44 protein-coding genes and 4 pseudogenes (1 of these 48 running past the window's edge) are annotated in these 57671 nt (G+C 66.2%); 33 read left to right on the top strand and 15 right to left on the bottom strand.

The annotated features are described in order from the left end of the window. The 7 genes from ABMY26_RS07730 to ABMY26_RS07700 all read left to right on the top strand — a co-directional run. Positions 1-500, top strand: partial view of an NAD(P)/FAD-dependent oxidoreductase gene (locus tag ABMY26_RS07730; RefSeq protein WP_372395700.1) — the end only. It extends 670 nt beyond the left edge of the window; only the last 500 of its 1170 coding nucleotides appear in the window; the start codon falls outside the window, past its left edge; its stop codon occupies positions 498-500. A 19-nt stretch (positions 501-519) separates the two neighbouring features. Next, positions 520-867: a RidA family protein gene (locus tag ABMY26_RS07725; RefSeq protein ID WP_372395699.1), complete on the top strand. Its 348-nt coding sequence runs from the start codon at positions 520-522 to the stop codon at positions 865-867. Positions 868-898: 31 nt separating this feature from the next. Continuing rightward, entirely contained in the window at positions 899-1663 is a 765-nt protein-coding gene (locus tag ABMY26_RS07720; RefSeq protein WP_372395698.1) for a transporter substrate-binding domain-containing protein, read from the top strand. Positions 1664-1692: 29 nt separating this feature from the next. Beyond that, complete coding sequence (locus tag ABMY26_RS07715) at positions 1693-2040, top strand: RidA family protein (RefSeq protein WP_045585588.1); 348 nt, start codon at positions 1693-1695, stop codon at positions 2038-2040. Positions 2041-2839: 799 nt separating this feature from the next. Continuing rightward, complete coding sequence (locus ABMY26_RS07710; protein WP_372395697.1) at positions 2840-3613, top strand: amino acid ABC transporter substrate-binding protein; 774 nt, start codon at positions 2840-2842, stop codon at positions 3611-3613. A gap of 124 nt (positions 3614-3737) precedes the next feature. Further along, a complete protein-coding gene (locus ABMY26_RS07705) occupies positions 3738-4397 on the top strand; it encodes an amino acid ABC transporter permease (RefSeq protein ID WP_372395947.1) in 660 nt (219 codons plus the stop codon). Further along, positions 4394-5161 carry an amino acid ABC transporter ATP-binding protein gene (locus ABMY26_RS07700; RefSeq protein WP_372395696.1) on the top strand — a complete coding sequence of 256 codons (768 nt, stop codon included), beginning with the start codon at positions 4394-4396 and terminating at the stop codon, positions 5159-5161. The genes ABMY26_RS07705 and ABMY26_RS07700 overlap by 4 nt, the downstream gene beginning before the upstream one ends. Positions 5162-5196: 35 nt before the next feature. Here ABMY26_RS07700 and ABMY26_RS07695 read toward each other — a convergent pair whose 3' ends face one another. From ABMY26_RS07695 to ABMY26_RS07680, 4 genes are all read right to left on the bottom strand, one after another. After that, positions 5197-5922, bottom strand: a complete 726-nt coding sequence (locus tag ABMY26_RS07695) for a helix-turn-helix domain-containing protein (protein ID WP_372395695.1) — start codon at positions 5920-5922, stop codon at positions 5197-5199. A 159-nt stretch (positions 5923-6081) separates the two neighbouring features. After that, positions 6082-6495: a response regulator transcription factor gene (locus tag ABMY26_RS07690; protein WP_372395694.1), complete on the bottom strand. Its 414-nt coding sequence runs from the start codon at positions 6493-6495 to the stop codon at positions 6082-6084. A gap of 123 nt (positions 6496-6618) precedes the next feature. After that, positions 6619-7338: a response regulator transcription factor gene (locus ABMY26_RS07685; RefSeq protein WP_372395693.1), complete on the bottom strand. Its 720-nt coding sequence runs from the start codon at positions 7336-7338 to the stop codon at positions 6619-6621. Next, a complete protein-coding gene (locus tag ABMY26_RS07680) occupies positions 7331-8854 on the bottom strand; it encodes a PAS domain S-box protein (RefSeq protein WP_372395692.1) in 1524 nt (507 codons plus the stop codon). Before ABMY26_RS07680 ends, ABMY26_RS07685 begins: the two co-directional genes overlap by 8 nt. A 351-nt stretch (positions 8855-9205) precedes the next feature. On the opposite strand from ABMY26_RS07680, the gene ABMY26_RS07675 reads away from it, so the two are divergent. Next, positions 9206-10903 (top strand): methyl-accepting chemotaxis protein, encoded by a 1698-nt coding sequence (locus tag ABMY26_RS07675; RefSeq protein ID WP_372395691.1) that lies wholly within the window; start codon positions 9206-9208, stop codon positions 10901-10903. Between the two features lie 41 nt (positions 10904-10944). Here the strand turns inward: ABMY26_RS07675 and gph are convergent, their stop codons facing one another. Together gph and ABMY26_RS07665 are read right to left on the bottom strand one after the other, a co-directional pair. Then, entirely contained in the window at positions 10945-11628 is a 684-nt protein-coding gene (gene gph, locus ABMY26_RS07670) for a phosphoglycolate phosphatase (protein WP_372395690.1), read from the bottom strand. A 96-nt stretch (positions 11629-11724) separates the two neighbouring features. After that, positions 11725-13155, bottom strand: a complete 1431-nt coding sequence (locus ABMY26_RS07665; RefSeq protein WP_372395689.1) for an aldehyde dehydrogenase family protein — start codon at positions 13153-13155, stop codon at positions 11725-11727. 410 nt (positions 13156-13565) lie between these two features. Here ABMY26_RS07665 and ABMY26_RS07660 point away from each other — a divergent pair, with 410 nt between their 5' ends. From ABMY26_RS07660 to ABMY26_RS07640, 5 genes are all read left to right on the top strand, one after another. Further along, positions 13566-14813, top strand: coding sequence for an L-lactate dehydrogenase (locus ABMY26_RS07660; RefSeq protein ID WP_372395688.1), 1248 nt, complete (start codon positions 13566-13568; stop codon positions 14811-14813). Between the two features lie 66 nt (positions 14814-14879). Then, positions 14880-15644, top strand: coding sequence for an acetoacetate decarboxylase family protein (locus ABMY26_RS07655; protein WP_372395946.1), 765 nt, complete (start codon positions 14880-14882; stop codon positions 15642-15644). Positions 15645-15756: 112 nt separating this feature from the next. After that, entirely contained in the window at positions 15757-16992 is a 1236-nt protein-coding gene (locus ABMY26_RS07650) for an ABC transporter substrate-binding protein (RefSeq protein WP_372395687.1), read from the top strand. Beyond that, positions 16989-17726 carry an SDR family NAD(P)-dependent oxidoreductase gene (locus ABMY26_RS07645; RefSeq protein ID WP_372395686.1) on the top strand — a complete coding sequence of 246 codons (738 nt, stop codon included), beginning with the start codon at positions 16989-16991 and terminating at the stop codon, positions 17724-17726. Before ABMY26_RS07650 ends, ABMY26_RS07645 begins: the two co-directional genes overlap by 4 nt. An 84-nt stretch (positions 17727-17810) precedes the next feature. Further along, positions 17811-18659 (top strand): fumarylacetoacetate hydrolase family protein, encoded by an 849-nt coding sequence (locus tag ABMY26_RS07640; protein WP_372395685.1) that lies wholly within the window; start codon positions 17811-17813, stop codon positions 18657-18659. Between the two features lie 10 nt (positions 18660-18669). On the opposite strand, the gene ABMY26_RS07635 is transcribed toward ABMY26_RS07640, so the two are convergent. Further along, a complete protein-coding gene (locus ABMY26_RS07635) occupies positions 18670-19689 on the bottom strand; it encodes a GntR family transcriptional regulator (protein ID WP_372395684.1) in 1020 nt (339 codons plus the stop codon). A gap of 233 nt (positions 19690-19922) precedes the next feature. Here ABMY26_RS07635 and ABMY26_RS07630 point away from each other — a divergent pair, with 233 nt between their 5' ends. The 4 genes from ABMY26_RS07630 to ABMY26_RS07615 are packed head-to-tail and all read left to right on the top strand — an operon-like array spanning position 19923 to position 23332. Then, the gene (locus tag ABMY26_RS07630) at positions 19923-20693 is read left to right on the top strand and encodes an ABC transporter ATP-binding protein (protein ID WP_372395945.1); all 771 of its coding nucleotides are present in this window, start codon (positions 19923-19925) and stop codon (positions 20691-20693) included. Then, positions 20686-21408 carry an ABC transporter ATP-binding protein gene (locus ABMY26_RS07625; protein ID WP_372395683.1) on the top strand — a complete coding sequence of 241 codons (723 nt, stop codon included), beginning with the start codon at positions 20686-20688 and terminating at the stop codon, positions 21406-21408. The genes ABMY26_RS07630 and ABMY26_RS07625 overlap by 8 nt, the downstream gene beginning before the upstream one ends. Before the next feature lie 22 nt (positions 21409-21430). Then, positions 21431-22318: a branched-chain amino acid ABC transporter permease gene (locus ABMY26_RS07620; RefSeq protein ID WP_372394078.1), complete on the top strand. Its 888-nt coding sequence runs from the start codon at positions 21431-21433 to the stop codon at positions 22316-22318. A 39-nt stretch (positions 22319-22357) separates the two neighbouring features. Further along, positions 22358-23332: a branched-chain amino acid ABC transporter permease gene (locus tag ABMY26_RS07615; RefSeq protein WP_372395944.1), complete on the top strand. Its 975-nt coding sequence runs from the start codon at positions 22358-22360 to the stop codon at positions 23330-23332. A gap of 47 nt (positions 23333-23379) precedes the next feature. Here ABMY26_RS07615 and ABMY26_RS07610 read toward each other — a convergent pair whose 3' ends face one another. Beyond that, positions 23380-33012, bottom strand: coding sequence for an FG-GAP-like repeat-containing protein (locus tag ABMY26_RS07610; protein WP_372395682.1), 9633 nt, complete (start codon positions 33010-33012; stop codon positions 23380-23382). A 1060-nt stretch (positions 33013-34072) separates the two neighbouring features. Here ABMY26_RS07610 and ABMY26_RS07605 point away from each other — a divergent pair. Continuing rightward, positions 34073-35629: a glycosyltransferase gene (locus tag ABMY26_RS07605; RefSeq protein ID WP_372395681.1), complete on the top strand. Its 1557-nt coding sequence runs from the start codon at positions 34073-34075 to the stop codon at positions 35627-35629. A gap of 3 nt (positions 35630-35632) precedes the next feature. Further along, positions 35633-36859 (top strand): hypothetical protein, encoded by a 1227-nt coding sequence (locus ABMY26_RS07600; protein ID WP_372395680.1) that lies wholly within the window; start codon positions 35633-35635, stop codon positions 36857-36859. Here ABMY26_RS07600 and ABMY26_RS07595 read toward each other — a convergent pair. After that, positions 36784-38214, bottom strand: a complete 1431-nt coding sequence (locus tag ABMY26_RS07595) for an MFS transporter (protein WP_372395679.1) — start codon at positions 38212-38214, stop codon at positions 36784-36786. The two genes, ABMY26_RS07600 and ABMY26_RS07595, sit on opposite strands and share 76 nt — an antisense overlap. Positions 38215-38742: 528 nt before the next feature. On the opposite strand from ABMY26_RS07595, the gene ABMY26_RS07590 reads away from it, so the two are divergent. Together ABMY26_RS07590 and ABMY26_RS07585 are read left to right on the top strand one after the other, a co-directional pair. Further along, a complete protein-coding gene (locus ABMY26_RS07590; protein WP_372395943.1) occupies positions 38743-39594 on the top strand; it encodes an alpha/beta fold hydrolase in 852 nt (283 codons plus the stop codon). Positions 39595-39755: 161 nt separating this feature from the next. Then, positions 39756-39911: pseudogene (locus tag ABMY26_RS07585) on the top strand (response regulator); the annotation flags it as partial. Between the two features lie 147 nt (positions 39912-40058). Here ABMY26_RS07585 and ABMY26_RS07580 read toward each other — a convergent pair. Beyond that, a pseudogene (locus tag ABMY26_RS07580) lies at positions 40059-40721 on the bottom strand (PAS domain-containing protein); the annotation flags it as partial. Between the two features lie 241 nt (positions 40722-40962). On the opposite strand from ABMY26_RS07580, the gene ABMY26_RS07575 reads away from it, so the two are divergent. The 6 genes and pseudogenes from ABMY26_RS07575 to ABMY26_RS07550 all read left to right on the top strand — a co-directional run bounded on the left by ABMY26_RS07575 (position 40963) and on the right by ABMY26_RS07550 (position 46461). Continuing rightward, entirely contained in the window at positions 40963-41409 is a 447-nt protein-coding gene (locus ABMY26_RS07575; protein ID WP_372395678.1) for a (2Fe-2S)-binding protein, read from the top strand. A 14-nt stretch (positions 41410-41423) separates the two neighbouring features. After that, complete coding sequence (locus ABMY26_RS07570) at positions 41424-43724, top strand: molybdopterin cofactor-binding domain-containing protein (protein ID WP_372395677.1); 2301 nt, start codon at positions 41424-41426, stop codon at positions 43722-43724. A gap of 190 nt (positions 43725-43914) precedes the next feature. Continuing rightward, positions 43915-44148, top strand: coding sequence for a hypothetical protein (locus tag ABMY26_RS07565; protein WP_372395676.1), 234 nt, complete (start codon positions 43915-43917; stop codon positions 44146-44148). An 8-nt stretch (positions 44149-44156) separates the two neighbouring features. Next, positions 44157-44912, top strand: a pseudogene (locus ABMY26_RS07560) (MFS transporter); the annotation flags it as partial. Positions 44913-45105: 193 nt separating this feature from the next. Beyond that, entirely contained in the window at positions 45106-45543 is a 438-nt protein-coding gene (locus tag ABMY26_RS07555) for a transposase (RefSeq protein WP_372395667.1), read from the top strand. A 33-nt stretch (positions 45544-45576) separates the two neighbouring features. After that, positions 45577-46461: a hypothetical protein gene (locus tag ABMY26_RS07550; RefSeq protein ID WP_372395668.1), complete on the top strand. Its 885-nt coding sequence runs from the start codon at positions 45577-45579 to the stop codon at positions 46459-46461. Positions 46462-46585: 124 nt separating this feature from the next. On the opposite strand, the gene ABMY26_RS07545 is transcribed toward ABMY26_RS07550, so the two are convergent. Further along, the gene (locus ABMY26_RS07545) at positions 46586-46936 is read right to left on the bottom strand and encodes a hypothetical protein (RefSeq protein WP_372395675.1); all 351 of its coding nucleotides are present in this window, start codon (positions 46934-46936) and stop codon (positions 46586-46588) included. Positions 46937-46949: 13 nt separating this feature from the next. Next, the gene (locus ABMY26_RS07540; RefSeq protein WP_372395674.1) at positions 46950-47192 is read right to left on the bottom strand and encodes a DUF4167 domain-containing protein; all 243 of its coding nucleotides are present in this window, start codon (positions 47190-47192) and stop codon (positions 46950-46952) included. 541 nt (positions 47193-47733) lie between these two features. On the opposite strand from ABMY26_RS07540, the gene ABMY26_RS07535 reads away from it, so the two are divergent. The 6 genes and pseudogenes from ABMY26_RS07535 to ABMY26_RS07510 all read left to right on the top strand — a co-directional run bounded on the left by ABMY26_RS07535 (position 47734) and on the right by ABMY26_RS07510 (position 54664). Next, a complete protein-coding gene (locus ABMY26_RS07535; RefSeq protein WP_372395673.1) occupies positions 47734-48198 on the top strand; it encodes a DUF1348 family protein in 465 nt (154 codons plus the stop codon). A 2-nt stretch (positions 48199-48200) separates the two neighbouring features. Then, positions 48201-48773, top strand: coding sequence for a TetR/AcrR family transcriptional regulator (locus ABMY26_RS07530; protein ID WP_372395672.1), 573 nt, complete (start codon positions 48201-48203; stop codon positions 48771-48773). A 96-nt stretch (positions 48774-48869) separates the two neighbouring features. After that, positions 48870-49034, top strand: a pseudogene (locus tag ABMY26_RS07525) (transposase); the annotation flags it as partial. Between the two features lie 50 nt (positions 49035-49084). Next, on the top strand, positions 49085-49414 hold the full coding sequence (locus tag ABMY26_RS07520; protein WP_372395671.1) for a hypothetical protein: 330 nt from the start codon (positions 49085-49087) through the stop codon (positions 49412-49414). Positions 49415-49816: 402 nt separating this feature from the next. Next, positions 49817-50155 (top strand): hypothetical protein, encoded by a 339-nt coding sequence (locus tag ABMY26_RS07515; RefSeq protein WP_045583849.1) that lies wholly within the window; start codon positions 49817-49819, stop codon positions 50153-50155. A 192-nt stretch (positions 50156-50347) separates the two neighbouring features. Further along, on the top strand, positions 50348-54664 hold the full coding sequence (locus ABMY26_RS07510) for a hypothetical protein (RefSeq protein WP_372395670.1): 4317 nt from the start codon (positions 50348-50350) through the stop codon (positions 54662-54664). Positions 54665-54996: 332 nt separating this feature from the next. Here the strand turns inward: ABMY26_RS07510 and ABMY26_RS07505 are convergent, their stop codons facing one another. From ABMY26_RS07505 to ABMY26_RS07495, 3 genes are all read right to left on the bottom strand, one after another. Continuing rightward, complete coding sequence (locus ABMY26_RS07505) at positions 54997-56088, bottom strand: IS1595 family transposase (RefSeq protein WP_372395669.1); 1092 nt, start codon at positions 56086-56088, stop codon at positions 54997-54999. A 118-nt stretch (positions 56089-56206) separates the two neighbouring features. After that, positions 56207-57091, bottom strand: coding sequence for a hypothetical protein (locus ABMY26_RS07500; RefSeq protein ID WP_372395668.1), 885 nt, complete (start codon positions 57089-57091; stop codon positions 56207-56209). A 33-nt stretch (positions 57092-57124) separates the two neighbouring features. Then, positions 57125-57562 carry a transposase gene (locus ABMY26_RS07495; protein ID WP_372395667.1) on the bottom strand — a complete coding sequence of 146 codons (438 nt, stop codon included), beginning with the start codon at positions 57560-57562 and terminating at the stop codon, positions 57125-57127. Positions 57563-57671: the final 109 nt, after the last annotated feature.

Below are 57671 nucleotides of genomic sequence, written 5' to 3'. Positions count from 1 at the left end.
CCGACCGTGTCGCCGCCCAGGTGGGGGAACCGGTGCCGCTGGAGGTCATCGCCCCGATGCTGATGATCACCGCCCGCGTGCCGCCCTTCATCAAGCCGGTGGTTGGCGCGACCGGCCGTACCCTGTCCTTCAAGCAGTTCCCCAACGGCACCGTGCTGATCGGCGGCGGGCTGCTCGGCCGGGCGGAGCGGGACGAGAACCGGACCGAGCTGGACTTCTCGCAGGTGACGGTGAATGCCCGCACGGTGTGGGACCTGTTCCCGGCCATGCGCGGCGCCACCATCGTCCGCGCCTGGGCGGGGATCGAGGCGCGGATGCCCGACCAGATCCCGGTCATCGGTCCCAGCGGGACGGAACCGGACCTCTACCACGCCTTCGGCTTCTCGGCACATGGCTTCCAGCTCGGCCCGATCGTCGGCAGGATCACCGCCGACCTGATCACCGGGGGCGCCACCGACCTGCCCATCGCCCCCTTCCGCATCGGCCGCTTCGCCGACTGACCCTTTGGAGCATCCCACAGTGACGATCCAGCGCTTCCACCTGACTCCCCGTCTCTGCGACATGGTCATCCACAAGGACACCGTCTATCTCGCCGGCCAGATCGTCGACGACGGCTCCACCAATGTGGAGGCGCAGACCCGCGACGTGCTGCGCCAGATCGACGCCCTGCTGGCCGAAGCCGGGACGAGCAAGAGCAACATCCTGACCGCCACCGTCTATCTGGCCGACATCGCCACCTTCGCCGAGATGAACGCCGCCTGGGACGCCTGGGTCGACAAGGCCAACCCGCCGGCCCGCGCGACGGTGGAGGCCCGGCTGGCCGACCCGTCGATCCTGGTCGAGATCGTCGTCGTCGCCGGCCGCTGACCTCTTCCACCTGCCATTCCCGGAGCCTGCCATGAAGCGCCTCCTCACGGGCGTTGCCGCCCTTCTGTTGCTTGCGTCCGGCGGTGCCGCCTCGGCGCAGGAGATCCGCATCGCCACCGAGGGCGCCTACCCGCCCTTCAACTTCACCCAGCCCGACGGCAAGGTGGCCGGGCTCGAGGTCGATCTTGCGCATGCGCTGTGCGAGCGGATGAAACGCCCCTGCACCATCGTGGCGCAGGAGTGGGACGGCATCATCCCCGGGCTGCTGGCGAAGAAGTACGACGCCATCATGGCGACGATGAACATCACGCCGGAACGGGCGAAGGCCATCGGCTTCTCCACCCCCTACATGGTGGTGCCGGCCTATTTCGTGGCGCCGGCCAAGTCCGCCATCGACGGCTCGCCGGCCAGCCTGCGCGGCAAGACCATCGGCGCCCAGGTTTCCACCACCCATTCCCGCTATGTCGAGAAGCATCTCGGCGGCGACGCCACGCTGAAGACCTACGATACCGCCTCCAACCTGCTGGCCGACCTGAAGGCCGGGCGGATCGACGCCGCCATCACCACCGGCGCCACCGCGTCCGACTGGGTCAAGGGCGACGGCGGCAAGTCGGTCAAGCTGGTCGGCCAGCCGGTGATCGACCCCGAGGTGTTCGGCCCCGGCATCGGCGTCGGCCTGCGCAAGGAGGACGCCGCGCTGAAGCAGTCCTTCGACGAGGCCATCCGCGCGGTCGCGCAGGACGGAACGCTGGCGCGCATCGCCGCCCGCTACGTCGATTTCTCCATCATCCCGTGACCCCTTTCAAAAACCAGGAGCATTTTCCAGTGATCAAACGCATCGAGAAGACCAAGATCATGCACCGCGTCGTCGTCAACAACGGCACGGCCTATCTCGGCGGCATCATCGCCGACGATGTCGGCGTCGGCATGGGCGGCCAGGTCACGCAGATCTGCGGCAAGCTCGACCAGGTGCTGGCGATGGCCGGCAGCGACAAGACCAAGCTGCTGTCCGCCCAGCTGTTCATCACCGACATGAGCCTGAAGGACGAGATGAACGAGGCATGGCTGGCCTGGCTCGACGGCAACGACCTGCCGGCCCGCGCCACCATCGGCGTCGCCGACCTCGGCAAGCCGGAGATCAAGATCGAGGTGGTGGTTACCGCCGCCGTCTGATCGCCGATACCCGATCGCCGTCTTTCGACGGACCATGCGACGCCCCGTGCCCGACGCACGGGGCGTCGCTGTTTTGGCGCCGGGCGCAGCAGCACGATCAGCAGCAGTCCGCCCGCGATGAACCGGCCGATCAAGACGAAGCCGTCGATATAGGCCAGCACATAGGCCTGCTTGCGCACCCCCGCCGACAGCAGCGACAGCGCCCGCTGCGTCGCCTCCTCGGTCCCGGTCGAACGGGCGGCGGCCCGCGCCATGGTGCCAACCAGCCGGCCGACGGTTTCGGCGTCGCCGGGCACCACGTCGGACACCAGCCGGAAGCTGTGGAATTGCTCGCGCATGCCGGCGACGGTCTGCGTGAAGGCAGCGACCGGCAACCCGTACCCCATCAGCAGGCCTCCTAGCAGCAGGCTGGCGACAAGGCCGGAGTTCAGCCAATCCAGCCCGCTCCCTCGGTAGAGCGCGGCGTAGAACATGGCCCTGCCGGTGCTGGCATAGACGCTCCCCCACCAGCACCGCCGCCAGCCCCTGCCCCGTGAAAAGGCGCGTTGCACCAAAGTGCAACCCGACGGTTCCGGTTCGCGGTCGTCGACAGCGACCGCCGCCCCCCAGGAGGATTTCCCAAGAAAATCCGTTCGCAGTACACATTATGCACAGTTGATATACGCTAAATAGGTATCGTATTCCCTTGTTCCTTCATATTCTTCCCTGTAGCGTGACAGGAACCGCCCGGCGCCGGCAGAGCGCCCAAGCTGGCGGACCAACCAAACCTCCCCATCCGATAAACACCGGGCACCAACCGATGAACTGGCTGAAATCGCTTCTTGTCGCCGGCCTGATACAGGTCGCCGCCGTCGCCTCCGCTCAGGCCCAGACGGACCTTGACCGCATCAAGGCGGACGGCGTTCTGAAGATCGGGACCGAGGGCACCTATGCCCCCTTCACCTATCATGACGCCTCCGGCGCGCTCGTCGGCTTCGACGTGGAGATCGGGCGCGAGGTCGCCAAGCGCATCGGCGTCAAGGCGGACTTCCTGGAAGGCAAGTGGGACGGGCTGATCGCCGGCCTGGACGCCCGCCGCTACGACGCCGTGATCAATCAGGTCGGCATCACCGAGGCGCGCAAGGCCAAGTACGACTTCTCCGACCCCTACATCACCAGCCGCGCCGTTCTGATCGTACGGGGCGACAACAACGCCATCAAAGGTTTCGCCGACCTGAAGGGCAGGAAGGCGGCCCAGTCGCTGAGCAGCAACTTCGGCAAGCTGGCCGAGGCGTCGGGCGCCCAACTGGTCGGCACCGACGGCTTCGACCAGTCGATCCAGCTCGTCCTGAATGGCCGGGCCGACGCGACCGTCAACGACAGCCTGTCCTTCCTGGACTTCAAGAAACAGAAGCCCAACGCCAACGTGAAGATCGCCGCGACCCAGGACGCCGCCGACCAGTCCGGCATCATCGTGCGCAAGGGCGAGGCGACGCTGGTGGCCGCGATCAACGACGCCCTGACCGCCATCAAGGCCGACGGCACCTACAAGACCATCTCGCAGAAATATTTCGGCGACGACGTTTCGAAGTGACGGTAAGGGACCGGCGCTGTCCCCCGTCCGTCCGGGACGGGGGGCGGCGCCGCCTTGTCCCGGCCCCGATTTTGCGCCCCGAACTCGCGAGAGGCACCTTTCCGTGCTGCACTGGCTTACCCTGATGGCGGACTCGCTTCCGTCGCTGCTGTGGGCGGCGCTGACCTTCACCGTTCCGCTGACGCTGGCGTCCTTCGTGCTCGGCCTCGCCGTCGGGCTGGCGGCGGCGGTGATCCGGCTGTTCGGTCCGGCCCCGCTGGCCGCCGCCGTCCGTTTCTATGTCTGGATCATCCGCGGCACGCCGCTGCTGGTGCAGCTGTTCCTGATCTTCTACGGCCTGCCCAGCGCCGGCATCGTGCTGGACGCCTTCCCGGCGGCGCTGATCGGCTTCACGCTGAATGTCGGCGCCTACACCTCGGAGATCATCCGCGCCGTCATCGGCTCGGTCCCGAAGGGCCAGTGGGAGGCCGCCTATTCCATCGGCATGAGCTGGTCCCAGGCGATGCGGCGCACCATCCTGCCGCAGGCCGCGCGGGTGGCGGTGCCGCCATTGTCCAACAGCTTCATCTCGCTGGTCAAGGACACCTCGCTCGCCGCGGCCATCACCGTGCCGGAGCTGTTCCAGGCCGCCCAGCGCATCGTCGCGACGACCTACGAGCCGCTGATCCTGTATGTGGAGGCGGCGCTGATCTATTTGGCCCTCAGCTCCGTGCTGTCGGCACTGCAGGTCCGGCTGGAACGCCGGCTCGGCCAGTATGGCGGTTTCCTGGAGGCCAAATCGTGATCCGGCTGTCGAGCATCGAGAAGCGCTTCGGCGACCTGACCGTCCTGAAGGGCGTGACGGTGACGGTGGCGGAAGGGCGCGTGACCGCGCTTATCGGCCCGTCCGGCGGCGGCAAGAGCACGCTGCTGCGCTGCATCAACCTTTTGGAAATCCCAACCTCCGGCACCGTGCGCATCGGCGAGGAGGAACTGTCCTTCCAACCCAGCGGCAAGCCCGGCTGGAAGGACATCCAGCGGCTGCGCGGCCAGACCGGGATGGTGTTTCAGAATTTCCAGCTCTTCCCCCACCGTACGGCGGTGGAGAATGTGATGGAGGGGCTGGTCACCGTGCAGAAATGGCCGGCCGACAAGGCGCGCGACCGTGCCATGGCCCTGCTGCGCAAGGTTGGCATGGACCACAAGGCCGATGCCTGGCCGGCGACCCTGTCGGGTGGGCAGCAGCAGCGCGTCGCCATCGCCCGCGCGCTGGCTCCCTCCCCCCGCGTGCTGCTGTGCGACGAGCCGACCTCGGCGCTCGATCCCGAACTGGCGGACGAGGTGGTGGAGGTGCTTGGGACGCTGGCGGCGGAGGGCACCACCATGGTGATGGCCACCCACGACCTGCGCCTCGCCTCCCGCATCGCGCATGAGGTCGTCTTTCTCGACGGCGGGCTGGTGGTGGAAGCCGGGCCGTCGCGCGACCTGTTCACCCATCCGGCCCGCGAGCGCACCCAGCGCTTCATCGCCACGCTGACCCAGCAGGTGCAACAGGGCGAGGGGGTCTGAGCAGGTTTTCCGAACTCCCCCCCGAGGGACGGCGATCAGAAGCCGCCGGCGAGGTCGGCCAGGGCGTCGTGGTCCAGCAGTTCCAGCTTGCCGCCGACCAGGATGCGGATCAGCCGGGCCGATTTCAGCTTGGTGAAGGTGCGCGACACGGTCTCGGTGGTCAGGCCCAGATGGTCGGCGATGTCGCTGCGGCCCATCGGCAGGTCGATGGGCCGGTCACCGCCCTTGCGGTCGCAGAGGCGCAGCAGGAAGCTGGCGACCTTCTCCGCGGCCGTCTTACGGCCGAGCAGCACCATCTGGTCCTGCGCCGCCAGCAGTTCCGAGGTGGTCGCCGACAGCAGCTTGCGGGCAAGGGCCGGCTGCGCGTCGAGCAGGGCGTCCAGTTCCAGGCGCGGGATGCGCTGGATGGTGGTCGCGGTCACCGCTTCGGCGGTGTAGAGATACTGGGCGGCGAAGGCCAAGCCCATCATGTCGCCGGCATGCAGGAAGCCGATGATCTGCCGGCGCCCGTCAGGCAGCATCTTGTGCAGCCGGACCATGCCGCTCTGCACCCGGAAGACCGAGCCGGCGGCATCGCCTTCGCTGAAGACGGTCATGTCGCGGTCATAGACCTTAGCATGGCCAAGCGCCGCCAGCGGATCGGCGGCGCTGCGCGGCTGGAGGGCAGGCAGGCCCGCGGCCGGCGTCATCGCAATGGCGGAAACCAGGTACCCCGGGACGGCGCGGCTGGCATTGGCGGCAATGGCGGCGTGCGTGGACATGGGGGCCTCGGCCGTTGCGGTGCGGTCCGGATCGTTCCGGGGTGCACATGATGGCCCGAAGCTATCCGGCGTCCGCCCGGCTGTGCAGTTCGGTGATGTACCTAAGGAAGTTTGCGTACGTAGGTGTACCTACATACGGGAGCCCGATCCTGTGTCCCGTCAGGCGGACCCGGCCGTCGGCGGCAGCAACCGGTTCAGGGTCTCGATCAGCAGATCCTCGTCGAAGGGCTTCTCCAGCACGGCCATGACGCCGGCATCCTTCGCGCGGGAGAAGGTGGCGGGATCGCCGCGCCCGGACACCATGATCACCGGCATGCCGTGCAGGTCGCCGCCATGGCGCTCCATGAACTCCAGCCCGCTCATCACCGGCATGTGCAGGTCAAGAACGAGGCAGCCCTGAGGATTGCCGTCGAACCGATCGAGGAATTCCTGGCAGGAGGCGAAATCCCGCACCTCGAAGGCGAAGGCCTCCAGCAGGGCCTTCAGGGAATCGCGGACCGGCTCGTCGTCGTCGACGATGTGGACGATCCCGTCGCCCGGCGCAACGCCCGGCCCGTCGCCAGATCGATCCATGAGAGCCTCCGAATTCCATGCAAGCACACCGGCGCCGACGGTGCGGCGCGTCGTGAACCATAAAATGCAGTGGAGGGCATCGATATAAGGACGATTGCGTATGGAGGCCGGTTTTGATGCAGATCAGCCGTCGCCCGGCGTCACCCCTGCGGCAATCGCCATGCGCACCAGCGACGGCAGGCTGTCGGCCTGCATCTTCTCCATCACGCGGGCGCGGTGAATCTCCACGGTGCGCGGGCTGATCGACAGTTCGAACGCGATGACCTTGTTCGATTTGCCCGCCACCAGCCAGCGAAGGACATCATGCTCCCGCGGTGTCAGCGCCGACAGGCGGGCCAGGATTTCCGGCGGCACGGCCGGAGACGGGGCGGCAGCCGCTGTGGAGGCGGCGGACGGCTGCTCCAGAGCGGCTGCCGGCTGGCCGGGCGAACTCTTCCGGGCATCCGCCGCACGGTCCAGGGCGGAGCGGACGGCCGAGAGCAGAGCCTCCTCCTCGAACGGCTTCTCCACGAAATCGACCGCGCCGGCCTTCATGGCGCGCACGGCCAGCGGCACGTCGCCATGGCCGGTCATCACGATCACCGGCATGTCGCGACCGTCGCGGCCCAGCCGTTCCTGGACCTCCAGACCGCTCATTCCGGGCATCCGCACATCGACGAGCAGGCAGCCGGGACGCGACGGCGCTCCGGACTCCAGGAAGGCGACCGGGGTTGCGAAGCTCTCCGCCCGGAAGCCGGCGCATTCCAGGAGGATCTGCAGGGACTCGCGGATGGGCTCGTCGTCGTCGAGGATGAACACCGTCAGATTGGATGTCGCGTCGACGGGCATGGCGTCTTCAGGCATCGCCGGCCTCCGGAGCGGCCAGGGGAACGGTGAACAGGAAGGTGGCGCCCGTCTGCGGCGTTTCCAGCCACAGACGCCCGCCATGGGCCTCGATGATCGACCGGCAGATCGACAGGCCCAGCCCCATGCCGCTGCTCTTGGTGGTGACGAAGGGCTGGAACAACTGGTTGCGCACCGTGTCCGGCACGCCGGGTCCGGTGTCACTGACGGCGATCCGCCGGAAATCCGGCTCGTCGGGCGCCGGACCGGTGTGGATGGTCAACTCCCGCCTCTCGCCCTGCGCCATCGCCTCGATGGCGTTGCGCACGAGATTGAGGATGACCTGCTGGACCTGGACCTTGTCGACCAGCACGCGGGGATCGGCGGGATCGAAGTCGTACCGCACATGCAGCCCCCGCTCCTTGGCGCCGACCAGGGCCAGCGCGCCCGCCTCCTCCACCACCTTGTTGAGGAACTCGACGGAACGGTGGGTCTGGCCCTTTTCGATGAAGCTGCGCAGGTGGCGGATGATCTGCCCGGCGCGGCTGGCCTGGGCGCTCGCCTTGTCGACCATCTCCATCGCCTTGGTCACGGTTTCGGGCCGCTCCATCAGGCGTTTTGCGGCCTTCGCGTAGTTGATCACCGCGGTCAGCGGCTGGTTCAACTCATGCGCGAGGGTGGACGCCATCTGGCCCATGGCGCTCACCCGGCTGACATGCAGCAATTCCGCCTGAAGCTCCTGCAGCCGCCGCTCGGTCGCCTGCCGCTCGGTCAGGTCGCGGACGAAGCCGGTGAAGCGGCGCTGGCCCGACAGCAGGACCTCGCCCACCGCCAGTTCCATCGGGAACACCGACCCGTCGCGCCGCTGGCCGGAGACGACACGGCCGATGCCGATGATCCGGCGCTCGCCGGTACGCTGGTAGCGCTCCAGATAACCGTCATGCTGGTCCCGGTAGGGCGACGGCATCAGCATGCTGATGTTGCGCCCGACGACCTCCGGCGCCTCGTAGCCGAACAGCCGCTCCGCCGCCGGGCTGAAGGATTCGATCAGCCCCGTCTCGTCGATCACGATGATGGCTTCGGGGACTGTCTGCAGGATGGAGAGCAGGCGGGCCTCCCGCTCGCGCAGTGCCGCCTCCGTCCGCCTGGCTTGGGTCAGGTCGCGGATGATGCCGATATAGACCGGCGCCCCGTTCTGGCTCGCCTCGCCGATCGACAGATCCATCGGAAAGCTGGTGCCATCCTTGCGCAGGCCGGTCACCTCGCGGCCGATGCCAATGATCCGGCGTTCGCCGGTGCGCTGGTAGCGCTCCAGATAGCCGTCATGCTGGTCCCGGTAGGGCGACGGCATCAGCATCCTGACATTCTGCCCGACCACCTCCCCGGCGGTCCAGCCGAACAGGCGTTCGCAGGCGGGATTGAAGGTCTGGATCCGTCCACGGCCGTCGATGACGACGATCCCGTCGGGCACGGTGTCCAGCATCGCCCGCAACTGCGATGAAGCGTCCAGGTTTTCATCCCGGAAGTCGTCGGCCACGTCCCATCCTCAACACTGCCATATCGTCGGCACCAGAGTAGTTGAGCGCAACCGTGGGTCAAGGCTCCATATCGACGGGATCGCCGCGGTGCCGCCCACAGGGAACAGGTGCGGCGGAAATGCCTGCACGGTCAGCGTGAAAAAGGATTTGTTCGGACACGATCATTCATTTATCATATTTCAGTCGAAGTAATCAAATAGTAATTATTTTTGCCGAGATTGGCCTCTGCCGCCTCCGGCTGCCGTTTCAATGGGCAGAACGCCCGCCCTTCCCATCCCTCCATCGCGTCCGGCGAGCCGTCGGCGCGACTGGCTCAGTCACGCCCCCGTTCCCGCAGAGAAAGGCACACCATGCACCGCTGGTTTTCCGACCGGAAACTGGTCCACAAGCTGTTGATTCCGGCGATCCTGCTGCTCGCCGTGATGGGAAGCGTGGTGTGGACCGCCCGTTCGGCGCTGGTCGAGCTGACCGCATCCACCAGCCGCGTGACCGAGGTGGTGGCCGGGCGGCTGTCCGCGGCGCTGGCGATCCAGTCGGCGATGGGCGATGCGATGGATGCGGAATCGAACGCGCTGGTCGCCGGCACGCGCGAGCGCATCGATGCCGCCTTCGGCACCTACAAGGACAATATCGGCAAGGCGCTGGCCGCTATCGACCGGCTGGCCGCGGCCTATGATGCCGCCGCCGACCGCGAAGCCATCGCCGGCATCAAGTCCATCGTCGGCGAATATGAGCGGGTGTCACAGAAGGCGGTGGAACTGGCGCGGGCCTACGACACCGACAGCGCGATCCGCGTCTCGATCGACGTCGGCCGCCCGGTGCGGCAGAAGCTGACCGCGGCGCTGGGCGAGCGGGTGGACCGCAGCGTCGAGGAGACCAGGCTGGCGGAGGAGCGGGCGCTGGCCCTGTCGTCCAGCGTCATGACCCGCCTGACGACCGTCGCCGCGGTCGGGCTGCTGGTGGCCATCGGCCTGTTCGGCTCCATCATCGTGGTCTTCGTCGTCCGCCCGCTGCACCGGTTGATCGACGACATGACCGCCATCGCCGGCGGCGACCTCGCCGTCACCGTCCAGGGCGCCGAGCGCAAGGACGAGGTCGGCCTGCTCGCCCGCGCGCTCCAGGTCTTCAAGAGCAACGCCCTCGCCATCCGGACGCTGCAGGAGGAGCGCGAGGCGCAGAAACAACAGGCCGAGCGCGACCGGCAGGCCGGCATGCGGGCGTTGGCCGACCGCTTCGACGCCGATGTGCAGGACGTGGTGCAGGCGGTGGCGTCGGCAGCGCGCCATCTGCGCAGCAACGCCGAAACGATGACCGCCATCGCCTCGCGCACCACCGAACAGGCATCGGCCGTCGCTGCCACCACGGCGCAATCCTCCGCCAACGTCGCCACCGTCGCCGCAGCGTCGGAGCAGCTTGGCGGCTCCATCGGCGAGATCGGCCGGCAGGTCAACGCCGTCGCCGCCATTGCCCGCGACGCGGTGGAGGAAGGCGAACGGACCAACGCGCTGGTCACCCGGCTGGTGCAGGCGGCGCAACGGATCGGCGACGTGGTCAGCCTGATCCAGAACATCGCGAGCCAGACCAACCTGCTGGCCCTGAACGCCACCATCGAGGCGGCGCGGGCGGGAGAGGCCGGCAAGGGCTTCGCCGTGGTGGCGCAGGAGGTGAAGGCGCTGGCCACCCAGACCGCCCAGGCGACCGAGGAGATCGGCAGCCAGATCGCCGAAATCCAGACGGTGACCGATGGCACGGTGACGGCCATCCAGACCATCGGCCGCACCATCAACGACGTCGACTCCATCGCCGGTGCCATCGCCGCCGCGGTGGAACAGCAGACCGCCGCCACCCAGGAGATCGGCCGCAACATCCAGCAGGCCGCACAGGGCACCCGGCTGGTCACGGACAACATCTCCTCCGTCAGCGGCTCGGCCGGCGAGGTCGGGCGGGCGGCATCGGAGGTGCTGGGCGCCGCCGACAGCCTGTCGCACGATTCCGAGCGGCTGCGCGAGCGGATCCAAACCTTCATCGGTGAGGTCAGGACGGCGTGACGCCGGCCGCCGGCAAAATCGGCGGTCGACCTGCCAGGATGTCAGGCTGACAGCCGCCCCGGCAGGTCGGCGAACCCGTCGAGGACGCCGTCATGCGGCAGGCCGTCGAGCGGAACGCGGGCGTAGCCGTAGGGCACCAGCAGAACCCGCGCCACCCCGGCCGCGCGGGCGGCTGCCACGTCATGCTCGTTGTCGCCGACGAAGGCGGCCTCCGCGGGCGGAACCTCCAGCCGCTCCAGCAGGCCCAGCACCGGTTCCGGCGAGGGCTTGCGGGTCGGGTAGCTGTCGCCGCCGACCACGGCGGCGAAGCGTCCGGCGATACCGAGATCGTCCAGCAGCCGCCTGGTCGCCGCCATCGGCTTGTTGGTGCAGACACCGAGCCGCAGCCCGGCTTCAGCCAGCTTGCCCAGCGTTTCGGCGACGCCGGGATAGAGCGCGCTGCGGGCACTGGGGTCGGCCTCGTAGATCGCCAGGAATCGTCGGAGGCAGCGGGCGGCCTCGTCCGGGGCCGGCACCCCGCCGGTGGCGGCCAGCACGCGCTCCACCAGCTTGGGCGCCCCGTCGCCGACGAAGGAGCGCACCGCCGGCAGATCGACCGGCGGCCGCCCCAGCTCGGCAAGCAGGGCGTTCGACGCATGCGTCAGGTCGGCGATGCTGTCCACCAGCGTGCCGTCGAGGTCGAAGGCGACGGCACGGATGGGGCGGCAATTCAGGGGTTCGGTCATGGTGGCTGCACCTTGCTGGCGGAGGAAGCTGGCCTTGTCGGCGGCAAGCCGCCGGCCGCGGGAGCGAGGATGCCCCGGAACACGGCCGGCAGCCGGTCAGGCCGGCGCGTAGCCGACGGTGCCCTTGATCTCCAGGAACTCCTCCAGGCCGAAGTCGGCATATTCGCGACCGTTGCCGGACTGCTTGTAGCCGCCGAAGGGCGCGCCGGCATCCCAGGCCGGGTGGTTGATGTAGACGTTGCCGCTGCGCATGCTGGCGGCCACCTTGCGGGCACGTTCCAGCGACCCCGATTGGACATAGGAGGCAAGGCCGTAGGGTGTGTCGTTGGCGCGCCGGATCGCCTCCTCCTCGCTGCCATAGGGCAGGATCGCCAGCACCGGTCCGAAGATCTCCTCGCGCGCGATGGTCATGTCGTCGGTAACGTTGGCGAAGACCGTCGGGCGGACGTAATAGCCGCGGTTCAGCCCCTCGGGGCGGCCGGGGCCGCCGGTGACCAGCAGGGCGCCCTCGGCGACACCGGTCTCGATCAGCCGCTGGATCTTGTCATACTGGATTTGGCTGACCACCGGACCGAGCCGGGTGTCGGCGGCGGCCGGCGCGCCGGCCTTGAGCCGCTCGGCCGTGGTCTTGGCGATCGCAATCGCCTGGTCGTGAAGGGAAGCCGGCACGAACATCCGGGTCGGGGCGTTGCAGGATTGCCCGCTGTTGTTCATGCAGCTCTCGACGCCCAGCTTCACGGCGCGGTCCAGGTCGGCGTCGTCCAGGATGATGTTGGCGGACTTGCCGCCCAGTTCCTGATGCACGCGCTTGACCGTATCGGCCGCCGCCTTGGCGACGAGAATGCCGGCGCGTGTCGATCCGGTGAAGGATACCATGTCGACGCCCGGATGGCGCGCGATGGCCTCGCCCACCGTCGGGCCGTCGCCGTTGACGAGGTTGAACACACCCTTCGGCACCCCGGCCTCATGCATCGCTTCGGCGAAGAGAATGGCGTTGAGCGGCGCGATCTCGCTCGGCTTCAGCACCATGGTGCAGCCGGCAGCCAGCGCCGGCGCCACCTTGCACATGATCTGGTTGATCGGCCAGTTCCACGGCGTGATCATGCCGACCACGCCGATCGGCTCCCTGCTGATCAGGGTCGAGCCGCGCAGTTCCTCGAACGTGAAGCTCTCCAGTGTCTCGATCATCCGGGCAAGATGGGCGGTGCCCATCGCGGCCTGGGAACGATGGGCCAGCGTCGTCGGCGCCCCCATCTCACGCGACAGGGTGTCGGCGACGGCATCGTAGCGCGCCTTGTAGGCGTCCAGCAGGCGCCGCATCAGCGCCAGCCGCTCCTCGCGCGAGGTGGCGGCGAAGGCCGGGAAGGCGGCGCGGGCTGCGGCGACCGCCCGGTCGACATCGGCAGAGGTGCCCATCGCGATGGTGGCGAAGGGCTCCTCCGTCGCGGGATCGATCACGTCGAGCGTCGCCCCAGCCGTCGGATCGACCCATGCGCCGTCGATGTAGAATTTCAGGAAGTTCGACACCGGAGCCTCGCTTTCATGGGGTGAGAACCGGCGGCATCACGGCCGGGCCGGCATCTTGCCTCGCAGCGGACGGTTGATCAACCAGAAGCGGGCCTGCCTCGCCACCGGTCAACTGGTGGCGCTGGAGAGCGATGCGGAGGATGGAGCTCCCGCAAGGTAGCCCGCATGAATGGGGCGATCTCCACCGATCGCGCGATGACTCCATTGTAAGGCATCCGGATGGCTTGAAGATCCCATTGACAGCCCATCGGTGACGCTGCATTTTAAATACGTACTTTGGATGCAATGTACGTCAGTTGCCGCCGACCGTCCGGAAGACGCGACCCGACCGTATCCGCCAGCGCACCCACACCCTCGGGGGACATGGATGCCGCGGCCATTGCAGGCCTTGCAAAAGAGCGGAATTGACCATGCCATCGCCCAGGCCGGTGATCACCTGCATCGAAGACCTCCGCATCCTGGCGCGGCGCCGCGTGCCGAGGATGTTCTACGACTACGTCGACTGCGGCTCCTGGACGGAAAGCACCTACCGCGCCAACACGGCCGATCTGGCCGCCCTCCAGTTCCGCCAGCGCATCGGGATGTGCATCGCCGGACGGACCACGGAAAGCCGCATCCTGGGGGAAAGCGTCGCGATGCCGGTGGCGCTGGCGCCGACCGGCCTGACCGGGATGCAGCATGCCGACGGCGAGATTCTGGCGGCACGGGCGGCGGAACGCTTCGGCGTGCCCTTCACCCTGTCGACCGTCAGCATCTGTTCCATCGAGGATGTGGCGGCCAATACCGGCAAGCCGTTCTGGTTCCAGCTCTACGTCATGCGGGACCGGGCATTCGTCGAACGGCTGATCGCCCGGGCCAAGGCCGCGAACTGTTCGGCGCTCGTGCTCACCCTGGATCTCCAGATCCAGGGACAGCGGCACAAGGACTTGAAGAACGGCCTGTCGACCCCGCCCAAGCCCACCCTGCGAAACCTGGTCGATCTGGCGACCAAGCCGGGCTGGTGCCTGGGAATGCTGCGGACCAGGCGGCGGACCTTCGGGAACATCGTCGGCCATGTGTCCGGGGTTTCGGACGTCTCCTCGCTCGCCGCCTGGGTCAGCCAGCAGTTCGATCCGACCCTGACCTGGGAGGATGTCCGCTGGATCAAGAAACTGTGGGGCGGCAAGCTGATCGTGAAGGGCGTCCTCGACGTCGAGGATGCGCGGCTGGCCGTCGAGAACGGGGCGGATGCCATCGTGGTGTCGAACCACGGCGGCCGGCAGCTCGACGGGGCTCCGTCGAGCATCGCGATGCTGCCCGCCATCGCCGAAGCCGTCGGGCAGCAGACCGAAGTCCTGTTCGACAGCGGCATCCGGTCCGGGCAGGACATCCTGAAGGCCGCCGCCCTGGGCGCCAAGGGCGTCATGGTCGGGCGGGCCTTCCTGTACGGGCTGGGTGCCATGGGCGAGGCCGGCGTCACGCGCTGCCTGGAAATCCTGCAGCGGGAACTCGACCTGACCATGGGATTGTGCGGCCTCACCGCCATCGGCGCGGCCGATCCCTCCATCCTGATCAATGGCGGCGGCACGAACGACAGCCGGCACAGGCCATCCGCCCTCCCGCCCGGCGTCCCCGATTTCGCCGCACGCCCCGGCCACCGGCCCATATCCGCCGCTTGACGGGCAGCCGGACCGGCGCCCGGCTGAACTTCGAATACCAAGACTTCGACCGAGGAAGGAAACGTGATGTTCGGTAAGTACAAGATGCACGAGAACAGCGGGGTCAATCCGCCCTACGCGCCGGCCTATCCGCTGGAATGGGAATGCCCGCTGCGCACGGTCGAGGTCGTGACCCGCGTGGAGCAGTCCAAGGTGGCGAAGCTGCTGGCGGACACGCCGTTCGAGCTCGTCAACGATCGCGTCGCCTTCCGGTTCATGCTGTCGCCCGGGCACACGCTGGCCCTGCATGCCGGGGAAATGTTCGACCTCATGGTTTCGGTACCGGTGCGCTACGACGGCCTGTTCACCCACACCCACATCTTCATGTACTGCTCCGACCCCATGGGCATCGCGGCCGGCCGGGAGGTGTTCGGCTACACGAAGAAGGATGCGACCTACCGGTTCGACGAGGCCGCCGACGGCAGCATCGAAGGCTGGGTCAAGCGCCGCGGAACGCCGCTGGCCGACTTCACCTTCACGCCCGACGAAACCGCGCCGGCCGTGCGGCTGGTCGAAGAGGACGAACAGCCGGCCGGCGAGATCCATGTGCGCCGCGTTCCGCACCCGGAACGGCCCGAACCCGTCTATGCGGACATCGTCTACCGCCGCACCCCGCTGGAATATTCGCCGCCCCGCGCCGGGCGGGCGACGATGACGCTGCACGCCTCGGAGTATGATCCCATCGCGGCGCTCGAACCGGAGATCCTCGGCGCGCATTTCATGGCGTCCGACGTCTATGGCGGCGGCTTCGCGGTCGAGGACCGGCGCCTGCTGAAGCGCCTGATCCCCTGACCGGTTCGCGCCGGCAGCCCTGAACAGACACAAGAAAGAAGCATCGCTTCCGGCGGGGCATCCCCCTTGCAGCGTCCTTGCGCCGCCGAACCGTTGGGAGGAAACAATGTCCATGAACAGCAAGGGATTCCACCGCCGGCACGTCCTGGCGTCGGCCGTCGGCATGCTCTGCCTGTCGGGCTTCGGCGCGCAGGCGCAACAGGCGCAGCAGGCACCGCTGAAGATCGGCGTGCTGACCGACATGTCGAGCCTTTACGCCGACATCACCGGCAACGGGTCGATCAGCGCGGTGCAGATGGCGATCGAGGATTTCACCGCCGGACGGAAGACGCGGCCGATCGAAGTCATCAGCGCCGACCATCTCAACAAGGCCGACATTGCCGCGGCCACGGCACGGGAGTGGATCGACCGCGAGGGCGTCGACGTCATCGTCGACGTGCCCAACTCGGCCGTGGCGCTGGCCGTCGGCAACATCGTCCGCGACAAGAACAAGGTGATGCTGGCCTCCGGCCCATCCTCGTCCGACCTGACCGGAAAGAGCTGCTCGCCGAATACCATCCACTGGACCTACGACACCTACTCCTTGGCGACCGGCACGGCGACCGCCGTCGTCGAATCCGGCGGCAAGAGCTGGTTCACCCTGACCGCCGACTACGCCTTCGGCCACGCGATGGAGCTGGACGTCAAGAACGTCGTCACCAAGATGGGCGGGCAGGTGCTGGGAAGCGTGCGCACGCCGCTCAACACCCAGGATTTCGCCTCCTTCCTGCTCCAGGCGCAGGCGTCCAAGGCCCAGGTCATCGGGCTGATCAACGCCGGCGGCGACACCATCAACTCGATCAAGCAGGCGGTGGAGTTCGGCATAACCAGCGGCGGCCAGCGGCTGGTCGCGACCGTGCTCTACGTCAACGACGTGCATGCGCTGGGATTGCCGGTGGTGCAGGGTCTGCAATTCACCGAGGCCTTCTATTGGGACCTCAACGACCAGACGCGCGCCTGGAGCAATCGCTTCGCCGAACGCAACGGCGGCCGCAAGCCCAGCGCGCTCCAGGCCGGTGCCTACGCGTCGGTTCTGCATTATCTGCGCGCTGCCGAGGCCGCGGGCGGTTCCGCCGACGGCAAGGCGGTGGTCGAGAAGATGAAGGCGATGCCCACCGACGACCCGCTCTTCGGCAAGGGCAGCATCCGCGTCGACGGCCGCAAGCTGCACGACATGTATCTGTTCGAGGTCAAGAAGCCGAACGAATCCAAGTATCCGTGGGACTATTACCATGTCCGGAAGGTCATTCCGGCGGCCCAGGTCTGGCGCCCGCTGGCGGAGGGCGGCTGCTCGCTGGTGAAGTCGTGAGCGTCGCCCTGGTGACCGGCGGTGGCAGGGGCATCGGCCGGGCGACCGCGCTCGCCCTCGCCCGCGACGGTGCCGACGTCGCCATCGCCGATCTGGACGTTCCGCAGGGGGAGGAGACGGCCCGCCTGGTCGAGGACGCCGGACGCCGGGCGCTCTTCCTGCGGACCGATGTGACGGACGGTGCAGAAGTCGCCGCCTGCGTCGACCGGGTGGAACGGGAACTTGGGCCAATCAGCGCCTTCGCGAACAATGCAGGCATCGAGGGGGTCGTCGCCCCGATCCATCTCTATCCGGACGAGGTGTTCGACAGTCTGCTCCAGGTCAACGCCAAGGGGGTCTTCCTGGGCCTGAAGCATGTCCTCGCCCGCATGGTCCCGCGCGGGACGGGCGCCATCGTCAACACCGCCTCGACCTCGGCCATCCGCGGCCGGGCAGGCTTGGCCGGCTACGTCGCCACCAAGCATGCGGTGCTGGGCCTGACCCGCGTGGCGGCGCTCGACGTGGCGGGAACCGCGATCCGGGTGAATGCCATCCTTCCAGGCCCGGTCGAAACCCGGATGATCGAATCGCTGGACGAACAGGCGCGGCGGTCGGGCGGCATCCGCCGTGCCGGAGCCGCCGCCTACGGCAAGCCCGACGACATCGCGACCGTGATCGCCTTCCTGCTGTCGGACAAGGCGAAGCATGTCAACGGCGCCGCCTGGACCGTGGACGCCGGCGCCACGATTGCCTGAAGGGCCGCCCGGGCGGCGGTTCCCTCCCCTTTTTCCCAGATCGACGCCGTGGAACGGCGGACGACCAGCCAGGATTACCTTGCCATGAAGCTCTGCCAATTCGGCGACCCGAACCGTGAAAAGCCCGGCCTGATCGACGGCCAGGGGCGGTTGCGCGACCTCTCGGCCCTCCGCGACGCTATCACGGCGGAGGACCTTTCACCTGCCGGGCTTGCCACGCTTGCCGCCATCGATCCCGACAGCCTGCCGCTGGTTCCAGGCACGCCGCGCCTGGGCGTGCCGTACCGCGGCATCTCCAAGCTGGTCTGCATCGGGCTCAATTATTCCGACCATGCGGCGGAAACCGGCCTTCCCATCCCATCCGAGCCGATCATCTTCCTGAAATCGACCACGGCGATCTGCGGGCCGGACGACGACACCATCCAGCCGCGCCACTCGACCAAGCTCGACTGGGAGGTGGAGCTTGCCGTCGTGATCGGCAGCGAGGCGCGCTATGTCAGCGAGGACAAGGCACTCGACCATGTCGCCGGCTATTGCGTGATGAACGACGTGTCGGAACGCGCGTTCCAGATGCAGTCCTCGCAGTGGGACAAGGGCAAGGGATGCGACAGCTTCGCGCCCATCGGTCCCTGGCTGGTGACGGCGGACGAGGTTCCGGACCCGCAGTCCCTCGACATGTGGCTGGACGTAAACGACCGGCGGATGCAGTCCGGCAACACCCGCACCATGATCTTCGGCGTGGCGACGCTGGTGTCCTATTGCAGCGCCTACATGACCCTGCGTCCGGGCGATGTCATCGCCACCGGAACCCCGCCAGGGGTCGGCATGGGCATGAAGCCGGAGCCGGTCTGGCTGAAGCCGGGCGACGAGGTCGCGCTCGGCATCGAAGGCCTCGGCCGGCAGCGCCAGCGCGTCGTGCCCTGGCCCGGATGACGCGCGGAGCTCAGGACCGGCCGGGCGCGTCGCCGGGCGCGAGATAGGGAGGGAACTGCAGCTGCGTGGTGCTGGCGATGATCTCGAACCGCTTCAGCCAGCGGTCGTCGGCCACCTTCAGATGATCGTGGAGGGCCTGCGCCGCGCCGCCGGCATCGCCGCGCAGGGCCCGTTCGACGATGTCCAGATGTTCCCTGAGCGCTCCCTCGATCATTTCGACGGGAACGCCGAGGAACGGATGGAACAGGTAGCGGGTCGGACCGAAGACCATATGCGTCCGTTCCAGCGCCCGCAGGATCTCCTTGTTGGGACAGAAGCCGAGAATGCCGACATGCAGGTCGCGCTCCACCTGATCGAAGGCGGAACTGCTGGGACTGGAACGGTCCAGCGCCTGCCGGATGTTGGCCCGGGCGCTGCGCAATTCCGCCGCCGCGATGCAGGGCAACGCCTTCAGCAACGCCTGGGGTTCGAGGAGGCGGCGCATCTCGTAGAGATCGCGGATGTGTTCGGGCGTGATGCGCCGTGCCAGCCAATGGCCGGCATCGTCCTTTTCGATCAGCCCCATGCCATGCATGCGGGCCAGCAGGTCGCGCGTCACTGTCCGGCTGACGTCGAAATGCAGTGCCAGCTGCTTTTCGTTGATCCTCACCGCACCGAACAGGATACGGATGAAAAGCTCCTGCTCCACCTCCTTGTAGATGCGTTCCCATTGCGGCGTCGCCTGGATCTTGACCGGGTCAAGGGTGGCGAGCGGCCCGTCGCCACCGGTTTCGTCCTTGCCGGCAACGACGAACCCCTTCCCGTCATGTTCATCGAGAATGCGGTCGGCGCAGAGCGAGCGCAGGGCATGCCGGGCCGGTGAGCGGCTGATGCCGAAAGCCTTGGCGACCTGGGCTTCCTGCAACCGTTCGCCGGCAACGATCCGGCCGTCCGCGATCATGGATTTCAGCAACAGATACGCGCGCTCCTGGAGCGATACCGTCCTGTCGCCGCCTTCGGAGCACTCGTCTGTCAGAATCGCGCTTTTCATTGGATCGCCTTGATGACAACGGAAGACGGGCTTTCAACCGGGACAATCATGATCAGCCGCCGCCATTCCTGCACATCTCCCACGCCATGCGAGGCCATCCATCCACAGCATGAGGAAACTCGGATTGTCAAGCAGCTGAACGATTGATTGAGGCACTTTGGATGCACTATACACAAACAACTGCCGCTTTGAACGATCCGGATGCACGGAACGATGCCAATCGCTCCGGTTGCCTGCCCGCCTCTGACGACATCATCCTGGAAGCGCGCAACCTGACGAAGGAGTTCAAGGGCTTCGTCGCGGTCAAGGAGGTGAACCTGCAGGTGAAGCGGGGCACCATCCATGCGCTGATCGGCCCGAACGGCGCCGGCAAGAGCACGGTGTTCAACCTGCTCACCAAGTTCCTGACGCCCACCCGCGGCCGGATCCTCTACAAGGGCCGCGACATCACCAGGACCAAGCCGGCCGACATCGCGCTGATGGGCTTGGTGCGGTCCTTCCAGATCTCGGCCGTCTTCCCGCATCTCAGCGTGCTGGAGAATGTCCGCGTCGCCCTCCAGCGCCCGCTCGGCACCAGCTTCCATTTCTGGAAGTCGGAGTCGTCGCTCTACGACCTGCATGACCGGGCGCTGGAGCTGATCGAGGCGGTCAACCTCTCCCCCTGGGCCGGGCACACCGCCGCCGAGCTGCCCTACGGCCGCAAGCGCGCGCTCGAGATCGCCACCACCCTGGCGCTCGACCCGGAGGTGATGCTGCTCGACGAGCCGCTGGCCGGCATGGGCCATGAGGACATCGAGGGCACCGCGGCCCTGATCAAGCGCGTCGCCGCCGACCGCACCGTGCTGATGGTCGAGCACAACCTCTCGGTCGTCGCCCACCTCTCCGACACCATCACCGTGCTCCGCCGCGGCGAGATCCTCGCCGAGGGGCCATACGAGGTGGTGTCGAAGAACCCGCAGGTGATGGAAGCGTACATGGGCACTGGGGGGACCGGACATGCCTGACGGGATCGACACCAAAACAGCGATGCTTGAGATTTCCGACCTGCACGGCTTCTACGGCGAGAGCCATGTGCTGCACGGCGTCAGCCTGGAGGTGCGCCACGGCGAGGTGGTGACGCTGCTGGGCCGCAACGGCGCCGGCAAGACCTCGACCATGCGCGCCGTGATGGGCATCATGGGCAAGCGCACCGGCTCGATCCGCTTCCAGGGCCAGGAGCTGACCGGCATGGCCCAGCACAGGATCCCGCGGCTCGGCATCGGCTATGTGCCGGAGGAGCGCGGCATCTTCTCGAGCCTCAGCGTCGACGAGAACCTGACGCTGCCGCCGGTGGTGAAGGAGGGCGGCATGACCGTCGCCCAGATCTACGAGCTGTTCCCCAACCTGAAGGGCCGCGGCTCGACCCAGGGCACGCGGCTGTCGGGCGGCGAGCAGCAGATGCTGGCGATCGCCCGCATCCTGCGCACCGGCGCCACCCTGATCCTGCTGGACGAGCCGACCGAGGGGCTGGCTCCCGTCATCATCGAGCAGATCGGCGTGGCGGTGCGGGCGCTCAAGGCGCGCGGCTTCACCATCCTGCTGGTCGAGCAGAATTTCCGCTTCGCCGCCACCATCGCCGACCGCCATTACGTCATGGAGGAGGGGCATGTGGTGGACATGATCCCCAACGACCGGCTCAACGCCAACATGGACAAGCTCCACACCTATCTCGGCGTGTGAAGCGGGAGACGAGAGACCCACCATGTCCCATCTGCTCGGCATTCCGCCGCAGGCCCTGTTCGGCCAGCTGCTGCTCGGCCTGATCAACGGTTCCTTCTATGCGCTGCTCAGCCTCGGGCTGGCCGTGATCTTCGGCATGCTCAACGTCGTCAACATGGCGCACGGCGCCCTGTACATGGTCGGCGCCTTCGTGGCGTGGCTGTTGCTGACCTATGCCGGCATCGGCTATTGGGGGGCGCTGGTGCTGGCGCCGCTGGCGGTCGGCGCCGTCGGGCTGGTGCTGGAGCGCACGCTGCTGCGCCGGCTCTACACGGTCGACCATCTCTATGGGCTGCTGCTGACCTTCGGGCTGGCGCTGATCCTCGAGGGCGCCTTCCGCCACCAATATGGCGTGTCGGGCCAGCCCTATCCGATCCCCGACCTGCTGAAGGGCGGCACCAACCTGGGCTTCATGTATCTGCCGACATATCGTGGCTGGGTGGTGGCGGCGTCGCTGCTGGTGTGCCTGGGCACTTGGTTCGCCATCGAGCGGACGAAGCTGGGGGCGTATCTGCGGGCGGCGACGGAGAACCCGACGCTGGTGCAGGCCTTCGGCATCAACGTGCCGGTGATGGTGTCGCTGACCTACGGCTTCGGGGTGGCGCTGGCCGGGCTGGCCGGGGTGCTGGCGGCGCCGATCTACCAGGTGTCGCCGCTGATGGGCTCCAACATCATCATCGTGGTGTTCGCGGTGGTGGTGATCGGCGGCATGGGCTCGATCCTCGGCGCCATCGTGACCGGGCTGGGGCTGGGGTTGCTGGAGGGGCTGACCAAGCTGGTCTACCCGGAGGCCTCCAACATCGTGGTGTTCGTGATCATGGCCGTGGTGCTGATGGTGAAGCCGGCCGGCCTGTTCGGACGGGAGAGATAAGCGATGAGCATGCAAACCCAGGCGCTGCCGCGGACGGGGATGGAGGCGGGGGCGCGCAAGGCGCTGCTGCTGGGGGGCGGGCTGCTGCTGGCGGTGCTGGCGCCGTTCCTGCTGTATCCGGTGTTCCTGATGAAGCTGCTGTGCTTCGCGCTGTTCGCCTGCGCCTTCAACCTGCTGATCGGCTTCGCCGGCCTGTTGAGCTTCGGCCATGCCGCCTTCTTCGGCGGGGCGGCCTACATCGCCGCCCACACGGTGAAGGAATGGGGCTGGGCGCCGGAGGCGGGGCTGCTCGCCGCCACCGCCGTCGCCGGGCTGATGGGGCTGGTCTGCGGGTCGATCGCCATCCGGCGGCAGGGCATCTACTTCGCCATGATCACGCTGGCGCTGAGCCAGATGATCTTCTTCCTGGCGCTGCAGCTTCCCTTCACCCATGGCGAGGACGGCATCCAGGGTGTGCCGCGCGGCACGCTGTTCGGGCTGTTCGACCTGACCCAGCCGCTGACGATGTATTACGTCGTGCTGGCGATCTTCCTCGGCGGCTTCGCGCTGGTGTGGCGCACGGTCCATTCGCCGTTCGGGCAGGTTCTGAAGGCGATCCGCGAGAACGAGCCGCGGGCGGTGTCGCTCGGCTACCGCACCGACCGCTACAAGCTGGTGGCCTTCGTGCTGTCGGCAAGCCTGGCGGGGCTGGCCGGCGGGACCAAGGCGCTGGTGTTCCAGCTGGCCTCGCTGACCGACGTGACGTGGCAGATGTCGGGCGAGGTGGTGCTGATGACGCTGCTCGGCGGCATGGGCACGCTGCTCGGCCCGGTGGTGGGGGCGGCGCTGGTGGTCACGCTGGAAAGCTACCTCGCCGCCACCAGCCTGCCGGTGCCGGTCGTCATCGGCTGCATCTTCGTCGTCTGCGTCCTGCTGTTCCGCAGGGGCATCGTCGGGGAGATCCTTTTCCACATTTCCCGAGCGACACAGTTAAGACGGGCGGCACGCTTGCCCCCGCACGGCCGACCGGCATAGGGGACGCCCTTGCGGGCGCCCCTTCCCTTTTACCGTGATGCTTAGGCTCAGCCGAGGTTGATGTCGGAGAGCGAGAGCACCGTGCCGTTGTAGACGCCGAGCAGCCGGACCTCGGTGGCGGCCACCTGGCCGTCGCCGTTGGTATCGACCACCTGGTAGAGACCCGAGTTCGTGCCGTTGTTGGCCAGAACCAGGGTGCTCGCACCAGCCGACGAGTTCGTCAGCGTCCCCAGAGCCGAGCGGAAGCTGGCGAGGTCGGTTTCCGTCAGGCTGCCGCTCACCGCCGAGGTCAGGCTCACCAGTTCGTTGGTGACGCTCACCCCGTTGGTCGCCGCGGACGCCGTGGTCAGCGCCGAGTCACCATTCTTGTCCGCCGTGGTCCGGGCCGTACCGGTCAGCTGCACCTTGTCGGTGCCCGTCTGGAAGTTGCTCACCGAGATGAACCCGGTGTTGGCCCCCAGAGCGCTGATGTCGGTGAAGGACGAGTACACGATCGTGTCGGTCCCGCTGCCCGACGCCAGGCTGATGCTGTCGCCCGTGCCGCCGAGGAAGCGGATCGAGCCAGCCGTCACCGTCACCGAGTCGGTGCCGGTCCCGCCGATCAGCGTCTCGACGTTGCTGAGCGACATGGTCACACCGGTGTTGCCCAGAGTGATCACGTCGTTGCCGGTGCCACCCGCCAGCGTCTCGATGCCGCGCAGGAGGATCGTCGAACCACCGTCGCCGAGGCTGACCACGTCGCTGCCCGCGCCGCCGACCAGGATCTCGATCCCGCTCTCGGCCCGCATGGTGACGCCGGTGTCGCCCAGGATCACCAAGTCGCTGCCCGCACCGCCGGTCAGGGTGTCGATGCCGCGGGTGATGACGGTGTTGCCCGCCGAACCCAGGGTGACGACGTCAGAACCGGTGCCGCCGACCAGGAACTCGACGCCCGAAGCCAGCATCGTCACGCCGGCCGAACCGGTGAAGACGATGTCGGTGGAAGCGCCGCCGGTCAGCGTGTCGATGCCCGACACGGTGAGCGTGTTCGCCGTGTCGCCGAGCGTGATCACATCCGTACCGGTCGAGCCGATCAGCGTCTCGACCGCGCGGGTCAGCAGCGTGCTGCCCGTGGTGCCCAGCGTGACGACGTCGGTCGCCGCACCGCCGATCAGCAGCTCGATGCCGCTGCCCAGCGCCATGGTGACGCCGGTGTCGCCCAGGAACACCCAATCGGTGCCCGCACCGCCCGACAGCGTGTCGATGCCGCGGGTGATGACGGTGTTGCCCGCCGAACCCAGGGTCACGATGTCGGTGCCGCTGCCGCCGACCAGGAACTCGACGCCCGAAACCGTCATCGTCACGCCGGCCGTACCAGTGAAGACGACGTCGGTGGAAGCGCCGCCGGTCAGGGTGTCGATGCCCGTCACGGTGATCGTGTTGACCGTGTCACCGAGCGTGATGACGTCGGTGCCCACGTTGCCGATCAGTGTCTCGATCGCACGGGTCAACAGGGTGGCGCCCGAGGTGCTGAGCGACAGCACGTCGGTGGCCGAACCGCCGACCAGCGTTTCGATGTCGGTACCCAGCGTCATCGTGTTGCCGGTGTCGCCCAGGATCACCAGGTCGGAACCCGCACCGCCGATCAGCGTCTCGATGCCGCGGATCGTGGTGGTGTTGCCGGCCGTGCCCAGGGTCAGGACGTCGGTGCCGGCGCCGCCGATCACGTAGTCCGCACCCGACACGGTGAGGGTCGCACCGGCGGAACCGGTGAAGATCACCTCGAGGCCCGTGCCACCGATCAGCGTCTCGATGCCGATGGCGAGGGTCGTGCCGCCGACCGTGCCGATGGTCACGACGTCGGTGCCCACGCCACCCGTCAGCGTCTCGATGCCCGACACCAGCAGGGTGTTGCCCGCAGTGCCCAGCGTGACGATGTCGGAAGCGATGCCGCCGGTCAGCGTCTCGATGCCGCTCACCAGGAGCGAGTTGAACGTGTTGCCCAGCGTGATGACGTCGGTGCCGGTCAGGCCGGTCAGCGTCTCGATGCCGCGCAGCAGGACGGTGTTGCCGGCCGTGCCCAGGGTGACGAGGTCGGTGCCCGTGCCGCCGATCAGGATGTCGATGCCCGACACCAGGACCGTCGAACCGGCCGAACCCAGGAACACCAGTTCCGAACCCGTGCCGCCGGCGATCGTCTCCAGGGCGTTGGCGAGCAGCGTGCTGCCGACCGTGCCGATGGTGATGACGTCGGTGCCGGCAGCGCCGGTGATCGTCTCCAGAGCCGAAACCAGCAGGCTGTTGCCGGCCGTGCTCAGGATGACCAAGTCGGTGCCCGAACCGCCGATGACGGTTTCCAGCGCCGAGATCAGCATGGTGGTGCCCGTGTCGCCGATGGTGACGACGTCGGTGCCGACAGCCCCCCTCAGCGTCTCCAGGCCGCGCAGGAGCAGCGTGTGGCCCTCCGTACCCAGTGTGACGACATCGGCGGCGGTGCCTCCGACCAGAATCTCGATGCCCGAAACCAGGACGGTGGTGCCGCCCGAACCCAGGAACATCACGTCGGTGCCCGAGCCGCCGATGGTCGTCTCCAGCAGGTTGGCGAGCAGCGTGCTGCCGGCCGTCCCGATGGTGATCAGATCGGTGCTGGCGGAGCCCGTCACCGTCTCCAGCCCCGAGACCTGCAGGGTGTTGCCCGCCATACTGGCGAGCGTCACCGCATCGATGCCCGAACCGCCGCTCAGCGTCTCGATCAGCGTCACCGCAAGGGTGTTGCCCACCGAGCCCAGACTGACGACGTCGGTGCACGCACCACCGGCCAGCGTCTCGAGCGCCGAGACGAACAGGGTACTGCCGGCGGTGCCGAGATCGATGACGTCGGCGGCGGTGCCGCCGACGATCGTCTCGAACAGCGAAACCGCCACGGTGTTGCCGGTGTCGCCCAGCGTCAGGACGTCGGTGCCGGCATTGCCGGCCAGCGTCTCGATACCGCGCAGCAACAGCGTGTTGCCGGCGTTGCCGAAGGTGACGACGTCGGTGCCTGTGCCGCCGATCAGGATGTCGATGCCCGACACCGAAACCGTCGAACCCGCGGAACCCAGGAACGCCAGTTCCGAACCGGTGCCGCCCGTGATCGTCTCGAGCAGGTTGGCGAGCAGCGTGCCGCCGGCCGGGCCGATGGTGACGATGTCGGTGCCCATGCCGCCGGTCAGCGTCTCCAGCGCCGACACCAGCAGGCTGCTGCCCGCCGTGCCCAGCGTGACGACGTCGATGCCCGAACCGCCGGACAGCGTCTCCAGCGCCGAGACCATCATCGTGGTGCCGGTGTCGCCGATGCTGATCACGTCGGTGCCGACGGAGCCCGTCAGAGTCTCCAGGCCGCGGACGGTGGTTGTGCTGCCGGCCGTCCCCAGCGCAACGATGTCCGAAGCGCTGTTCGCCGTCTCGATGTTGCTGCCGCCGACCAGCGTTTCGATGCCCGAGATCAGCAGCGTACTGCCGCCAAGCCCGGTGAAGACCACATCGGCACCCGCGCCGCCGGTCAGGCTTTCCAACCCCCCGACCAGCAGCGTACCGCCGGCCGAGCCCAGCGTGACGGCATCGGTGCCGACGCCGCCGGTCAACGTCTCGAAGGCCTGGACCAGCAGGGTGTTGCCGGATGTGCCCAGCGTCGCAATGTCCCTCGAGGTCCCGCCGATCAGCATTTCCAGGGCCGAAACCAGAAGCGTGCCGCCCACCGAGCCCAGAGTGACGACGTCGGTGCCCGCACCACCGGCCAGCGTCTCGAGCGCCGAGACGAACAGGGTACTGCCGGCGGTGCCGAGATCGATGACGTCGACGGCGGTGCCGCCGACGATCGTCTCGAACAGCGAAACCGCCACGGTGTTGCCGGTGTCGCCCAGCGTCAGGACGTCGGTGCCGGCATTGCCGGCCAACGTCTCGATACCGCGCAGCAACAGCGTGTTGCCGGCGTTGCCGAAGGTGACGACGTCGGTGCCTGTGCCGCCGATCAGGATGTCGATGCCCGACACCGAAACCGTCGAACCCGCGGAACCCAGGAACACCAGTTCCGAACCGGTGCCGCCCGTGATCGTCTCGAGCAGGTTGGCGAGCAGCGTGCCGCCGGCCGGGCCGATGGTGACGATGTCGGTACCCATGCCGCCGGTCAGCGTCTCCAGCGCCGACACCAGCAGGCTGTTGCCCGCCGTGCCCAGCGTGACGACGTCGATGCCCGAACCGCCGGACAGCGTCTCCAGCGCCGAAACCATCATCGTGGTGCCGGTGTCGCCGATGGTGATCACGTCGGTGCCGACGGAGCCCGTCAGAGTCTCCAGGCCGCGAACGATGGTCGTGCTGCCACCGGCACCAAGGGTCACGATGTCGGTGCCGGTTCCGCCAAGCAGGGTTTCCACCGCATCGATCACAAGGGTGTTTCCGGTGGCCCCCAGCTGGATGAATTCGGTACCGGCACTGCCGATGATCGTCTCCAACAGATCGGCCACCAGGCTGGAGCCACCTGTCCCCAACATGATAAGGTCGGTTCCCGCAGAGCCGATGATTGTTTCGAGCGCCGATGCCTGGACCGTCGTGCCGGCGGTACCGATCAGCAATGTGTCGGCGCTGGACGAACCGACAACCGTCTCCAGGGCGCCGGTGAGGATCGTGGTGCCGGCCGAGCCGATGGTAACGATATCCGTACCGGCGCCGCCCACCAGGGTTTCCAGCAGGGATATCAGCAAGGTGCTGCCGGCCGTGCCCAGCGTGACGACGTCTGTACCGGTGCCTCCGGTCAGGGTTTCCAGCCCAAAGACCAGCATGGTGGTCCCGGTGTCGCCGATGGTCACGACGTCGGTGCCGCCCTGCCCCACCAGGGTTTCCAGGCTGCGCAGCAGGATCGTGCTGCCACCGGCGCCAAGGGTGACGATATCGGTGCCGCCACCGCCCACCAGGGTTTCCACGGCAGTCACCAGCAGCGTGTCGCCGGAGGAGCCGAGATAGAGCAGGTCCGATCCCGCACCGCCGGTGAGTGTTTCCAGCAGATCGGCAAGGATGGTGACGCCGCCGACGCCCAACGTGACGATGTCGACCCCCGTCGAACCCGTCAGCGTTTCGACGGCGGCGAGCAGCAGCGGGACACCCGTGGTCCCCAGCGTCACCACATCGGTACCGGCCCCGCCGATCAGGGTTTCCAGCCGGTCCGCCAGCAGGGTTCCGCCTGCGCTGCCAAGGATGATGACGTCGCTACCGTTCCCACCGGCGATCGTCTCGATCATGGTCGCCAGCAGGGTGATTCCGGAGGTCCCGATGGTCACGACATCGCCGTCGGTCGAGCCGGTCAATGTCTCGAGACGCTCGACGAAGACGGTGCGGCCCCCGCTGCCGAGCGTGATCACATCGGATCCCGACGACCCGATGATGCTCCTGTACTGGGCCGAAACGGACAGGGTGCTGCCGCCATCGTCCAATATGAGGACATCGGCGCTCAGGATGCTGACCAGGGTTTCCAGCCCACTGAGATGAAGCGTCTGGCCGGTTGCGATGACGGTTTCGATGCCGGTGACCTGAAGCGTGGCACCTTCGGTTCCGATCACGATGACGTCGGTGCCGGCCCCGCCGATCAGCGTTTCGATTGCGCCCGCCAGCAGCGTGTTGCCAGCCGTGCCCAACGTTACGACGTCGGTGCCCAGCCCGCCGATCAAAGTGTCGATGTCGGACACCGAAACCGTCGAGCCGGCCGTGCCGAGGACGACCAGTTCCGTGCCAGCGCCGCCCGTGAGCGTTTCCAACAGATTGGCGAGGATCGTCGCGCCGGCCGAACCGAAGACGATGACGTCGATGTCGGACGAGCCGTTGATCGTCTCGGCCGCCGAAATCATGATGGTGTTGCCGGCCGGATCCAGCATGACGACATCGGTACCGGCGCCGCCGGTCAGCGTCTCCATAGCCGAAACGGACAGCGTGTTGCCGATGCCGCCCAGCGTGACGACGTCGGTGCCGGCGGAGCCCGTCAGCGTCTCCAGGGCCGCGACGACGAGGGTGTTGCCGGATGTGCCGAGTTGAACGACGTCGATGCCGGCACCGCCGGTCAGGAATTCCAAGCCCGAAACCGTCGTTGTACCGGCGCTCGTCCCGAGAAGGACCAGATCGGTCCCCAGGCCGCCGACGATGGTGTCGAGCAGGTCCGCAAGCAAGGTGCTGCCGGCCGTGCCCAGGGTGACGACGTCGGCGCCGGTGCCGCCCGAGATCGTCTCGAGTGCCGAAATTGAAAGCGTATTGCCGGTGCTGCCCAGCGCGACGACATCGGTTCCCAGACCGCCGTTGACTGTCTCGAACTGCAGAGTCGAGATGGTATTGCCGGCGTCGCCCAAATTCAGGACATCGGTACCGGCACCTCCGACCAGTGTCTCGACACCACTCGTCAGCAACGTGTTGCCGGCCGTGCCAAGCGTCACAACGTCGATACCAGTGCCGCCGATCAACGTCTCGATACCGATGACCGACAGGGTATTGTCGCTCATGCCCAGCGTCACGACATCGGTGCCGGCACCGCCGGTCAGCGTCTCCAGAGCCGAAACCAGCAGCGTCGAGCCCGCCGTGCCCAGCGCCACAACGTCGATACCAGTGCCGCCGGTCAGCGTCTCGATAGCGATGACCGACAGGGTATTGCCGCTCGTGCCCAGCGTCACGACATCGGTGCCGGCACCGCCGGTCAGCGTCTCCAGAGCCGAAACCAGCAGCGTCGAGCCCGCCGTGCCCAACGTCACAACGTCGATACCAGTGCCGCCGGTCAGCGTCTCGATAGCGATGACCGACAGGGTATTGCCGCCGGTGCCCAGCGTTACCACGTCGGCACCGGCACCGCCAGTCAGCGTCTCCAACAACCGGACCAGCAGCGTCGAGCCGGCCGTGCCGATGGTCACGACATCGGTACGGGTACCGCCAATCAGCGTCTCCAACCCATCCACCAGCAGCGTGCTGCCGGCCGAACCCAGCGTCACCCTATCGGTGCCGATGCCGCCGGTCAGCGTCTCCAGCAGCGACACCACCATCGTCGAGCCGCTGGAGCCGATGGCGATCACATCGGTGCTGATCCCACCGATCAGAGATTCCATCCCGGCGACCAGCATCGTGATGCCGCCGGTGCCAAGGGTCACACTGTGATCGACGGAATTCGTACCGATAAGGGTTTCGATATTGGAGACGCCGATAATATAAGACCCTGAAAGGGTGACGACATCCGTGGCCGAGGAACCGACGACATAATCAAGGTTACCGACCGATATCGTCCCGCCATCCGCTCCGACCTGGACGGTAAGCGTTCCGCTCCCTGAGGCGTTAATCGCCTCGATGTTGCTTAACGTTATGGTTTCGGTAGTACTCAGAATGTAAGTGATAATGTCGGAGCCCGAGCCACCGAACAGCGTCTCGATCTGCCTTACGGCCAAACTGTTGCCGGCATCGCTCAGCGTGATGATATCGGTGCCGACCCCGCCGGTCAGCGTGTCCAACAGCGATACTGTCATCGTGCTGCCGCCGCTGCCGACGGTGACGACATCCGTTCCGGCACCACCGGTCAGAGTCTCCAGCAACCGCACCGACAGCGTGTTGCCGCCGGTGCCCAGCGTTACCACGTCGGCACCGGCACCGCCGGTCAGCGTCTCCAACAACCTGACCAGCAGCGTGCCGCCACCACTGCCGATCGTCACCATGTCGGACCCGATACCGCCGGTCAGCGTCTCCAACTGCGACGCCGCCAGTGTCGAACCGCCCGAGGCAACCGTCACAACGTCGGTTCCGCTCCCGCCCGTCAGCGTCTCGATCCGCCAGACGGTCAGCGTGCTGCCGGACGAGCCCAGCATCACCGCATCCGCCCCCGCGCCGCCGGTCAGCGTCTCCAGGTCACTCGCCAGCAGCGTCGAGCCACCCGTGCCCAGCGTCACCACATCGGTACCGGCACCGCCGGTCAGCGTCTCCAGAAGCCGCACCAGCAGCGTGGAACCGGCCGTGCCGATCATCACCACATCGGTGCCGACGCCGCCGGTCAGCGTTTCCAGCCGGGAGACCAGCATGGTCGAACCGGCGGTTCCGAGGGTTACGGCGTCGGTGGCGATGCCGCCGGTCAGGGTCTCCAATCCCGCCGCTCGGGCGGTGACGCCGGTCGATCCCAGCGTGATGACGTCGGTGCCGACGCCGCCGACGATGCTCGTTATCAACGATACCGTGGTGGTATTGCCCTGCGCCCCCAGGTTCAATGCCGTCGTGCCGCCTGCACCGCCCGCGGTGACGAATTCCACGCCCCACGCGGCGACCTGCACGCCATTGGAGCCGAACAGTACGACATCCGTTCCAGCACCACCGATGACGGTTTCAGTGGAGTAGACCGCAATCGTGTTGCCGGTGTCGCTCAGGACGACGACGTCGGTGCCGGTACTGCCCAGCATAGTTTCCATGCCGGACAACGCCACGGTGTTGCCCGACCCCAGCAGTGTGACGAGGTCGGTACCAACTCCGCCGAGCAGGGTTTCCACCTCCCTCATCGTCGTGGTGTTGCCCGCCGAGCCCAGCGTGATGACGTCGGCTCCAACGTTGCCGGTCAGGCTGCTCAGCCGCGACACCGTCATGGTGTTGCCGGCCGAACCGGCCAATGTGATCACATTGGTGCCGCCAATCCCGGACAGCGCCTCCAATCCGCTCACCAGCATCGTCGAGCCGCCGGTGCCCAGCGTGACGACGTCGGTACCGGCACCGCCGGTCAGCGTCTCGACCGCGCGGACGGTGAATGTCGCGCCGATGTCGCCCAGCGTGATCACGTCGGTGCCGGCACCGCCCGTCAGGGTGTTGATCTGCGACAGCGTCAGCGTGTTTCCCGAACCGCCGAGCGTTCGTACGACGGGCGCGATGTTCCTGAAATAGGAGAAATCTCCGCTACCGGTGCCGAAGAGCGCATCGATGTCGCCATCGCCGTCGAGGTCGATGAAAGCCGGATTGGGGGAACCACTGATGGAGATGCCATAGACATCCGTTCCAACCGAGGAGAAGGTCGGAGATGCCGTCGTGCCGGTATTGATATAGACGGCGTTCTTGACGACAAGATCGAGGTCGCCATCGCCGTCGAGGTCGGCGAAGGTCGGGGACGCGGAGCCAGCCGATTCGTTCGTGATGCCGAAGGGGTTGCTTCCCTCCAGGCTGAAGGTCGGAGACGACGAGGTTCCGACGTTGCGATACAGAAGAAGATCGCCTGCTCCGTTCCCGATCAACAGATCGAGGTCGCCATCCCCATCCAGGTCGGCGAAGGCCGGATCCGCATTGGTGCCGACATTGGCGATTGCGAAGGGATTGGTGCCTTCAAGCGAAAAGGTCGGCGTTGACGCCGTTCCATTGTTGCGGAAGAACTGCGTATCGCCGGCCGCGTTACCGATGAACAGATCGAGATCGCCGTCACCATCGATATCCACCAAGCTGGGTGTGGCATTGGTGCCGACGTTGGAAATTCCGAAAAGATTGGTGCCCTGCAGGGAGAATGTCGGCGCCAGCGATGTCCCGACATTGGAGAAATAGACCAAGTCGCCGTTTTGATTTCCAACCAGCAGATCCAGGTCTCCATCGCCGTCGAAATCCTGGAATGTCGGGGACGAGGATCCGCCGACATTCGTCACACCGGAGATGCCGCCGCTGATCAGCGTGAAGGTTGGAGTGGCCACGATCTTTCAATCCTTCCAGTACAACGGCAAATCCCGTGCCGGTTCAGCGGTTGCACCGGACTGGCCGGTCATTTCAAAAAAAGTCTGCTCGCTTCTCAGTCGCTTCGGCAGGCACGCACGGGTCAGTCGTCGAAAAAGAGAAAAAAGCAGGTCTCATGCCTCATAAATGGAAGATGCGATGATGCAACCGGTAGCTTCCAGCCAATCGGGCAGGCGTGGCACGCCATACGGCATTGGATCGACCTGCTCCAAACATGTCACCCGACCGCCTCCAGCTTTTTTCGACAACCTCTGCATGGTATCGTTGATACTAGCAATACACTGGAAATAATTGGATTCGGGATTCTTGGAATCCCATGTTCGTGGGATTGATAGGATAGAAAATGCACATAATATTCATACGGAGCTAGTTAGAGATTCACCTGATTCCGCTAAAGAGCAGCACCGGCGCAAGCGTCAGATGTTCTGGATGCCAGGATGCAGGCGATCGCCGACCACCTCCGGAGGCTGGCTCCTGGACATCCGCATTGTTCCCCGGTCTGGCCCGGTAAAAATGGAAAGCCATTCGCGTCAAGCGAGTGGCCGCCGGCTGCGCCGGTTCCGTCCCGATCACCACATCGGACCGCCTGCCGACGATCAGGATTTCATCGAACCTATCGCGAGGCCCCACCCTAGGCCATCGAAACAGGAAAATTCATCCTCATCGCGAACGATGAGTTGGAGGAATCCTTTTTTGAGGCCGAAACATCGAGAATATTTTATGTGACATCCGCCGATCATTGATTAGGCGTTTTTTTATTGAAAATCAATAACATTGGATTGTTTGTTCTTGAAGAGAGAATTGGGCAGGCGCAGTTGAAAATAAAATTTCACCGATAGATTTCTATATTTCACTCCGCAGCCCACGATCCAGACATCGGAAATATCCCGATTCGCCCTACTGGCAGCTTGACAATCCCTCTCTGGCCCTCGCCCTTATAGGTAGAACAAACATTCGCTGGCGCCTTCCGGTTTGGACAGGCACCGGCCCATCTTCTTTTTCAACCGGGATCTTCTCGCGATGCAAGATGCCAGCTCCCGTGCCGCCATCCTGAACGGACTCATCGCCCATCTGCAGGGGCCAACTGGAACCGGTGAGGCGCTGAAGGCAATTTCGGAATGCTGCGAGGCCGCAAGGGCGGCGGGATTGGGAAACGACGCCGCAGCGATGGAGACGCTGGACGCCGCGACCGCCGGTCTTGACCCCATCCTGCGGGAATCGGCGCTCGCCCATGTTTCCGGCGATCTGCACAGGTACCTGCGCATTCTGGACATGCTGGACAATGTCCTGGATCTGGCACCGCTGGAGGGCATCAACCAAATCTACTGGTCGATGCAGCGCCAGCTGTTCCTGATGCGCATGGACATGGCATCGGTTCCGGATTTCGTGGCAGGCCGGCTCCTTCCCTTCTACGAACGCTTCCTGCGGCAGATGTCCATAAGGCTGGGATTGGCTCCGGCAGCCCGGCCGGCGGGGAGGCCGGACACGGGCAGGATCGTGGTCGTGACCAACCAGTTCCTGTCCGACCAGCATCAGCCATCGCGCGACCTGCTGCTGCTCGCAGGCCGGCTGCAACGGGATCTTGGCCGCGAGGTTCTGGTGCTGAACACCAACATGATGCCGGACCGCTATCACAGCCCCTTCGTCCCGCCCTTCGCCGCCGCCGTCGAGGAGAGGCTGTCAGGCGAACAAACGATCCAATTCGAAGCCGGAACCTTTCGCCTGCTGTCCTCCACCGAACCCGGCCTTTCCGCCGCCAAGCTGAGCGGCCTCCTGTCGGCAGTGGAAGCCTTCGACCCCGACCTCGTGATCGCCTTCGGCGGCTCGGTAACCGTCGCCGACCTGCTGGAGGGCGTGCGCCCGCTGCTGTGCATTCCCACCACCACCGGCCAGACCGTCTCGCTCGCCGACATCCTGCTGGATTTCGGAAGCAGCGAGCCGCCGGCCGGCGAGGGGCGGCTTGCCCGGTCCTGGCGGCCTTTCCGCTTCGGCCTGTCGCTGCACCGTACCGGCGACAGCACGACGCGCGCGGACGTCTCCATTCCGGAAACGGCATTCGTCTGCATCGTGGTCGGCAACCGCCTGGATGCGGAAGTCGATGGCGGGTTCCTGGACATGCTGGAACATGTGCTGGACAGGATTCCGGAAGCGCTGGTGCTGTTCGCCGGCGGGGTGGACTCCCTGCCCGGGCGGCTGTCCGGCAACCGCCACGCCGCAAGGCTGCTCTGTCTCGGCCATGTCGAGCGCATGGAAGCGCTGATGTCGGTCTGTGACCTATTCCTCAATCCCCGCCGCACCGGCGGCGGCGCCGGGGCGGCGCAAGCATTGGCTGCCGGAGTGCCGGTGCTGTCCTTTGGCGGCGGCGACGTCGCAAGTGTGGCCGGCCCGGCCTTCCTGGTTGCGGATGCGGATGCCTTCATCGCCCGCGCCACCGAACTGGCCGCCGATCCGGCGCTGCTTGCCGCCGCGCGGCAGGAAGCCCGTGCCCGCTTCGCGGTGGTGGAGCGGGAAGGCAACGACGTGACACAGTTCGCCGCCTACCTGGACGAGGCGGTCACCCTGTTCAGGAACCGGTAGGGCATGCGTTTTCTTCTCTGCGGACAGGGCACCTCCGAAATCCTGTGGTCGATCCATGCGGCGCTGGTTGATCTCGGCCATGAGTCGGTGCTTGCCTTGCCCGACATCTCGCAGGATGTGATCGACCGGCGGATCGACGCCCTGTTCGTTCTGAACCTGTTCGAAATTCCCCGTCCGACGGTCAAAATGCTGTGCGCCTACATCGCCGGTTTCGGCGCAAGGCCAGCCGTCATCCACATCTGTCTGAAGCATCCGCTGGAGGAGATCGGCGCCCGCTCGGCAGAGGAAATCCGCGAAACCGACCGCTGGATGGCGGAGAACGGTATCTCCATGTGGTGCATGTGCCGGGGATCGGCGGAACAGTCGGTCCGGCTCGGCCTGACACGGGTGTTCCACGAACCGCTGGGACTCCATCGCTGGATTTACACGAGCCCTGCGCACGACGGTTCGGTCGATCTGTACAAGCGCTGGATGTCGCTCGACACGCCCGGCCTGCGGCGCCATCCCTATGCCGCGATGAAGGGGCAATCGGATGCCAAGGATGCCGAGGCAGCGGTGCGGAACCGTTTCCTCTATCTGGGGCAAGGTTGGCCGGACCATATCGAATCCGGTCGCGAGCGGGTTGCCCCTGCTGTGCAGCGCGATGCGGACGCCGTGTCCGCCGCGATGATGGAGCAGCCGAGGCTGCACCGGCTGGAGGCAATGGACCTTTGCGGGCTGGCGGACCGGTCGGCAGACCCGGCCTGGACACTCGATTTCAACCGTGCCTTCACCATCGCCTTTGCGGTGGAGAACCGCCGCCGCTTCGCCGCCGCCCTTCGGAGCGGCTTCGGCGAAGTCTTCGCTCTGTGGGGAAATGGCTGGGAGCGGTTCGGAATCGATGCCGGACCGATCTCGCCCCTGCCGCGGAACGCCTACCATGCCGCGGGCGCCTGCCTGGATTTCGGCAGCCTCGCCTACGACACCGCGATCTTCCCGAGGACGCTGGAGATCCTCAAACGGGACGGGTTGCTGGTGAGCTGGCGGCACACCGACACCGCCCGGCTGTTCGGCCCGCATGAGGATGACCTGACCTTCACCGACGAGGCGGATGCGGTCCGGATCCTTTCGGAACTGGCCGGAGATCAGGGCCGCCGCGCGAGAGTGCGCTCGGCTCACCTCGATTGGGCGTTCGACAGTTTGGCCCTGACCGCCATTCTGCCGGCGGCGATCGCCGCCGGGCTGGCCTGACCGGATCCGCTGTCCGTCCCCTGCCGGAGAGCATTCATCCGGCCGAAAGCTCCGGACCGGACAGCGCGCCGGACTGGCGCGGCGGTCCAGCCTCGCGCATCCGCAATGCACCGCAGAGCGTGGCGGCCGCGCAGGCGGAGACGTACCAGGCGGGGGAGATGGGGTCGCCGGTGACGCCGATCAGCCAGGTGACGATAAACTGGGCGAAGCCGCCGAACACCGACACCCCGATGCTGTAGACGATCGACAGGCAGGTCGCCCGGACGCGGGCCGGAAAATTCTCCATCAGCAGAAGCCAGGCAGGATCCCGCCCCGACCGCGTTGAAGGCGATCGGCAGCCCGACCACCGCAAGCGCCGCCGGAATGCTGGCGATGTGGGACAGAACCCAAAAGGCGGGATAGGTCAGCAGCGCGCTTGCCAGCGCGGTCCAGACGACGAAGGGACGGCGACGTCCGAGGCGGTCCGACAGCAGTCCCGCCAGCGGAGCTATCGCCAGCATGGTCGCCCCGGCGACGCAGCCGGTCAGGAAGGCGGTCTGCGGCGGCAGCCCGATCATCCGGATCAGATAGGTCGGCATGTAGAAGATGTTGACGTAGGTGGAAGCGGTGCCGCCCATGATCATCAGGATGCCGATCAGCAGCTTGGCCCGATGACGGGACAGCAATTCCTTCAGGACGGCCTCGCGGTCGGACGACGGCTTCACCGTTTCCGGCAGCAGCCGGCGCAGATGGAGGCCGACCGGCACGATCAGCAGACCGGCGATGAAGGGAATGCGCCACCCCCATGTCTCCAGCGCGCCGGCCGTCAGGTGTGTCGACAGCAGATAGCCACTGAGCGCGCCCAGCAGCGCCACCGCCCCCTGGCTCGCCATCTGCCAGCCGACGCGCAGGCCGCGGCCGGCAGGGCGTCCCAACTCCATCAGCATGGTCGTCGCCACGCCGATCTGGCCACCGGCCGAAAAGCCCTGCAGGATGCGGCCGACGAGGATGACGATCGGAGCGGCGGCGCCGATCTGCGCATAGGTCGGACACACGCCGATCAGCAGCGTGCCCAGCGCCATCAGGGCGATGGTCAGGACCAGCGCCGGCTTGCGCCCGACCCGGTCGGCGTAGGCGCCGATGACGATCCCGCCCAGCGGCCGCACGATGAAGCCGATCCCGAAGGTTAGCAATGCCAGCAGGAGCGGCCCGAAGGCCGATTGGACCGGAAAAAACAGCTTGCCGATGGTCAGCACGAAGAAGCTGTAGATGGTGAAGTCGTAGAGCTCCAGCGCGTTGCCGACCGACAGGGCCAGGATGGTGGCCCGAGGCGACGGCGCGCGCGGGTCGCCGGCATCGATGCCCGATGACGTCATGGCCTGACTCCTGCCTCCGCGATCCAAAAAGGGCGGAGCCTGGATGGACGGCGACCGAAAAAGAGAAAATCGCTCATGGGAATTCGATCAGCAGCCATCCAGAAAAGGAGAACCTCCAATTTGGGATATCGAATGGAGAAAGCGCTGTCTCTTTCTGTAACATTACCGCAAATCGAGACATGAAACTATCGGATACGCGTTGTTTCAATGCCGGCTATTTCCATTCATTGATTGTTAATACCTAGGGATAGCTTTGAAAAGGGTTAAATTCCGGTAGCCATTGTAGTCACCGGCGTTCCGCGGCGCCCATCCGACGAACCGTTGACGCACAGACAGGGGATATTGACGATGCAATCCGAAGACTCCACGCCGCTGCCGGCGGCGGGCGCCGCCCGCCGTACCCTGATCGTCGGCGCGGTTGGCGCCGCTGTTGCCGGCGCCGCCATCGCAGCCGCCGGCAGCGCCGCCGCGGCCGAGCGTCAGCCCGCCGGCAGCCACCCCACCCACAAACCCGAAGGAAAACGGACGATGACCAACGGCAAGACCGAAGACGGGTTCGTCACGGCCAAGGACGGCGCGTCGATCTATTACAAGGATTGGGGCCCGCGCGACGCCCGGACCGTCATGTTCCATCATGGCTGGCCGCTGACCGCCGACGATTGGGATGCCCAGATGCTGTTCTTTTTGAACCACGGCTACCGCGTCGTCGCCCATGACCGGCGCGGGCATGGGCGCTCGACCCAGACGGCGACCGGGAACGAGATGAACAGCTATGCGGACGACGTGCTGGCCGTCGTTGCCGGGCTGGACCTGAAAAATGTCTTCCATGTCGGCCATTCGACCGGAGGCGGCGAAGTCGCGCGCTATCTGGGCCGCCATGGCACCGCGCGGGCCGGCAAGGCGGCACTGCTGGGCGCCGTTCCGCCGATCATGGTCAAGACCGAGGCCAACCCCGGTGGCCTGCCGCTGGAGGTGTTCGACGGGTTTCGCGCGGCGCTCGCCGCCAACCGCGCCCAATTCTTCCGCGACATCCCCTCCGGCCCCTTCTACGGCTTCAACCGCGACGGCGCCAAGGTCTCGCAGGGCGTCATCGACAATTGGTGGCGTCAGGGCATGATGGGCGGCACCAAGGCGCATTACGACTGCATCAAGGCCTTCTCGGAAACCGACTTCACCGAGGATCTGAAGAAGATCGACATCCCGGTGCTGGTGATGCACGGCGACGACGACCAGATCGTGCCGATCGCCGACTCCGCCCTGCTGTCGTCCAAGCTGCTGCCGAAGGGCACGCTGAAGGTCTACAAGGGCTTCCCGCACGGCATGGCGACCACCCATGCGGAAATCATCAACGCCGACCTGCTGGCCTTCTTCAAGGCCTGACTGCCCACCGGACCCCGCAGGGCCGCATCCGGCTTCGCGGGGTCCGCGGCGGAGGTCAACCTATACGCAGGTATGGATGGCGCAAACCGCTCCAGTTGTTGAAATGGAACGCTCGCAACGCCGGCGGTTGGCAAGCCGGAGCGAGGCTGGAATGCGATGTCGTGCAGAGTGTTCCCACCATCTGTGTCGTCGACGATGACGAAAGCATCCGGGGAAGCCTCGACAACTTCCTGCGCTCGGTCGGGATGCGGGTGCGCACCTTTGCCTCGGCGGAGGACTTCATCGCTTACGAAGGCGAGGCCGCTTGTCTGATCACCGACCTGAACCTGCAGGACATGGACGGCTTCAGCCTGCAGATGGTGCTGTTGCAGCAGGGCCGCAATCTGCGTAGCGACCAGTTCGCCCCACCGCGCGAAGGACCGCATCTTCGCGACGACCCGCACCGCATGCCGGGTGCTGGCGGTGATACGGTTCAGGCTGGTCGCCACCTCGTCGAGGTTCGGGACATCGCGGGCCAGCCAGCGCGTCGCCGCCGCAGCGTGGCCTGCGATGGAGACCAACGGCTGCGACACCTCGTGCGTCAGCGACGCCGCCAGCTCTCCCACCAGCGACAGGCGCCCGGCATGGCTGAGGTTGGCCTGGGCGGCCATCAGCGCCTCCTGCACCCGCTTAGGCTCTGTGACGTCGACGGCGAAGAAATGGAGGCGGCCATAGGCCTCCGGATCGGCGGCGCCGCCCGGCAGGCGCGCGCGCCACAGGATGGGGACGACACGGCCGTCCCCGGTGTGCAGCACTCGCTCTGCCTGGCAGACGGTCCCGCCGCGCACCATCGCCTTCAGCACCTGGGCCTTGCTGGCCGGGTTGGCCGGCAACCTGACCCGCGATTCCTGCAGGAAGGCGTCCTTGTCCTGGAATCCCAGCAGGTCGAGTGCCATGCGGTTGGCATCGAGGATGCGGTGGAACCGCCGCACGTCGAAGAAGAATTGCGGGTTGTCGTCCAGGAAGCGGTCGAAATCCGTCACGCCGCCGGCAATCGCCTCGTCGACGGCTCGCTTCACCCCAGACCGATCCTCGCACAGGATCGAGATGGGAGATATCTCGAAGAGATCGGAGTGCAGAAAGCCCATCAATCCAAATCCCTAGCCATCGTCGCCTGAATTGGTAGCGCAGCGATGCCGCATGGCTTTGGTAAGCTATAGTAAATTATTGGAAAGATTGCAAATTTGTCTGAATTTATGGCATTCTGATGATTTCAGTCATTCAATATACAAGAGTTTGTGACTCCTAATACCTAGGGATGGATGCGGGAGCGCGAAACCGAGCGCAAGAATAGAGGTCAGCAAACCGGGTCCGCCCATGGAGACCGTCATGACCACAATCAACGTCAACGGCCGTGCCTATCAGGTTGCGGTGGAAGACGACACGCCGCTGCTCTGGATCCTGCGCGATACGCTGGGACTGACCGGAACGAAGTACGGCTGCGGCGTCGCCCAGTGCGGCGCCTGCACCGTGATGATCGATGGCACCGCCACCCGCTCCTGCCAGGTGCCGGTGGAGAGCGTCGGCACCGCCGACATCCGCACCATCGACGCCATCGAGGAGGATCCCGTCGGCCGCAAGGTGGTGGAGGCATGGGTCGCCGCCCAGGTGCCGCAATGCGGCTATTGCCAGTCCGGGCAGGTGATGGCAGCGACCGCCCTGCTGAAGCAGACGCCCAACCCGACCGACGGCGACATCGCCGACGCGATGACCAACCTGTGCCGCTGCGGAACCTACAACCGCATCGCCGCCGCCATCCGGCAGGCCGCCCGCTGAGAGGAGAACGCATCATGGACCGCCTGCTCACCGTTGCCCCGATTCCGTCCTCCGCCCTGGCCTCCTCCGGCACCACCGCTGCGCTCTACATCCGGAGCGAGGCGCAGTCGGCCGTCGCGCTGATGAAACCGGATAGCGTTTCCAACCTGTCGCGCCGCGCCTTCCTTGGCTTCGGGGCCGGCGCGCTGGTGCTGGGCGCATTGCTGCCGGCCCTGCCGGCACGTGCACAGACCGCCGCCGCCATCAAGCCGGGCAGCCGCATCCCGGCCTTCCTGATCATCGGCAAGGACAATGGCGTGACCCTGCTCAGTCCCTTCGTCGAGGGCGGCCAGGGCATCAGCACCGGAATGGCCCAGATCGTCGGCGAGGAGTTGGACGTCCATCCCGGCCGCTTCACCGTCGAATGCGCGCCGCCGGGTCCCGACTACGCCGTCATCAACGGGTTGCGGATGACCGGCGGCAGCTTTTCCACCCGGTCGAGCTACCCGCTGATGCGCCGGATCGGCGCCACCGCCCGCGACATGATGATCCGCGCAGCCTCCACGAAACTGAAGGTCAAGCCGCAGAGCCTGACGACGGAGGACGGCTTCGTCATCCATGCCGCCAGCGGCAAGCGGCTGTCCTATGGCGAGTTGGCTCACGCCGCCCTCGCCCTGCCGCCGCGCGACGACGTGGCGCTGCGCGATCCGGCCAGCTTCCGCTATATCCGCCAGCCGATGGCGCGGCTGGACTTGCGGGCGAAATCGACGGGCAAGGCGGTCTATGCCATCGACCAGAAGCTGGAGGGCATGCTCTATGCCGCGGCCCAGCATGCGCCGAACCAGGGCAGCATCGTGCAGTCCATCGCCAACGCAACCGCTGTGGCCGCGATGCCGGGGGTGCATTCCGTCCATACTCTGCCGGGCGCTGTGGCGGTGGCCGCCGACAGTTGGTGGCGCGCCCGCAAAGCGGTGGAGGCGCTGTCGGTGAGCTGGTCCGCCCCCGCCGCCTCGGGCTTCGACACGGTGGCCGCCGACTATGCGTCGGACGGGCTGCTGACCGCGCTGAAATCCGCCACGCAGGCCGGGCTTCCGGCGGAAACGGCAGGCGACGCCGCCGCGGCCTTCGCCGGCGCCGCCAAGGTGATCGAGGCGGAGTACGACGCCCCCTATCTGGCCCACGGACAGTTGGAGCCGCCCTCCTCGATGGCGCGCTTCAACCCGGACGGCACGCTGGAGCTGTGGGTGCCCAACCAGATGCCGGAGCTGTTCCAGTCGGTGGCGGCACAGGCGGCCGGTCTGGCGCCGGATAGGGTCATCCTGCATTCGCCGATGCTGGGCGGCTTCTTCGGCCGGCATTTCCTCTATGGCGGCGCCAATCCCTTCCTCCAGGCGATCCAACTGGCGAAGGCGACCGGCCGGCCGGTGAAGATGCTGTGGTCGCGGGAGGAAGAGTTCCGCATGGATGCCCTGCGGCCGCTGAGCTTCAGCCGCTTCCGCGCGGCAATCGGCGCAGACGGGCGCCCCACCGCCATCCAGGCGCGCACGGTGGGCGAAGGGCCGCTCGGCCGCTGGTTCGGCGCGGTGTTCAAGGATCCGGTCGACAGTTCGGCGGTGGAAGGCATCACCGGGAAGCCCTATGCCATCCCCAACCGCGCGATGGAGTATGTGAAGTTCCCCCATCCGGTGACCATCGCCTTCTGGCGCTCCGTCGGCCATTCGATGAACGACTTCTTCTACGAAGGCTTCCTTGACGAGATCGCCGATGCCGGCGGTCAGGATCCCTTCGCCCTGCGGATGGAACTGCTGAAGGACAAGCCCCGCCATCGCAAGCTGTTGGAGACCGTGGCGGCAATGTCCGGCGGCTGGAAGCGCGGTCCCTACGAGGTGGATGGCGTGCGGCGGGCACGCGGCGTCTCCATGGCCTCCCCCTTCGGGTCGGAGACGGCGACCATCGCCGAGGTTTCGGCCGAGGGTGGCGAGACGCGGGTCCACAATGTCTGGGTCGCTTTCGATCCCGGCAGCATCGTCAATCCGGCCATCGTCAAGTCCCAGGTGGAGTCCGCCGTGGCCCTCGGCCTGTCGGCCACCCTGTTCGAGGAAATGGTCTACAAGGACGGCGCGCGCCAGTCGCACAATTTCGACGATTACCCGATCCTGTCGCGCCGCTCCATGCCCGCGGTTCATGTGGAGATCGTGGAAAGCGGCGCCCCGATGGGCGGCGTCGGCGAACCCGGCCTGCCAGGCGTGCCGCCCGCGGTGGTGAATGCCGTGGCGGCGCTGACCGGCCAACGCATCCGCAGCCTTCCACTGGTGAAGACGAGGATCGGGGTCTGATCGCGGAGACACCCTGCACAGCGTGAATGTCTGGAAAGGTGGCTTCCTCGACATTTGCGCCACAGAAAGCACGGCCTAAGCTTCGGACATCCGCCATTCTCCGCAAGCTGTCCTTCGACAGGGCACGGGCTTCCCCGGCAAGCGTCCGGACGCCCGCGCCGGCCGGAATGGCCCCGCACAGGACTTCCCCATGACCCCCATGACCCTTCATTCCTATGCGCCGCTCTATTGGCTGGCGCTCGGGACCTTCGCCGTCGGGACCGAAAGTTTCATGATCGCGGCGATCCTGCCGGACATCGCCACCGACCTGTCGGTCAGCGAACAGGCGGCGGGCCAGCTGGTTTCCGTCTTCGCGCTGACCTACGCGGCAAGCTCGCCGGTGCTGACCGACCTGACAGGGAACGTCGGCCGGCCCTGCTGCTGATCGCCACGATGCTGGCCTTCGTCGCCGCCAGCATCGTGGCCGCCGCTGCCGACAGCTATGGCGGGCTGATGGCGGCCAGGGTTCTGCTGGCGATGGCGGCCGGTCTGTTCGTGCCCAACCCCTATGCGCTGGCCGGGGTGCTGGTGTCGCCGTCGAAGCGGGGCCGCGCCCTGTCCATCGTCACCAGCGGCCTCAGCCTCGCCATCGTGTTCGGCGTACCGCTCGGAGCGCTGGTCGGCAACACGCTCGGCTGGCGCATGACCTTCGTCGGCGTCGCCGTTCTGTCGGTCGCCGCGGCGGTCGGTCTGTTCTTCGGCCTGCCGCGGGCCATCGGCGCTGCCGCCCCGGTGGCCGGGCTGGGCGAACGGCTGCGGGCGCTGAAGAATCCGGCGGTGCGCCGGCCCCTGCACGTCACCACGCTGTGGGCGATGGGCCCCTTCACCGTCTACCCCTACATCGCCTCCTACCTGCAACGGGTGACCGGGCTGGAGGGGGCGGCAGTCGGCTTCGCCCTGTTCGCCTGGGGCCTGTCGGCCTTCGCCGGGCTGGCGGTGGGCGGACGGCTGACCGACCGGCTGGGCGGCGCCCGCATCGTCGCGCTGACCCTGCCGCCGGTCTCGCTGGCACTGGCGAGCCTGTCGTTGACCGCGGACCTGCTGCCGCCGGCTTTGGCATTGGCGCCCGCCTTCGCAGGAATCATGGTCTGGGGCTTTGCCGCCTGGGCCTTTTTTCCGGGCCAGCAAGCGCGGCTGATCGGGATCGTCGGACCGCAGCACGCGCCGATCATCCTGTCGGTCAATGCCTCCTTCCATTATTTCGGCTTCTCGGGATCACTACACGAAAGTGCGCTTCGACTTTGCGCATTTTGGGACGCTTGTCCTGTCCTGTGCGGGCGTCGCAATTCCGTTGGCGAAAGGTTGTTGGCAGGTCAATGTCCGATGACACCACGGGTGCCCTATGGCACACATCGCCGTTCCCCTTCCTCCGACTTTTGTAGCTTGGCTGTGGCCCTATCTGGTCGCCTTCTCGGGGCGCACCCGATCGACGGTGGCCGCGCTCGCGGTCGGTGCGGTGCTGGCGGTTGGTCCCCGCACCGTCGCCAACCTGCTGCGCACCCTCGGCTTGGCCGACGACCCCGGCTTCGCTGCCTTTCACCGCGTGCTCAACCGGAACCGCTCGTCGGGGCTGAAGCTTGCACGCACCTTGCTGAACGCCCTGGTCAGCGCCTTCGTCCCGGACGGCCCGATCGTCATCGGTATCGATCACACCCTTGAACGGCGCCGGGGAGCCCATGTTCGCCCGGCCAGTCATTGCTTCGACTCCGTCCGGTCCTCGACGGAGCAGACGGTCACCAGCCGCGGATTGCGCTGGATGACCGCCATGCTGCTGGTCTAGGTTCCATTCGCCGGCCGCATTTGGGGGCTGCCAGTGCTGAGCGCACTGGTGCCAAGCCGTGCCTGGTGTGAGGCACAGGGCCGGCATTACCGGCCGACCACCACCTGGGCCCGGGCAATCCTGCTGCGCCTGCACCGCTGGCTGCCGGACCGGCCACTGGTCGCCGTCATGGATGGCGAATTCGCCGCGCTGACGCTACTCGACGCCGTCAGCCCGCACATGGTCGCGATCACCCGGCTGCGCCTGGATGCGCGCCTGTTCGATCCGCCACCAGACCCGCCCTTGAGCTTGCGGCAGGTAATGAAGGGCGCCCGCCAGCCCAGCTTGCGGTCCCGTCTGACGGACAAGGCAACGATCTGGCGCCGGGCCGTCCAACCAAGCCGAACCCGGTGGCGCTCCGGCGGCTGGATCGACTATGCCTCCGGCACGGCGCTGTGGCACCACCAGGGCAAGCCGATCGTGCCCATCCTCTGGGTGATGGTGCGCTATCCCGATGGCCGGCGCGATCCGGAAGCCTTTCTGTGCACCGACCTGTCGGTGCCGCCACGCACCGTCCTGGAATGGTTCAACCGCCGTTGGGCGATGGAGACGACGTACGAAGAGAGCCGGGCCCATCTCGGCATCGAAACCCAGCGACAGTGGGCGGACCCGGCGGTTTTCCGCACCGCCCCGCTGCTGTTTGGCCTCTACTCGTTGATCACGCTGTACGTCCATCAGAATGCCGACCGCCTCGCTCTCTCGCCCCGGCGCGCCATCTGGTATCCGAAACCAGCGCCCACCTTCGCCGACACCTTGGCCCGTTTGCGCCAGCACCTGTGGTTCGAACAGGCCGTCATGTCGCCCGCGGAGGGCGACATGCTCAGAACACCGCCACCGCTCCTCCGACGGCTCGTCGACGTCGCCTGCTACGCGCCGTAATCCCCGTCACACCGCTCCGCTACTGGACTTGTGAACCGCCTCCTAACCGAGACGGCGATCCCAAAATGCGCAAAATCGAATGCGCAGATTGTCCGGGATCTGAGAACGCTGCGTGAACGTGAGCTCAGCTGTGCTCTACCTCTGCCCGTTGCCCACTTCCGAGTTCGTCTAGAACATGCTGGTATTCGCCCGGTGGAAGGGCGCGTGCATCCTCGGCCATGTGCCGTAAGGCAGCGAGGCCGGCCTCGGTAAAGCGAGCCCGCAGCCAATGGCTACCGTCATCCCGCAACTCCAGCAGCCCACGCTCCAGCATCCCCTGAATGACCGTTCCCGGCTTCGGCTGCCCCTTGTTCGGCCCGGTGGCCCACCGCTTCACCAAGATGCCGCTCTCCAGCCGCGGTGCCTGCCCAAAGCGCACCATGAATTCGTTACGGATCAGAGCCCGCTCTCGCGGCGTCAAGGTGATGTCGCTCACCGGTTCATCTCCCTCAATCCTCTCCCCGCGATACGCGGAACCAGTGCTCCGCATATTGCCGACACAGTTCAGCCTCCACGCCATCTCCGGTGCGTTCGGCATCGGCCGCGCGGGTGAGCCACTGAGTTTGTTTTTGAAGCGCTGATCCATTCACACGGACGGGTGCTGGTCGAACCCCGGCCGAAGCGGCAGCGGCGGGGCGGGACTTGCTGAAATTCGGTCGCGGCACTGGTACGCGGGGCCTGGAGGGTGGCATTGGGCCTACTGACTTCCTTGAATAGAGTGGAGGGTCATCTTCTGCCCCCCGGCAGAGTCTACGCCGTGCATCGCTACGCTGTGCAGGATTTTTCCGGTGCGGCGGTGGAGGCGACGTCTGCCGGCGCGCTGACCGACATCGAGGGCGCGGCCGATCAGCCGGCTTGGTGGCCAGCAGCCTGGTCGGCCCCCTCAGCGCCGGCGGCGCCTGGCCTTACCGCCCTTTTCGCGACAGCGGCCGGACGCTCCCGGCCGCTCCTTTTCGCGACACTCCGATCCGCCTGAACCAGAGTGTCCGCATTGCCACGGGTTTCCGGACAAGCAGCAGGGGCGTCCGGAGCGAGGGCGACGAGTTCCTCCGTGGCGGTCAACGCTGGCTGTTTCAACGTATAGAGCTCGCGGTTCGAGCCAGGAGAAACGCCCTTCAAGAGTTTCGCGACAGCGCAAAAACACGTTGACACCCAGAATCACCGCAGATACTGTACCGATCAGTCAAGACTTGACTGATCGGTAAAATCATAGATTTGCAGAGGAAAATCAACATGTCACGTCCTCCTCTTCCCCCGTTCACCCGCGAAACTGCTATCGAAAAGGTTCGTCTGGCCGAGGACGGCTGGAACAGCCGCGACGCCGCCAAGGTCGCTCTCGCCTACACGGTCGACACCCGCTGGCGGAACCGCGTCGAATTCGCGACCAACCGCGAAGAGGCGCAGGCATTTCTGACACGTAAGTGGAACAAGGAGCATGAGTACCGCCTCATCAAGGAGCTCTGGGCTTTCACCGGCAACCGCATCGCTGTACGGTACGCCTACGAATATCGCGACGACAACGGGCAGTGGTTCCGCGCGTATGGTAACGAGAACTGGGAATTCGCAGAGGACGGCCTGATGGCGCACCGCCACGCATGCATCAACGAAATGCCAATTGCTGAAAGTGATCGCTTGTTCCATTGGCCGCTCGGCCGCCGTCCGGATGATCATCCCGGCCTCAGCGATCTGAGTCTCTAATCATGGCCCGCATGGTCGCCGAAAGATCCGACGCCATTGCCAGCTTGGCCGAAGTATTTCGCGAGCATGGATACGAAGGTGCAAGCCTTGCCTTGATCAGCAAGGCCACCGGCCTAGGCAAGGGCAGCTTGTACCACTTCTTCCCGAATGGGAAGGAGGAGATGGTGCAGGCTGTGCTTGCCGAGATTGAGCAATGGTTCGAGGATTCCGTCTATTCCCCCCTGCGAGACGGGACCGATGCCGATGCCTCCATCGCTGCGATGCTCGATGAAACTGCGAAATACTTCAGGTCGGGCAGGCGCGTCTGTCTCGTCGGTGCTTTGGCTGTCGCCAACACGCGTGATCTCTTCGCGCAAGCGATCCGGGGTTACTTCGTAGCCTGGGTAGACGCGTTGCAGTCGGCGCTCGTTCGGCAAGGCCGCGACGCTGAACAGGCGCGCCTCCTCTCCGAAGACGCCGTTCTCGCCATTCAGGGGGCGATCGTTCTCTCTCGGGCACTGGATGATCCGGCAGTGTTCCAACGTGCCATTGACCAACTTCGTCGGCGATTAGCCCGGATAACTCACCAGAGCTGAAGCTGGGGCGGCGGGCGCGAGTTTAAGCCGCTGACTTCCTGTATGATTCTGGTGCTGAAGCAGTCTCACCACGGATCAACGGAGTTCACGCCCGCCGTGGCCGAGTGTACCGGGGTTCTGCCCGGCTTGGCGCCGGTTGCCGGCAAGCCGGTCATCGCCGCCTTCGATGGCGGCCATCTCACCTCCGACGCTGGCATCCTGCTGCTGGCCGAGATCGACCGGCGGCTGGGGAGCTGCGAGCGCTTGGCGGGCTGCATAGAGGGGGGCACTACACGAATGTGCTCAAATTGCCCGGGATCTGAGAACGCGGTATGAACGTGAACTCAGCCGTGCTCTACCTCTGCCCGTTGCCCACTTCCGAGTTCGTCCAGAACATGCTGGTATTCCGCCGGTGGCAGGGCGCGTGCATCCTCGGCCATGTGCCGCAAGGCAGCGAGGCCAGCCTCGGTAAAGCGAGCCCGCAGCCAATGGCTACCGTCATCCCGCAACTCCAGCAGCCCACGGTCCAGCATCCCCTGAATGACCGTTCCCGGCTTCGGCTGGTCCCCTGCGCTCCTTCGATGGACGATTCCCAATGTGAACATTCCATCATTACGGTTGCCCAATTTTCCCCCGCCGAGGCGCTGAACCACACAGGATGACGCGTCTCAGGTTAAGAAGGCACTCCACCCTTGCAGTCTCCTCCTGCCCTGCTCGCTGGCCTACCACCGACGCAAAGGCCTCGTCGAGCTAGCGGAAGCCGGTATGGCGGCGATCATTGGGCATGGTCATGGCGCCGTTTTGCTGATCTGCATTTCCACGGTGAGGCCTGAACGTGAGGGCGCCGCTGACACCGCCACGGATGTTCCGAGGTGCCCAGCTATATTATTAAATTGTATTGCTTATTTATTTTTCATCAAAAAAGTTGATACAACATGATCATTGCTATTACTGGATGTAACAACCTATGTTCTTGTCGTGATGGGTCGGTCGATCCATCAAGTTAACGACACCATCATTGGCTTTCGCGCATGACACGCCAAGATGCCGATCTGGAGAATGAAATGTCGATCGATATCCAATTGAACGCGGTGTTCAAGGTCGGTAATGCGATCTACAACGCCAGCATGAGCGTTCCGGCCGCGACACCGACCAAGGACAGTCCCTTCATCTTCGATGTCACCAGCAAGCCGGCGACCGACGGCGACGACAAGGAGGCGAGCGTCCTGACGGTTGCCATCGGCGGTTCCGGTTTCGTCTATGTCGCGGTGGCGCCGCCGCAGGATCTGATCACCGCCGCTGCCGGCGACATCGTCCAATCCCTGAACGTGGTGGTGGCGGAAGGCGAATACGACAAGGTCAAGAAGACCTTCAAGGCGGCGGCAGCCATCGAGGGCAATTGAGAACCGTAAAGCCATAGCGTCCTGCATGGCGGTCGGAGTCACGCCCGGGAGCGGTTCCGGTTCTTCACGATCCGATCCCGATGTGGCGTTTCTCTGCGGCGTTCCTGTGCGGCGTATCGATCCCGCGATCCGGCCGGGTCGCTTGCCGCACACCCGCCTCCTCGTTTGAAAATTTGCGGAAAGAGCCCGTCCATGCAGATCGGCATCAGCGCAACCTTCCAGTTTTTCAAGGTTTTCAGCAAGAAACTGGAAGCGTCGACCGTCTGCAAATTGTCGATATCGAAGTCACACAGCCTGATCTATGCCGAAATGAGAGATCTCGACATCGTCGAATTGCTGGACGAAGCCTTCGATCTCGAATTGGACGGGGTTTTCCTCAAGGTATCCTCGGCGGGCTTCTTCACCTTTTCCGCCACCGGCGGCGGCTCTCCGGAAACCACCCTGCGAAGCGCCTTTCCCCAGTCGCCGGTTCCCGCCTCCGTCGCGGCTGTCACCCGGCCGGTCACCGGCACCACGTCCTTCTGGCTGACGGTCGCGCTGACCGATCCCGATGCCGACGGCGGCCTGTTCTACAGCATCGCCGACATCGGAATTTCCAAGGCGAGCTCGATATCCCTGTCGGCGACCTTCGCCAAGGACACCAAGGCCGCAACCGCCATCCGCAATGCGCTCTACACCGCCAGACTGGATGGTTCGGTCAGCCTGTTCGACATTTTCACCTTCCGCGACATCGCCGTCACCTACAGCATCGTGGAGGGGAAAAAGCTCTCCGTCAGCGGTTCGCTCGACGTCTCCCTGTTCGGCAGCCACTTCACCTTCACCGGCGACATCCAGTCGGACAGCGCCAGGAAGGTCGTCACCGCCGATATCGCAGCGGTCGGGAACGTCGATCTCGCCTCGCTGTTCGATGGCGGTTTTCCGAACATCTCGTTCACCGGCCTCCGCTTCAACCTCCATTATCCGTACGGGCGGAACAAGAGCGCCGCCAAGTTCATGATGCGGGGCAACTGCGATTTCGCCAGCCTCCAATTCACCGGTCTCCTGTATCTGGAGGGCACGAAGCCGACATTGGCCAGCGTCGTCTTCACCCGGTCGGCGTCCATAAGCACCCTGTTCGACCAGTGCATCGAGAACGCATCCTGGCCCTCCGATCTGGTCGACCTGACCCTGCTGGCAGGCAGCCAAGTCTACTACAACGCGACACGGGACCCGCTGACCCTGACGCTGTCCCATGACGGAACAGCCCCGACGCTGCTGCCGGCTCCCGCCGGCGCGGCCGGCCCGCTTCCCGGCGGTCCGAGGAGCGTCACCTACCGCGAGGGCTTCAACGTCGCCGCCTCGTTCGTCCTGACCTTGCTGAAGGACATCGAGATCGCCGGTACCCTCCTGGTCAACGACGAGGGCGTCACCGCCAGGATCGAGATCGCCAAGCCGATCGACATCTATGTCCTGTCGATCACCCGGCAGGGCGACCGCAGTCTCGGCCCCGTGCTGTCCTTGAACACCAAGGGCAGGACAGGATCGCTCGGCTTCGCCGGGTCGCTGCTGTTCTTCCAGGAATCCTTCGGCGTCGACGCGACCGTCGCCGCCACAAAGAGCGCGGCCGGGAGGCTGAAGATCGAGACCATCCTTTCCCCGTCCCGCGACTACCTGCCGCTTCTGCACGCATCCGACCGGCTGTCCTTCAGCTACAGCGCCGACCAGGGTTTCAAGGTCGATCACTGGCCGGTGTTCGAGGCGGTCGAGGACATCATTGATTTCTTCAGCACCCTGAAGGAGTTGTCCAGCGCGAAGGGCGGCAACGGCATCTGCGGCAAGATCGTCGACATCATCACCGACAAGCTGCTGGGCCAGACATGGTCCCTGTCTCCCACCTTCGCCTCCGACAGCACCAGGGGCCTCAGCCTGAACCTCAGCATTTCCTACAGCCTGGCCTGCGACGGCAACGCCTTCGCCACCGTCACGCTGAAGGACGCGCTGGTGATCCCCATTCCCAACAGTGTCAGCCTGGACTCCTCCAGTCCGCACTACCTGTGGACGGTCATTGGCAAGGCCATCGAGGGCGCTGCGGAATCGATCGTCCAGGCCCTGCTGAACGACACGGAATCGATCGCCAAGTTCCTGGCGCTGTTCGCCGGCAAGGAGGCTGCGGAGTATGCCGCGACCCTGATCTGCCAGAAGCTGGTCGATGCGGCGCTGGACGCTGCCGTCGACGCCGCCCTTGCCGCCCTGGCCGACGCGGCCGCCACCGCGGCCGGTCCTGCCGCAGCCATCGCGGCGATGGGACCGGCCATCGCCGCCGCCCTTGCCGCCGCCGGCAGCCAGAGCCGTCCCGACGGCGATCCGCCCGCCGCACCGGGCAACCTCGCCGTCACCGTTTCGGGCGGGGTGGTCACCGCCCGCTGGATGCCCAGCAGCGGCGCCCAAGGCTATACGGCCACCCTCTCCGGCCAGGACGGCAAGCCGATTGCCGCCAGCGGCATGTTGGATTACCGGGCGCGCTCCCATTCCTTCGACGTCCGGCCGGAAGCCCTTCCCGTCCACTGCACCATCACCGTCACGGCGACGGGCGACCACGGAACCGGCCCGGCGGCGACCACGGCGGTCACCTATCTTGCCGCTCCCGCCGGCCTCGTGGCCGGGCCAGCGACCGTTTCCGACGGAGGCACCAGCCTGGAGGTCACCTGGACGGGCGTCGACGGTGCCACGTCCTACGCATTGACCGCGGCCGGACCGGCAACGCTCCAACAGACCGGGCCGGCAACCGCCGCCACGCTGACCTTCGGCCCGGACGAACCGGCCGGCGCCTATGTGGTGACGGTCGTCGCCACCGGCGGTGCCGGAACCGTGTCGAGTCCGGCATCCGCGCCGCTGACCCTGACCCGCCTCGGCATCCCCGAGGGGCTGGCTGCCACTGTCGATGACGCCGGCACGGTCGCCCTGCGCTGGACGGCCGTCGCCGGCGCTTCCTTCTACACGGTGACCGCCGCCGGGCCGGTAATGCTGAGCCGAACCGTCACCACCGCCGAAACCACCCTGGCCTTCGGTCCCGACGACCCGGCCGGCGATTACGTGGTGACCGTCGCCGCAACCGGGGAGGAGGGGACCGTCGCCGGCCTGCCGTCCGAGCCGCTGACTCTGATCCGGCTTGGCACGCCCACCGGGCTGATCGCCGCTGCGAAGACCACTGCCGATGTCGCGGCGCCCGCCATGATCGTCGCCAGTTGGGAAACCGTCGCCAATGCCGGCTCCTACCGGCTGATCCTGACCGCGCCGGACGGCACAATTACCGCGGTGCCGGTGGTTGCTGCCGAGGGTGATTCCCAGTCCGGCGAGGTCATGGTGCCGGCACCGGCCGGCGGAGCATGGACGCTGGCGGTTCAGGCATTGCCGCCCGACGGGGAATCCTCGACCGTCGCCGGTACGCTGTCGACCGTCGTCCCCTTTACCGGCCTGCCGGCTCCCACCGGATTGACCATTGTGAGGAGCGTGGCTTCCGATCCGCCCGATGTTGCGGCGGAGGTTCGCTGGAGTGCTGTCGCCCAGGCCACGTCCTATACAGTGACCGCTGTGGGGCCGGCGACACTCAGCGTCACCGTCTCGGCTGCCGAGGCCCTGCTGAGCTTCAACTCCGATGAACCGGCCGGCGAGTATTCAGTGACGGTCACCGCCAAAGGCGGCGAGCAAACCCTTCCCAGTGCGCAATCCGCCGCATCCGCCCTGGTCCGGCTCGCCACTCCCGTTCTGCTGCAAGTCGAGCGCTCTCCCACGGCTTGCGGTGTCATGTGGAACACTGTCGCCGGTGCGGAAGCCTATTTCCTACTTTTGACGACCCCGGACGGAAAGAGCGTGACCGAGACGATCGCTGCGGCCGATACGCGTTATCAGCGTTACGGCAAGTCGCTGAATTTGGAGGCCGAAGGCGACGCCTGGACGGTCGCCCTGCAAGCCTTGCCTGCCGACGACGCGGACCGGGTTGTTGGCAGCCCGTTGAGCGCGCCGGCGACCGCCTTGATCGCTCTGCCGGGAGGGCCGGTCAGGATGGTACGCGACCGCAAGAAAGAGGGCGATCCCGCTGCCTGCGGCCGGGAGGTGATCACGGCCTTCCCGCCCCTGCTTCCCTATGGCCTGGCCAAGGCGATGGATGTCTCTGCATACCGTACCGACGACATTCGTACTGCACTGCGGGCGGCGTTTCCGTCGATTGCCTCCGAACAGTTGAACGAGATCATCCGCCGGCTCGCTCCGCCGACCTATGACCCCTTCGATCTGATCGAAAATTGCCGGGCGCTTGGGATGAGTGCTGCCGATTGCGGCCGGCAGATGATCTTGCTGCATGCAGACTACTACTTCGGCGCTCTGATATTGGCGATGTTCATGGCCGGGTACGGTCAGGATGAGGCCAGGAAAGGAGTGCAGGCAGCCTTTCCCACGATCACCGAGGCCGAAATGGCTTCGGCTATTGCTCAAGTGTATCCCAAAGCGGATTCCGATCATTCCGGTTCGTAACCGGCGGCGGTGAAGAAGGCTCGGCCATCGCTTGGCGTCGCACCGTCGATGGCGTCTCGTGTAGCATCCCACAGTTCGGGAAGCGTCCTTGCGGCGGCTTTCCCGAGGTGTGTCCTGATCTTGGAGAGGGCCATCTCGAAAGGGTTGAAGTCGGGGCTATAGGGCGGCAGGAGCTTCAGGACGGCGCCTGTCCGCACGGCTGGAAGGCATCGTTGCTCTGTCGAAAACCTCGCGCTCTGAAGGTGTGCTGCCCATCTGACGGGTATCATGGAGAAGCATCTGCTGTGCTTGAGGAGAGCGCGATAGGTGTTAGGTAAACAACGCCGCCATTATCAACCAAAGACAGCTACGGCGGAGCGAATGCTGATCCCGCCGTCCTTGGTTCGCCGGAGTTGGCGCCCAACAGCATAACGGAAGACGGCGGGAAGCTGGAGCGCTGGGGGAACACGGGACCACAGGGTTTGGATCACCGTCCGCCCTTTGCGGGTTCGGCGTTGGGCCTGACCTGCCACCGTGCGCTGGGACCAGCGGAAGCCGATCTCGCCGAAATACAGGTCAGCATGGTCGGGGCTGATGTGATGGAAGACGCCAGCGATCGTGCGCCGGACACGATCGTTGAAGCCCTCGGCCGAATTGGCATGCACGCCGCCGCGAACATACTCGCGCTGGGAATGGCGGACCGTATCGTGCGCAGCAAACGCGCTGCCGATGGCGACGAACGCCTTCCATTCGTCGCTCATCAGGTGCGCGTCGGGATCGACAGCGGCTTCCAGCACCCGCTCAGCCTCGTCGAGCGACAGATCAGCAACCACGGCGGCACGGGCTTCGCCCGCCGGTGTCCCCGGCTCCCGACCGCTTGGCCGCTGAACGACCGCAAGTGCTGGCGTCTTCGTCGTGCGGGGCTGGCCCTTGCGTCCACGCCCCAACTTGGGAGGGTTGTGATCCCGGCGCGGCTTGGCGCCGAAATGGAACTCGTCGATCTCCACCGTTCCGCCCAGCGGATGGTCGCGCAACACCAGGAGCCGCAGAACATGGCCCATCCGCCATGCCGTCGGCTGGCTGACGCCGAGTGCTTCGGCCAAGCGGATGGACGAAATGCCCTTGTCCGATTGCAGGATGAACCACAGCCCCATGAGCCAGGTCCGCAACGGCAGCTTCGTTCCATGCAGCGGGGTTCGCGTCGTCACGGTGAACTGGAAGCGGCAGTCCGGATTGCAGCACTGATAAAGTCCCGGCCGGCACCGTCGTCGCGTGTCGCGCCCCGCCAGGGTGATCGAGCGCCGCGAGCCGCAGGCGGGGCAGAGCCGTCCATTAGGCCACACCATCGCCTCAACCAGCCAGCGGCACCGCGCCTCGTCGCGGAAGGCCTCGGTCATCTCCGCCACGGTCCGAATGGCCGTCAGCTCTTCGAGCACCGATCCCATCCTCCCCTCCGTGCTTGATGGCTGAGAGTGGCACGTAAACGCTGGAGAAGCTACGCTTTACTGTGTTTGGTTGATAATGGCGGCGTTGTTCGCCTAACACCTATCGCGCTCTCCTCGATTACGGCGCGTAGCAGGCGACGTCGACGAGCCGTCGGAGGAGCGGTGGCGGTGTTCTGAGCATGTCGCCCTCCGCGGGCGACATGACGGCCTGTTCGAACCACAGGTGCTGGCGCAAACGGGCCAAGGTGTCGGCGAAGGTGGGCGCTGGTTTCGGATACCAGATGGCGCGCCGGGGCGAGAGAGCGAGGCGGTCGGCATTCTGATGGACGTACAGCGTGATCAACGAGTAGAGGCCAAACAGCAGCGGGGCGGTGCGGAAAACCGCCGGGTCCGCCCACTGTCGCTGGGTTTCGATGCCGAGATGGGCCCGGCTCTCTTCGTACGTCGTCTCCATCGCCCAACGGCGGTTGAACCATTCCAGGACGGTGCGTGGCGGCACCGACAGGTCGGTGCACAGAAAGGCTTCCGGATCGCGCCGGCCATCGGGATAGCGCACCATCACCCAGAGGATGGGCACGATCGGCTTGCCCTGGTGGTGCCACAGCGCCGTGCCGGAGGCATAGTCGATCCAGCCGCCGGAGCGCCACCGGGTTCGGCTTGGTTGGACGGCCCGGCGCCAGATCGTTGCCTTGTCCGTCAGACGGGACCGCAAGCTGGGCTGGCGGGCGCCCTTCATTACCTGCCGCAAGCTCAAGGGCGGGTCTGGTGGCGGATCGAACAGGCGCGCATCCAGGCGCAGCCGGGTGATCGCGACCATGTGCGGGCTGACGGCGTCGAGTAGCGTCAGCGCGGCGAATTCGCCATCCATGACGGCGACCAGTGGCCGGTCCGGCAGCCAGCGGTGCAGGCGCAGCAGGATTGCCCGGGCCCAGGTGGTGGTCGGCCGGTAATGCCGGCCCTGTGCCTCACACCAGGCACGGCTTGGCACCAGTGCGCTCAGCACTGGCAGCCCCCAAATGCGGCCGGCGAATGGAACCTAGACCAGCAGCATGGCGGTCATCCAGCGCAATCCGCGGCTGGTGACCGTCTGCTCCGTCGAGGACCGGACGGAGTCGAAGCAATGACTGGCCGGGCGAACATGGGCTCCCCGGCGCCGTTCAAGGGTGTGATCGATACCGATGACGATCGGGCCGTCCGGGACGAAGGCGCTGACCAGGGCGTTCAGCAAGGTGCGTGCAAGCTTCAGCCCCGACGAGCGGTTCCGGTTGAGCACGCGGTGAAAGGCAGCGAAGCCGGGGTCGTCGGCCAAGCCGAGGGTGCGCAGCAGGTTGGCGACGGTGCGGGGACCAACCGCCAGCACCGCACCGACCGCGAGCGCGGCCACCGTCGATCGGGTGCGCCCCGAGAAGGCGACCAGATAGGGCCACAGCCAAGCTACAAAAGTCGGAGGAAGGGGAACGGCGATGTGTGCCATAGGGCACCTGTGGTGTCATCGGACATTGACCTGCCAACAACCTTTCGCCAACGGAATTGCGACGCCCGCACAGGACAGGACAAGCGTCCCAAAATGCGCAAAGTCGAAG

Source organism: Azospirillum sp. HJ39 (assembly GCF_041507355.1).
GTDB classification, from domain to species: Bacteria; Pseudomonadota; Alphaproteobacteria; order Azospirillales; family Azospirillaceae; genus Azospirillum; species Azospirillum thiophilum.
Note: the sequence above shows the minus strand (reverse complement) of the source record. Positions and strands in the feature narration are given on the sequence as shown.

Coding starts and splice junctions, on each gene's coding strand:
- ABMY26_RS07720 (WP_372395698.1), top strand. CDS start 899: ATGAAGCGCCTCCTCACGGGCGTTGCCGCCCTTCTGTTGCTTGCGTCC.
- ABMY26_RS07710 (WP_372395697.1), top strand. CDS start 2,840: ATGAACTGGCTGAAATCGCTTCTTGTCGCCGGCCTGATACAGGTCGCC.
- ABMY26_RS07705 (WP_372395947.1), top strand. CDS start 3,738: ATGGCGGACTCGCTTCCGTCGCTGCTGTGGGCGGCGCTGACCTTCACC.
- ABMY26_RS07695 (WP_372395695.1), bottom strand. CDS start 5,922: ATGTCCACGCACGCCGCCATTGCCGCCAATGCCAGCCGCGCCGTCCCG.
- ABMY26_RS07690 (WP_372395694.1), bottom strand. CDS start 6,495: ATGGATCGATCTGGCGACGGGCCGGGCGTTGCGCCGGGCGACGGGATC.
- ABMY26_RS07685 (WP_372395693.1), bottom strand. CDS start 7,338: ATGCCTGAAGACGCCATGCCCGTCGACGCGACATCCAATCTGACGGTG.
- ABMY26_RS07675 (WP_372395691.1), top strand. CDS start 9,206: ATGCACCGCTGGTTTTCCGACCGGAAACTGGTCCACAAGCTGTTGATT.
- gph (WP_372395690.1), bottom strand. CDS start 11,628: ATGACCGAACCCCTGAATTGCCGCCCCATCCGTGCCGTCGCCTTCGAC.
- ABMY26_RS07660 (WP_372395688.1), top strand. CDS start 13,566: ATGCCATCGCCCAGGCCGGTGATCACCTGCATCGAAGACCTCCGCATC.
- ABMY26_RS07655 (WP_372395946.1), top strand. CDS start 14,880: ATGTTCGGTAAGTACAAGATGCACGAGAACAGCGGGGTCAATCCGCCC.
- ABMY26_RS07650 (WP_372395687.1), top strand. CDS start 15,757: ATGAACAGCAAGGGATTCCACCGCCGGCACGTCCTGGCGTCGGCCGTC.
- ABMY26_RS07640 (WP_372395685.1), top strand. CDS start 17,811: ATGAAGCTCTGCCAATTCGGCGACCCGAACCGTGAAAAGCCCGGCCTG.
- ABMY26_RS07635 (WP_372395684.1), bottom strand. CDS start 19,689: ATGAAAAGCGCGATTCTGACAGACGAGTGCTCCGAAGGCGGCGACAGG.
- ABMY26_RS07625 (WP_372395683.1), top strand. CDS start 20,686: ATGCCTGACGGGATCGACACCAAAACAGCGATGCTTGAGATTTCCGAC.
- ABMY26_RS07620 (WP_372394078.1), top strand. CDS start 21,431: ATGTCCCATCTGCTCGGCATTCCGCCGCAGGCCCTGTTCGGCCAGCTG.
- ABMY26_RS07615 (WP_372395944.1), top strand. CDS start 22,358: ATGGAGGCGGGGGCGCGCAAGGCGCTGCTGCTGGGGGGCGGGCTGCTG.
- ABMY26_RS07605 (WP_372395681.1), top strand. CDS start 34,073: ATGCAAGATGCCAGCTCCCGTGCCGCCATCCTGAACGGACTCATCGCC.
- ABMY26_RS07600 (WP_372395680.1), top strand. CDS start 35,633: ATGCGTTTTCTTCTCTGCGGACAGGGCACCTCCGAAATCCTGTGGTCG.
- ABMY26_RS07595 (WP_372395679.1), bottom strand. CDS start 38,214: ATGACGTCATCGGGCATCGATGCCGGCGACCCGCGCGCGCCGTCGCCT.
- ABMY26_RS07590 (WP_372395943.1), top strand. CDS start 38,743: ATGACCAACGGCAAGACCGAAGACGGGTTCGTCACGGCCAAGGACGGC.
- ABMY26_RS07575 (WP_372395678.1), top strand. CDS start 40,963: ATGACCACAATCAACGTCAACGGCCGTGCCTATCAGGTTGCGGTGGAA.
- ABMY26_RS07570 (WP_372395677.1), top strand. CDS start 41,424: ATGGACCGCCTGCTCACCGTTGCCCCGATTCCGTCCTCCGCCCTGGCC.
- ABMY26_RS07565 (WP_372395676.1), top strand. CDS start 43,915: ATGACCCCCATGACCCTTCATTCCTATGCGCCGCTCTATTGGCTGGCG.
- ABMY26_RS07555 (WP_372395667.1), top strand. CDS start 45,106: ATGGCACACATCGCCGTTCCCCTTCCTCCGACTTTTGTAGCTTGGCTG.
- ABMY26_RS07540 (WP_372395674.1), bottom strand. CDS start 47,192: ATGCCACCCTCCAGGCCCCGCGTACCAGTGCCGCGACCGAATTTCAGC.
- ABMY26_RS07535 (WP_372395673.1), top strand. CDS start 47,734: ATGTCACGTCCTCCTCTTCCCCCGTTCACCCGCGAAACTGCTATCGAA.
- ABMY26_RS07530 (WP_372395672.1), top strand. CDS start 48,201: ATGGCCCGCATGGTCGCCGAAAGATCCGACGCCATTGCCAGCTTGGCC.
- ABMY26_RS07520 (WP_372395671.1), top strand. CDS start 49,085: ATGAACGTGAACTCAGCCGTGCTCTACCTCTGCCCGTTGCCCACTTCC.
- ABMY26_RS07515 (WP_045583849.1), top strand. CDS start 49,817: ATGTCGATCGATATCCAATTGAACGCGGTGTTCAAGGTCGGTAATGCG.
- ABMY26_RS07510 (WP_372395670.1), top strand. CDS start 50,348: ATGCAGATCGGCATCAGCGCAACCTTCCAGTTTTTCAAGGTTTTCAGC.
- ABMY26_RS07505 (WP_372395669.1), bottom strand. CDS start 56,088: ATGGGATCGGTGCTCGAAGAGCTGACGGCCATTCGGACCGTGGCGGAG.
- ABMY26_RS07495 (WP_372395667.1), bottom strand. CDS start 57,562: ATGGCACACATCGCCGTTCCCCTTCCTCCGACTTTTGTAGCTTGGCTG.